At 47.8% G+C, this 42,297-nt stretch carries 42 protein-coding genes; 32 read left to right on the plus strand and 10 right to left on the minus strand.

The features are described 5' to 3' along the window. From LRY47_RS07570 to LRY47_RS07610, 9 genes are all read left to right on the plus strand, one after another. Window positions 1-911, plus strand: a 911-nt coding sequence (locus tag LRY47_RS07570) for a 4Fe-4S dicluster domain-containing protein (protein WP_295223855.1), incomplete at its 5' end; no start/stop codon positions are given. Next, on the plus strand, window positions 908-1,741 hold the full coding sequence (locus LRY47_RS07575; protein ID WP_295223856.1) for an FAD/NAD(P)-binding protein: 834 nt from the start codon (window positions 908-910) through the stop codon (window positions 1,739-1,741). The genes LRY47_RS07570 and LRY47_RS07575, both read left to right, overlap by 4 nt. Continuing rightward, on the plus strand, window positions 1,738-2,484 hold the full coding sequence (locus tag LRY47_RS07580) for a hypothetical protein (protein WP_295223857.1): 747 nt from the start codon (window positions 1,738-1,740) through the stop codon (window positions 2,482-2,484). The genes LRY47_RS07575 and LRY47_RS07580 overlap by 4 nt, the downstream gene beginning before the upstream one ends. Continuing rightward, on the plus strand, window positions 2,477-3,793 hold the full coding sequence (locus LRY47_RS07585) for a Ni/Fe hydrogenase subunit alpha (protein WP_295223858.1): 1,317 nt from the start codon (window positions 2,477-2,479) through the stop codon (window positions 3,791-3,793). Before LRY47_RS07580 ends, LRY47_RS07585 begins: the two co-directional genes overlap by 8 nt. Then, window positions 3,786-4,250 carry a hydrogenase maturation protease gene (locus tag LRY47_RS07590; RefSeq protein ID WP_295223859.1) on the plus strand — a complete coding sequence of 155 codons (465 nt, stop codon included), beginning with the start codon at window positions 3,786-3,788 and terminating at the stop codon, window positions 4,248-4,250. Before LRY47_RS07585 ends, LRY47_RS07590 begins: the two co-directional genes overlap by 8 nt. Further along, window positions 4,213-4,938, plus strand: coding sequence for a SprT family zinc-dependent metalloprotease (locus tag LRY47_RS07595; RefSeq protein WP_295223860.1), 726 nt, complete (start codon window positions 4,213-4,215; stop codon window positions 4,936-4,938). The genes LRY47_RS07590 and LRY47_RS07595 overlap by 38 nt, the downstream gene beginning before the upstream one ends. 55 nt (window positions 4,939-4,993) lie before the next feature. Beyond that, window positions 4,994-5,269 (plus strand): type II toxin-antitoxin system Phd/YefM family antitoxin, encoded by a 276-nt coding sequence (locus LRY47_RS07600; protein ID WP_295223862.1) that lies wholly within the window; start codon window positions 4,994-4,996, stop codon window positions 5,267-5,269. Next, window positions 5,259-5,579 carry a type II toxin-antitoxin system RelE/ParE family toxin gene (locus tag LRY47_RS07605; protein ID WP_295223863.1) on the plus strand — a complete coding sequence of 107 codons (321 nt, stop codon included), beginning with the start codon at window positions 5,259-5,261 and terminating at the stop codon, window positions 5,577-5,579. The genes LRY47_RS07600 and LRY47_RS07605 overlap by 11 nt, the downstream gene beginning before the upstream one ends. A 12-nt stretch (window positions 5,580-5,591) precedes the next feature. Beyond that, entirely contained in the window at window positions 5,592-6,104 is a 513-nt protein-coding gene (locus LRY47_RS07610; protein ID WP_295223864.1) for a DUF3795 domain-containing protein, read from the plus strand. Here the strand turns inward: LRY47_RS07610 and LRY47_RS07615 are convergent. Both LRY47_RS07615 and LRY47_RS07620 read right to left on the minus strand, forming a co-directional pair. Continuing rightward, window positions 6,073-6,747 (minus strand): RluA family pseudouridine synthase, encoded by a 675-nt coding sequence (locus tag LRY47_RS07615; RefSeq protein ID WP_295223865.1) that lies wholly within the window; start codon window positions 6,745-6,747, stop codon window positions 6,073-6,075. The two genes, LRY47_RS07610 and LRY47_RS07615, sit on opposite strands and share 32 nt — an antisense overlap. Further along, window positions 6,747-7,601, minus strand: coding sequence for a class I SAM-dependent methyltransferase (locus LRY47_RS07620; RefSeq protein ID WP_295223866.1), 855 nt, complete (start codon window positions 7,599-7,601; stop codon window positions 6,747-6,749). Before LRY47_RS07620 ends, LRY47_RS07615 begins: the two co-directional genes overlap by 1 nt. 147 nt (window positions 7,602-7,748) lie before the next feature. On the opposite strand from LRY47_RS07620, the gene LRY47_RS07625 reads away from it, so the two are divergent. The 8 genes from LRY47_RS07625 (at window position 7,749) to LRY47_RS07660 (ending at window position 17,106) form a co-directional block, all read left to right on the plus strand. After that, window positions 7,749-9,203 (plus strand): circularly permuted type 2 ATP-grasp protein, encoded by a 1,455-nt coding sequence (locus LRY47_RS07625; RefSeq protein ID WP_295223868.1) that lies wholly within the window; start codon window positions 7,749-7,751, stop codon window positions 9,201-9,203. A gap of 1 nt (window position 9,204) precedes the next feature. Further along, the gene (locus LRY47_RS07630) at window positions 9,205-10,131 is read left to right on the plus strand and encodes an alpha-E domain-containing protein (protein WP_295223869.1); all 927 of its coding nucleotides are present in this window, start codon (window positions 9,205-9,207) and stop codon (window positions 10,129-10,131) included. Further along, the gene (locus tag LRY47_RS07635) at window positions 10,131-11,159 is read left to right on the plus strand and encodes a putative zinc-binding metallopeptidase (RefSeq protein ID WP_295223871.1); all 1,029 of its coding nucleotides are present in this window, start codon (window positions 10,131-10,133) and stop codon (window positions 11,157-11,159) included. Before LRY47_RS07630 ends, LRY47_RS07635 begins: the two co-directional genes overlap by 1 nt. A 361-nt stretch (window positions 11,160-11,520) precedes the next feature. After that, the gene (locus LRY47_RS07640; RefSeq protein ID WP_295223872.1) at window positions 11,521-14,148 is read left to right on the plus strand and encodes a chemotaxis protein CheW; all 2,628 of its coding nucleotides are present in this window, start codon (window positions 11,521-11,523) and stop codon (window positions 14,146-14,148) included. A 68-nt stretch (window positions 14,149-14,216) separates the two neighbouring features. Then, window positions 14,217-15,368 (plus strand): permease, encoded by a 1,152-nt coding sequence (locus LRY47_RS07645; protein ID WP_295223873.1) that lies wholly within the window; start codon window positions 14,217-14,219, stop codon window positions 15,366-15,368. 8 nt (window positions 15,369-15,376) lie between these two features. Further along, on the plus strand, window positions 15,377-15,661 hold the full coding sequence (locus tag LRY47_RS07650) for a thioredoxin family protein (RefSeq protein ID WP_295223874.1): 285 nt from the start codon (window positions 15,377-15,379) through the stop codon (window positions 15,659-15,661). Between the two features lie 4 nt (window positions 15,662-15,665). Next, window positions 15,666-16,070, plus strand: coding sequence for an arsenate reductase ArsC (locus LRY47_RS07655; protein WP_295223875.1), 405 nt, complete (start codon window positions 15,666-15,668; stop codon window positions 16,068-16,070). A 73-nt stretch (window positions 16,071-16,143) separates the two neighbouring features. Beyond that, entirely contained in the window at window positions 16,144-17,106 is a 963-nt protein-coding gene (locus LRY47_RS07660) for an SLAC1 anion channel family protein (RefSeq protein WP_295223876.1), read from the plus strand. 98 nt (window positions 17,107-17,204) lie between these two features. On the opposite strand, the gene LRY47_RS07665 is transcribed toward LRY47_RS07660, so the two are convergent. Genes LRY47_RS07665 through LRY47_RS07675 form a run of 3 tightly spaced genes read right to left on the minus strand, consistent with a single transcriptional unit; the run spans window position 17,205 to window position 21,276 of the window. Then, window positions 17,205-19,130 (minus strand): (Fe-S)-binding protein, encoded by a 1,926-nt coding sequence (locus LRY47_RS07665; protein ID WP_295223877.1) that lies wholly within the window; start codon window positions 19,128-19,130, stop codon window positions 17,205-17,207. Next, window positions 19,123-20,451 carry an electron transfer flavoprotein subunit alpha gene (locus LRY47_RS07670; RefSeq protein ID WP_295223878.1) on the minus strand — a complete coding sequence of 443 codons (1,329 nt, stop codon included), beginning with the start codon at window positions 20,449-20,451 and terminating at the stop codon, window positions 19,123-19,125. Before LRY47_RS07670 ends, LRY47_RS07665 begins: the two co-directional genes overlap by 8 nt. A 12-nt stretch (window positions 20,452-20,463) precedes the next feature. Continuing rightward, a complete protein-coding gene (locus LRY47_RS07675) occupies window positions 20,464-21,276 on the minus strand; it encodes an electron transfer flavoprotein subunit beta/FixA family protein (protein WP_295223879.1) in 813 nt (270 codons plus the stop codon). 356 nt (window positions 21,277-21,632) lie between these two features. Here LRY47_RS07675 and LRY47_RS07680 point away from each other — a divergent pair, with 356 nt between their 5' ends. From LRY47_RS07680 to LRY47_RS07725, 10 genes are all read left to right on the plus strand, one after another. After that, complete coding sequence (locus LRY47_RS07680; protein ID WP_295223880.1) at window positions 21,633-23,054, plus strand: efflux transporter outer membrane subunit; 1,422 nt, start codon at window positions 21,633-21,635, stop codon at window positions 23,052-23,054. Next, window positions 23,051-24,316, plus strand: coding sequence for an efflux RND transporter periplasmic adaptor subunit (locus tag LRY47_RS07685; protein WP_295223881.1), 1,266 nt, complete (start codon window positions 23,051-23,053; stop codon window positions 24,314-24,316). Before LRY47_RS07680 ends, LRY47_RS07685 begins: the two co-directional genes overlap by 4 nt. Next, window positions 24,316-25,002, plus strand: coding sequence for an ABC transporter ATP-binding protein (locus tag LRY47_RS07690; protein ID WP_295223882.1), 687 nt, complete (start codon window positions 24,316-24,318; stop codon window positions 25,000-25,002). Before LRY47_RS07685 ends, LRY47_RS07690 begins: the two co-directional genes overlap by 1 nt. A gap of 5 nt (window positions 25,003-25,007) precedes the next feature. Further along, window positions 25,008-26,213 (plus strand): ABC transporter permease, encoded by a 1,206-nt coding sequence (locus LRY47_RS07695; protein WP_366043461.1) that lies wholly within the window; start codon window positions 25,008-25,010, stop codon window positions 26,211-26,213. Between the two features lie 74 nt (window positions 26,214-26,287). Beyond that, window positions 26,288-27,706 (plus strand): aldehyde dehydrogenase family protein, encoded by a 1,419-nt coding sequence (locus LRY47_RS07700; protein ID WP_295223885.1) that lies wholly within the window; start codon window positions 26,288-26,290, stop codon window positions 27,704-27,706. A gap of 143 nt (window positions 27,707-27,849) precedes the next feature. Next, window positions 27,850-29,910 carry a hypothetical protein gene (locus LRY47_RS07705; RefSeq protein ID WP_295223886.1) on the plus strand — a complete coding sequence of 687 codons (2,061 nt, stop codon included), beginning with the start codon at window positions 27,850-27,852 and terminating at the stop codon, window positions 29,908-29,910. 159 nt (window positions 29,911-30,069) lie between these two features. Next, window positions 30,070-30,873, plus strand: a complete 804-nt coding sequence (gene kdsA, locus LRY47_RS07710; protein ID WP_295223889.1) for a 3-deoxy-8-phosphooctulonate synthase — start codon at window positions 30,070-30,072, stop codon at window positions 30,871-30,873. Further along, window positions 30,870-31,961, plus strand: a complete 1,092-nt coding sequence (gene hemW / locus LRY47_RS07715; RefSeq protein ID WP_295223892.1) for a radical SAM family heme chaperone HemW — start codon at window positions 30,870-30,872, stop codon at window positions 31,959-31,961. The genes kdsA and hemW overlap by 4 nt, the downstream gene beginning before the upstream one ends. Beyond that, window positions 31,943-32,209: a cytochrome c3 family protein gene (locus tag LRY47_RS07720; RefSeq protein ID WP_295223894.1), complete on the plus strand. Its 267-nt coding sequence runs from the start codon at window positions 31,943-31,945 to the stop codon at window positions 32,207-32,209. Before hemW ends, LRY47_RS07720 begins: the two co-directional genes overlap by 19 nt. Before the next feature lie 60 nt (window positions 32,210-32,269). After that, complete coding sequence (locus tag LRY47_RS07725; protein WP_295223896.1) at window positions 32,270-32,683, plus strand: hemerythrin family protein; 414 nt, start codon at window positions 32,270-32,272, stop codon at window positions 32,681-32,683. On the opposite strand, the gene LRY47_RS07730 is transcribed toward LRY47_RS07725, so the two are convergent. Genes LRY47_RS07730 through LRY47_RS07750 form a run of 5 tightly spaced genes read right to left on the minus strand, consistent with a single transcriptional unit; the run spans window position 32,684 to window position 37,847 of the window. After that, complete coding sequence (locus LRY47_RS07730) at window positions 32,684-33,820, minus strand: tetratricopeptide repeat protein (RefSeq protein ID WP_295223898.1); 1,137 nt, start codon at window positions 33,818-33,820, stop codon at window positions 32,684-32,686. It abuts the gene before it with no gap. Between the two features lie 2 nt (window positions 33,821-33,822). Next, window positions 33,823-35,430: a hypothetical protein gene (locus LRY47_RS07735; protein ID WP_295223901.1), complete on the minus strand. Its 1,608-nt coding sequence runs from the start codon at window positions 35,428-35,430 to the stop codon at window positions 33,823-33,825. Beyond that, window positions 35,409-35,951 carry a hypothetical protein gene (locus LRY47_RS07740; RefSeq protein ID WP_295223902.1) on the minus strand — a complete coding sequence of 181 codons (543 nt, stop codon included), beginning with the start codon at window positions 35,949-35,951 and terminating at the stop codon, window positions 35,409-35,411. Before LRY47_RS07740 ends, LRY47_RS07735 begins: the two co-directional genes overlap by 22 nt. Next, a complete protein-coding gene (locus LRY47_RS07745) occupies window positions 35,941-36,468 on the minus strand; it encodes a hypothetical protein (protein WP_295223904.1) in 528 nt (175 codons plus the stop codon). The genes LRY47_RS07740 and LRY47_RS07745 overlap by 11 nt, the downstream gene beginning before the upstream one ends. After that, entirely contained in the window at window positions 36,468-37,847 is a 1,380-nt protein-coding gene (locus LRY47_RS07750) for a hypothetical protein (protein WP_295223906.1), read from the minus strand. Before LRY47_RS07750 ends, LRY47_RS07745 begins: the two co-directional genes overlap by 1 nt. 50 nt (window positions 37,848-37,897) lie before the next feature. On the opposite strand from LRY47_RS07750, the gene LRY47_RS07755 reads away from it, so the two are divergent. The 5 genes from LRY47_RS07755 (at window position 37,898) to LRY47_RS07775 (ending at window position 42,144) form a co-directional block, all read left to right on the plus strand. Continuing rightward, complete coding sequence (locus LRY47_RS07755; RefSeq protein WP_295223908.1) at window positions 37,898-38,497, plus strand: response regulator; 600 nt, start codon at window positions 37,898-37,900, stop codon at window positions 38,495-38,497. Window positions 38,498-38,549: 52 nt separating this feature from the next. After that, window positions 38,550-39,545 carry a HAMP domain-containing sensor histidine kinase gene (locus LRY47_RS07760; protein ID WP_295223910.1) on the plus strand — a complete coding sequence of 332 codons (996 nt, stop codon included), beginning with the start codon at window positions 38,550-38,552 and terminating at the stop codon, window positions 39,543-39,545. A gap of 8 nt (window positions 39,546-39,553) precedes the next feature. After that, window positions 39,554-40,204, plus strand: coding sequence for a prepilin-type N-terminal cleavage/methylation domain-containing protein (locus LRY47_RS07765; RefSeq protein ID WP_295223913.1), 651 nt, complete (start codon window positions 39,554-39,556; stop codon window positions 40,202-40,204). 147 nt (window positions 40,205-40,351) lie between these two features. Beyond that, window positions 40,352-41,440 (plus strand): hypothetical protein, encoded by a 1,089-nt coding sequence (locus LRY47_RS07770; protein ID WP_295223915.1) that lies wholly within the window; start codon window positions 40,352-40,354, stop codon window positions 41,438-41,440. A 134-nt stretch (window positions 41,441-41,574) separates the two neighbouring features. After that, window positions 41,575-42,144: a hypothetical protein gene (locus LRY47_RS07775; protein ID WP_295223918.1), complete on the plus strand. Its 570-nt coding sequence runs from the start codon at window positions 41,575-41,577 to the stop codon at window positions 42,142-42,144. Window positions 42,145-42,297 lie beyond the last annotated feature (153 nt).

Below are 42,297 nucleotides of genomic sequence, written 5' to 3' on the forward strand. Positions count from 1 at the left end.
CGGAGGTCTGTCTTGACCACATCCCGACGATTCTGCCGCCGAAAAAATATTTTCTCCCGCAGCACGAAACCCTTCTGGAATATGATACCACCGAAGGGCAGAACATGCAGGCTTTTGTTGAGATAGAGCCGATGGTCATCCTTGGCGTTCACTCCTGCGACATAGCAGGGATTCAGTGTCTGAACCATGTTTTCATGGACAGACCGAAGGATTACCACTATCAGGCTCGCCACGACAAGATACTTCTGATTGGTTATGAATGTCTTAAAAAATGCGACGGTTTCGCTTCCTGCGGGCTGATGCAGACCCACACGCCCACGGGTGGATACGATATATTCATGACGGATATGGGCGACCATTACTATTTCAGTATCAACACGTTTGACGGTAAGGGCATGGTTCAGCTTTTCGACGGGTTTCAGCTTGCTGATATTGCCGATGAGAAAATGTTGAAAAAACTCCGTTCGGATAAGAAAAAACTCTTCAAAAACGAAACTGACGTGAGCCTTTCGGAGATACCATCCATATTTGAATGGGGTTTCGACAGCCACGTCTGGGACAGAACGGCTGAAAAATGCCTCTCCTGCGGAAACTGTACAAACGTCTGTCCCACCTGCTACTGTTTCGACGTCAACGACGAACCGGAGCTTAACCTTGCGAAAGGAAGGCGGGTTCGCGTATGGGATTCGTGCCAGAACGAAACCTTCGCCATCATAGCCGGCGGAGAGAATTTCCGTCCGAAACGCGCACAGCGCACAAGACATCGGTTCTTCCGTAAATTCAAATATCCTGTCGTGCGATACGGTAAATTCTTCTGCACAGGGTGCGGAAGGTGCAGCAGGCAGTGCATGGCTTCAATAAATCTGAAAGAGACCATATCAAACCTTAAAAGATCGTGGGGTGAGATATGAGAATACCGCTGAAAAAATCCGGATACGAGATAATCAAGGCGGAAGTGATTAAGATAACACCTATGACCGCCACGGAAAAGCTTTATGAGATAAAGCTTAAGAACGGCGAAAACCTTGACCACGACCCCGGTCAGTTTGTTGAGGTGTCTATATTCGGTGCGGGCGAGGCTCCCATATCTGTCTGTTCTTCACCGACGAATCAGGAAACGTTCGAGCTTTGTATCCGCAAGGTGGGGCGCATGACATCCGTTCTGCACAACCTGAAAGTCGGCGATGAGGTTGGCATCAGAGGCCCCTTCGGCGTGGGATTCCCCGTGAATCTGCTGAAAGGCAGGGATATGATATTCATTGCGGGCGGGCTTGGCATAGCTCCCCTGCGTTCCCTTATAAATTACGTTCTGGACGAGCGCCGCGACTTCGGAAAGGTTGACATACTTCTCGGATGCAAGACGCCTGACAAGATGCTTTTCGGCAAAGAGGTTGCAGTCTGGGCGGAGCGGATGGACGTGAACTTCTGCTGTACGGTTGATAAATCCGACCCCGAATGGAAAGGGAACGTGGGGCTTATCACAATCCTTATTCCCGGGGTGAATTTCAATCCTGACAACACCTTTGCCGTGGTCTGCGGCCCCCCTGAAATGTATATTTACGTCATTCAGGAGCTTCTGAAAAAAGGTATGCCGGAGAACAGAATATACGTTTCTCTGGAAAGACATATGAAATGCGGAATGGGCAGATGCGGACACTGCCAGATACACCAGTATTACTGCTGTATGGACGGTCCAGTGTTCCCCTATGACAAGGTGAAAGACCTTGAGGGGGCGATATGAGCAAGCCCAAGGTGGCATTTTTCGACCTAGCCTGCTGTGAAGGCTGTCAGCTTCAGGTGGCAAATCTTGGCGAAGAGCTTCTCGATCTCCTCGGTCATATTGACGTAGTTGAGTTCCGCGAGATAATGAGCGAGAAGTGGGAGGGCGAATATGACCTTGCCATCATCGAGGGGAGCGTTACAAACGAGGAAGCCGAAGAGAAGGTTAAAGAGATACGCCGCCGCTCAAAAATGGTCATGGCATACGGTGCCTGTGCTGTTAACGGCGGAATAAACGGTATAAAGAACAAACGCCCTATGGACGAGAACGGTATGATAGTCTACGGCGACAGATTCAAAGATTACCCCAGCAAGCCCACAAAGGCAGTGGGGGATATCATTGAGGTCGACTACATAGTGCCGGGCTGTCCGATATATCCGCCGGAGTTTTTAAAGGTGCTGAAAAGCGCTCTGGCAGGGCTTGAATACATAATTCCCGACCATGCGGTCTGTGTTGAGTGTCGTTTCAACGAGAACGAATGTATGTACGAAAAGGGCATAAACTGCATGGGACCCATAACAAGGGCTGGATGCAACAGCTGGTGTCTGAACAACGGAAACAGATGCTACGGATGCCGCGGGCTGCTCAGTAACCCGAACATACACGGGGCAAGGGACGTTATGAAAAAATATGACCTCGACCCAGACGTTATACTGAAATCCATCGACATGTACAATGCGGCGGCGGGAGGTAAAGATGAGTAAGAACCTCTCCGTAAACGTTGAATTCCTCACCCGCGTTGAGGGACACGGACACATTGTCGTTGACATGAAGAACGGGAAGCTGAATAAATGCGAACTGAAAATCGCCGAGGCGCCGCGCTTTTTCGAGGCTATGGTGCGCGGCAGGAGCATATTTGAACTTCAGCACATCACATGCCGCATCTGCGGGATCTGTTCTTGCGGTCACAGCCTTGCAAGTATTCAGGCGGCGGAGGATGCCATAGGTTTCACCCCGTCAGAGCAGACTGTGATGCTCCGCAAGATTCTGCTGCACCTTGAAAATCTTGACAGTCACATACTTCATATATATATGCTGGTGGCTCCCGACATGCTTGGTAAAAAGAGCGCCCTTGCCCTTACGGCAACCCATGGGGACGCCGTGCGCCGCGCACTCAGGATGAAAAAATGCTGTAACGATGCCTGTGCGGTGCTTGTGGGACGGCACGTTCACCCCATTTCGTCAACAGTAGGTGGATTCACAAAGATACCTTCGGAAGCCGATCTGCTTGAAATGAAAAAACATTTTTCAGCGATAAAGCAGGATCTTCTGCCGACCCTTGAGCTGGCGAAAACCTTTGTATTCCCTGAATTTGAAAGGGAAACGGAGTATGTTTCTCTTGCAAACGATACGGAATACGCCCTTCTGAACGGAAAAGTGAAATCCAGCAAAGGTATTCTGAAAGATAAGTCCGAATACAAAACCCTTACTAATGAGTTTCTCGTTCCGCACTCCACTGCGAAACACTGTAAACTGTCCGGTGAATCATATATGGTGGGCGCGCTGGCGAGATTCAATAATAATTACGATATGCTCCACCCGCTTGCGAAATACGCGGCGGACGAGCTTAGATTAAAGCCTGTCTGTTCAAATGTTTATCTGAATACGGCGGCGCAGATAGTGGAATGTTTCCATTTCACAGACGACGCTATACAGATAATCGACAGACTGCTTGAGAAAGGGACGGATAAGTCTGAGGCGATAATCGTGGGGCTTAACGAAAACGAGGTCATAAAAGTTAAGGCGGGTAAAGGCGTCGGTGCCGTAGAGGTGCCGCGCGGACTGCTTTACCACAGCTATGAGGTTGACAATAAAGGAACTATTCTGTCAGCGGATTGTGTTATCCCCACGGGTCAGAACCTTGAAAATATAGAACTTGATATGCGTAAACTTGCTTCTATGGTTTGTGACAGACCGCAGGAGGAGGCGACTCTTCTGTTTGAGATGATGGTCAGGGCATACGACCCCTGCATCTCCTGTTCCACACACGTTCTGGAGGTGGATTTTGTCTGATACTGTCAGAGAGATACTGCCTGCCGAAAATGGCGTGACACTCTATGTCGGACTCGGAAACTCCCTGCGCGGCGATGATTTCGCCGGCTCGCTTCTGATAACCATGATAGAGCCGCGGGACGGCATCGTTCTGTTTGATGCCGGAGAAAAGACAGAAACTGCTTATGACAAAGCCCTTGAGATAAAGCCTGTAAAGGCGGTGTTCTTTGATGCGGCGGATATGAGGCTTCCTTCGGGAACTGTCCAGATAGTCTATGAAGACACACTCTCCATGAGCGCAGTCAGCACCCATAAAGTACCTCTGCCTCTCATAACAAAGCTCATCCGCGAAGAGACCGGAGCGGAGATAGTTATCTGCGGGATTCAGCCCGCCTCCGTTGAATTTATGCATAAGATGGACGAATCCGTGAAGGAATCCTGTGAAACTCTGGCGAAGATCATCAACAACAGCCGCTAGCTCGAAAGAACTCACTGCGGGCGGCATCAACTTTACCCATGAAATAAAACCTCAGCTGAAAAGAGTTTATATCCGTATCGGCAGCGACAGACGTATAATTCTTCGTTCTGCGCAAATGTCAGAAAAAGACGCTGTGTCCATAATTTTGTCAAAATCAGCATGGATTCGGGCTAAATTAGAAGAAATAGTGGATAAAGCGCCCTTTGACCCCCTTCAGAAGATGCACTATCTTGGGGTTGAGTATGAAAACCAGTGGATTTTTAACGAAAAGATGGGAATCGGCTCCGTAAAAATAGGTTTTTATGCAGATAAATGTATTTTTGAATATAATCCGAAAATGATGCGCGACGAGATACTGCTTGAGAAGCTGGATGCTTTTTACAGAAAAGAGGTAAAGAACATAGTGCCTCCGCTGGTGGACAAGTGGTCAGGCATCATGGGCTTAAAGCCTAAATCCGTGACCTTTCGTAAGGCTAAAAGCCGCTGGGGCAGCTGTTCTTCAAAGGGCGGACTGTCTTTCAATATATATCTGGCAAAACTCCCACCTGAATGTATTGAATACGTTGTTGTTCACGAACTTGCCCACCTTGCCCATCATAACCACGGCAAACACTTCTGGGCGCTTGTGGAAAGTTATATCCCCAACTATGTGCGTCTGCGTAAATCTCTCAAACAATACTCCGTGTGAGTTTATATTGATTTTAAGGTCTTAATTTAGTATCATATTAAGACCGGAGGATACTATGGATATTAAAAACAACATTAAGCCTATTTCATATATAAAAGCCAACGCCGCCGAGGTGCTTAAGCAGGTCAACGAGACCAGAAGCCCCATCGTGATAACCCAGAACGGCGAATCCAAAGCTGTTCTGATGGACGCTGGGTCTTATCAGGAGATGATGGACGCCATGGCGATGCTGAAAATTATAGCTATGGGCGAAAAGGACATTGCCGAGGGCAGAGTGCTTACTCATGAGGAAGTCGGAAAAAAGCTGAAGGAACAGCTGGATGCACTTTAAGGTCATATGGAGTGAGCCTGCGAGAAATGACCTTAGGTCGTTAGTTGAATACATTTCATATGACGATAAGGAAACAGCACGCAGGATTGGTACTGAAATATATGAGGCAGTGGGTAAACTTTCTGAATTGCCAAATCGTTCCAGACTTGTGCCGGAACTGAGACTGTACAACAATATCAGTTTCAGAGAGATTTTAATTTCTGTCTGGCGCGTAATATTTACGGTGATGAACGATACTGTACTGGTGTATGCTGTTTTGGACAGCAGGCAAAATGTAAGCGATATTTTATCCAAAAGATTAGTTTTATAAGACAGGTGTTTTATGACAAATAACGGACAGCCGGTTCTGGCGGCGGTTTGCGGATTATACTGCGGCGGATGCGCACTATATCTTGCAACAGAAAATAACGATACCGAAAAACTTGAATATTTTGCCGAGATGTTCGGCACGGACATAGAGAACGTTAAATGCGACGGATGCCGTTCCGGAAGGGTGAACGGATACTGCCGCAACTGCGAGATGGTGAAATGCGCAAAATCCAAGGGTGTGAACTCCTGCGGAGAGTGCGAAGAGGTTCCCTGCGAACTGTTCGCTACTTTTCAGGTGGCGAGACCACACAGAAAGGATATTTACAGGGATTTCGCCCGTATAGCGGAAGTCGGTGCCCACCAGTGGGTGCTTGAAATGCGCGAGAGATATTCATGTCCAGCCTGCGGATACCCTAACTCTGCGTATGACCTTAAATGCCGCAGATGCGGACACGAACCGTCGAACGCTTATGTTGCGGAACACATGGACGAAATTAAAAAGTATCTTGCTCTGAAAAACGACTGAAAGGAAAAACGTCGGGCAGAGGTGCCGTGACGGTTATAAATTCTTTTGATACCGGATGGACGAATGCCATGCGGAAATGGTGAAGAGCTATTGCTCCGTTGTCCATTCGGTTTTTGCTGCCGTATTTTTCATCACCGAATATCGGATGACCTGTGTGCGAAAACTGACCGCGTATCTGGTGATATCTGCCTGTGTCAAGCGTCACTTCCACAAGTGACCTGCCGCCGTCGACCGCCTTGACTTCATAGCTTAACACAGCCTCTTTGGAACCCTCGTGGGGTTTATCTGTGATTCTCGCCATGAATCTCATATGCGAATGATGATGTTTCAGAATACCGTGAGAATTCTTGAAAGTTCCTTCCACAACAGCCATATATACTTTCTTATGTTTTTTGTCCCGCATGGAGGCGTTAAGGCGTGAAAGCGCCTTGTCTGTTTTTGCAAATAGCACGGCGCCGCTCACCGGAGTGTCCAGCCTGTGCAGTGCGTGTAGGAAAACGTTGCCTGTTTTCCCGTCCCGCTCGCGCAGCCACTCTTTCACCCTGTCTTCAAAACTGTCATTGTGTCCGTCCGAAGGCTGCGTAGGGATGCCTGCTGGTTTGGATGCGGCTATGACGTGGTTATCGGCGAAAAGGATATCCATCAAAGCCCCTGCTGTTTCCATGCGGCGAAGAATCCCGCCGGAACAGGTATTTCCGTTTCTCCCCTGTCGAGAGTCAGTTCTGATGTCTCTATCTCGCCGTTTGTTCCCGCCATCATCTGTGTCAGCAGGTTTTTCAGCGTCATGGGGGTATAGCCGGGTGTGTGGCATGTGAGAACCACAAAAGCAGGGTTGTTGCTCAGAACTTTTTTTATCAGTTTGAGTATTTCCGGAAGGTGGGTGTCTATCTTGAACACCTCTCCCTTGCTGCCTCTTCCGAAGCTGGGGGGATCGAGAATTACCCCGTCGTATTTAGAGTTGCGTTTCTCTTCGCGTTTAAGGTATTTGATTACGTCGTCGGTGATGAACCTCACCTTTGACTGGCTTATCTCGTTGAGTTTTATATTGCGTTTTGCAAGGTCGTTTATCTTCTGGGATGCGTCGACGTGGGTAACGTCCGCTCCCTCTTTTGCGGCGGCTATGGTTGCCGCACCGGAATATGAGAAGAGGTTAAGCACGCGCAGCGGTCGGTTAGCATTCTTTATGCGTTCGCGCACCCATCCCCATGAGTATCTGTGTTCGGGGAACACGCCGAGGTGTCCGAAGTCTGTGGGAGAGATGTAAAATTTAAGCCCGTCGAGGTCTATGATCCATTCTGCGGGCATGTTTTTTCTGTATGACCAGCTGTTTCCGCCCTCGCGGGAGAAAATTGCGTGAACTTCCTGCCATCTGCTGTCTTTCAGTGTCTTCTCCCAGACAGCCTGTCCGCAGGGTCTGTCTATGATGAATCCGCCCACGTCCTCAAGTTTTCTTCCGTGTCCGCTGTCCAGCAGACGATACGATCCTGACTTCGACATTACATCCTCCGAAATAAATAATTTAGCACATTACATATTTAACTCAACAAGTTTAATTGGTCTGGTGTAGAATGGATGATAACCACGGTCAGTTGACAATAATTGTTCATCAGATTAGAATCAGCGCGTAAATGTTTGGAGGCAAATATGTCCATCAACTGGAACGAATATGAACCCGGGAGATTTTACGACGAGCTTTTCCAATCAAAAGGAGTACCCAGAGAGGCGAGTCGCGATGTTTTCCGCCACCTGCAAAACCTTTCCACGCAGGACATCTACAGAAGAAAAAAGACGGCGGATGCCGCCATTGTGGAGCTTGGAATCACCTTCACGGTGTACAGCGACGGCACGAACATCGACCGCGCATGGCCGTTTGACATCATACCCAGAGTTATCTGCGGGATAGAGTGGAAACGCGCGGAAGAGGGGCTTAAGCAGAGACTTAAGGCGCTTAATATGTTCATCAATGATCTTTATAACTCTCAGGAGATAATCAAAAGCGGGGTGGTGCCTGCGGATGTAATATTGACATCTAAAAATTTCAGGAAAGAGTGCATCGGAATGACACCTGCCCACGGAGCATGGGCGAACATATGCGGAAGCGACATTGTGCGCGACGGCGATGGAACTCTTTATGTTCTGGAGGATAACCTCCGCGTTCCGTCCGGTGTTTCCTACATGCTTGAAAACCGCAAGATAACCAAACGCGTTTTTCCTGAACTCTTCAAAGATATCAACATCATACCCGTTGACGACTATCCGGCGAAACTTTTTGATATGCTTACTTCAATCGCTCCTGTCTGCGACAGGGAACCGGAGATAGTCGTTCTGACCCCCGGTATATTCAACTCCGCATATTTTGAACACGCCTTTCTTGCCCAGCAGATGGGCGCGGAACTTGTTGAGGGTGCCGATCTGTTTGTTGACACAGACGACAAGGTCTATATGAAGACAATATACGGTCTCACTCAGGTTGATGTTATCTACCGGAGAATAGATGATGATTTCCTCGACCCAGAGGTGTTCAGGGCTGATTCTGCTCTGGGTGTGCCGGGGCTTATGCGCGCATGGAAAAAAGGTAACGTGGCAATAGCCAATGCGCCAGGAACAGGCGTTGCAGATGATAAGGTCGTGTATGCATACGTTCCGCAGATGATAGAGTTTTATCTGGGCGAAAAACCGCTGATACCCAACGTTGAAACCTTCCTCTGCCGCGATGATGACCAGAGGCTCTATGTTCTGGACAACCTCGAAAAACTGGTTGTAAAACCTGCCAACGAATCCGGCGGTTACGGAATGTTGGTGGGTCCCCATTCAACGGAGGAACAGATAGAACAGTTTCGGTATCTCATAAACGAAAATCCCAGAAATTATATAGCACAGCCGACTCTTTCGCTTTCGGTGACGCCCACGCTGACCGACAAGGGAACCCTTGCCGGACGGCACGTCGATTTGCGTCCCTTCATCCTTCAGGGTGAAAGCTCATACTGCACGGCGGGCGGTCTTACCCGCGTTGCTCTGCGCGAAGGCTCCCTTGTGGTGAACTCTTCACAGGGCGGCGGAAGCAAAGATACTTGGGTAATTGATCCGGAGGAGGCGTAAGATGCTGTCAAGAGTTGCAAACAGAGTTTACTGGCTGGCGCGCTATATGGAGCGTGCGGAAGATATGGCAAAGCTGGCGAACGTTTACGCCAACCTGATGCTGGACATGCCGAAGGGAACCGACATTGTTTGGTACAACCTGATAACCATCATGGATGCGGAAGAATCCTTCGCGGATCTTTATGAAGACAGGTCGGAGACCAGCGTCATGAGCTATCTTATAAGTGACGACCGCAACCCCTGTTCACTGTTCTGCTCGCTGGCTTTTGCCAGAGAGAACGCCAGAACGTCCAGAGATATTCTGCCCAGCGAGGCGTGGGAAGTGGTCAACGAACTGTACCTCCTTGCAAAAAAAGAGAAGGATTGCGTTGCGACCAGAAGTAAACGCTATCAGTTCCTTACGCAGATAATCAAAGGCGGGCAGAGGCTTGAGGGCATGCTCGTCAGCGGTCTTTCACGCAATTCCACATATAATTTTTTACAGATAGGAAGACTTCTTGAGCGGGCGGATACCACCACCCGTATACTTGATGCCGGTTCGCTTCTTTTGCGAAGCAGTAAGCTGAAAGGTACGGAGGGGATAGTCTGGATGAACCTGCTGAAAGCTATGAACGCTTATCAGATGTACCGTCAGTCCATGCGCCGCAAGGTTGCCAGTGCCGATGTCATTGACTTTCTTCTCAAAGATGCTATGTTTCCCAGAGCGGTTGCCTATTGCACCCAGAGTATAGCCATTCTGGGGGAAAGGCTTCCGAACTCAGCACCCGTTGCCGAAAAAGCGAAGGCTGTGAACTGCCTTCTGGAGGGGTTTTCGGCAAAACAGGCGGATGTTAAGGACATACATGATTTTATGGACAGAACACAGATAGCTTTATATGAAATAGACGCCGCTATTGCTGACGCATGGTTTAATGCGGCTATAGGCTGATGAAAAGATTTTACTGTTCCTGCGGGGCAGAAATATTTTTTGATAATACAATATGTTTTGCCTGCGGAAAGCTGGTGGGGATTGATGTCGTCGGTTCGGAGATGTTCACCCTTAAGCACAAGGGCAAAGGTCTCCTTGCCGCCACCGTCGGCTCCAACACGCGCTATTACCGCTTCTGTGAGCACCGTTCGCCTGACCTGCTCGGCTGTAACCTGCTTATAAGAGAGGACGATCCGCATACGCAATGTGTTTCGTGCAGGCTGACCAGAACCGTTCCCGTTCAGGACATACCTAGAAATGTCAAGCGCTGGCGTACCCTTGAGGAAGCGAAAAGGCGTATGGTTTTCAATATGTACCGCCATCATCTCCCCTTTAAGAACAGAGAGGAAGATCCCGTTAAAGGTCTTTGCTTCGACTTTCTTGAGGACAGACGTTCCAACCCGAACGTTTCTCAGGATGTAGTCTATACCGGACACTCAAGCGGAGTTATAACCATAAACGCCGCCGAAGCGGATCCTGAATACCGTGTTTCCATGCGCGAGGAGATGAACGAGCGATACAGGACAACTCTGGGGCATTTCCGCCACGAGATAGGACATTATTTCTTTATGACCCTTGTTGAAGGTACAAAATGGGAACGTCAGTTTGACGTGCTTTTCGGCGATCATAAAAAAAATTATGACGATGCACTGAAAGCCTATTATGCCAATGGTCCCGCTCCGGACTGGCAGGAACACCACATAAGCGCGTATGCATCCATGCACCCGCTGGAGGACTGGGCGGAGACCTGGGCGCACTACATGCATATGATGGATACATTGGAGACAGCAATTTCATTCGGAGTGCTGAACGTAGATATTGAATATAGCGATTTCAGATCGGTGATTAACAAATGGGTTGAACTGACCGTTATAATGAATTCGCTGAACCGCAGTGTTGGCAAACCGGACGCTTATCCTTTCGTTCTAAGCAGTGAAGTTTATGATAAGCTGGTTTTTGTAAGAAACGTTATTCTCTCAGTCAGATAGTGGTTATTTTTTAAGCTTGCGATTAATTTTTAATCAGCACATGGTTTTGTTCTATGTGTGTTTCGTATAGGTCTATAGAAAAATTCAATGTCAAAATATTTTTATTATTTGCAAAAATATAATCTTTATTATGTCCCGTAGATTATGGCATATTCCTGTAACTCTTTTTTATTTTTCAGCTAAAATTTGTTTCTCCATTAAATTTTTAATTTTATAAACATGGTATGGTTAGCCGACGAATCTGTTTGGTGTAAAATATTTGAGTAAAATTTAACAATGGGTCTTTAATTAAATGATGCTATTGATAAATATGATGTGGCACGTTTCTGGCTAGTTTAACTTTCCGACAACGGGGGTATATATGTCTGCTGAAGAAATGGTCACCTATAAAGATATCGAAATTCCGAAATCGCTGATCGGGGTCATAAACCACATGGACAGTGTGGACGAATACCGTGAGGAACTGCTTCGGCTAGGCGCCCAGTGGGATCTGCTGACCATTCTGGGGCAGATGGTCGGCACGGGCACAGACATGACCGGAACCCGTAAGGGCTTTCTGGATCTTACAAATAAACTGCTCTGTCAGCTTGCACTGGAAAACATGCGAAAGACGGTGCAGGAGATAGCGTCGAAGGCGCAGGTTGCCGTGGATATCCTCATCCGCAACCTTTTCGAGCGCACCGCAGACATTGGCTTTCTTGCCACTGACGACGATATCAGAGATTTCATCATAAAAAACGAAGAACTTGACATCCTCTGCAAGGGCGGCGGTGACGAGCAGGTGTGTGACACGCTGAACAGAACGCAGCTGCGCGAAGAGATGAAACAGGCGCTCATTGAACGTTTTCGGGAATATATCGCTAAATACTCGGTATATTTCAACATAATTCTTCTGGATACGGACGGGAACGTTCTTGTGCAGATGGATCAGGACAGCAAGGTGTTAAAGACCTCCGATCCTCTGGTTAAGGACGCTGTTGAGGTTGATGGAGAATATCTTGAAGTGTACAGATATTGCGACCTTCTGCCGCAGAATGAAAAATCACTCATATACGCATACAGGGTAACAAGAAGCAATGAGGAAAAGGATGACGTTCTCGGCGTACTCTGTCTCTGCTTCCGCTTTCAGAACGAGATGGAGGGCATATTCCGCAACCTGTCGTCGAAAGACGACTGGTCGGTTAAGCTTATCCTCGATGCGGACGGCCATGTAATCGCCAGCTCGGACAGATACCATGTTCCAATCGGGGCTAAGATGGATATGGCGCTTAACAAAGAATACGGCATGGTTATCTTTGCCGGAAAGAAATATATCGCTAAGACCTGTCCCACAAAAGGATATCAGGGCTTTTTCGGACTCGGCTGGTACGGACACGTTATGATACCGCTTGAGAGCGCTTTTGAGATATCGGAAGAGAGTTCCGCGAAAAAGAGCATAAACGATAAGATCCTGGAGGCTGTAATGAGCGACCCGAGGCTGTTCTCGGGCGAACTGCGCAGTATTCCCCTTCAGGCGGAAAAGATTCAGAGCGACCTTGAGCGCACCGTATGGAACGGAAACGTGAAGGAGAGCGACCCTGCATCAAAAGTGCTTCTCTGGAGCATTTCCGGCACAGGCGCCAAGACCAAAAAGATATTTGAACAGTCCATTGGCAATCTGCACAAGACGGTCATAGATTCCATACTCTCAAACGTATGGTTCTGGGCGGCGCTTGCGGTGGATATCATGGACAGAAACCTTTACGAGCGTGCGAATGACTGCCGCTGGTGGGCGCTGACATCCGCCTTTAAGCGCATACTGGACAAACCGAAGATCGAGGCGGAAGATAAAGAGAAGATAAGCGGAATTCTGCAATACATAAACGGACTTTACACAGTATATACCAATCTGTTCGTATATGATTCATACGGAAGGGTGATTGCAGTTTCAAACCCCACCGAAGAACACATAGTCGGCTCTGTTCTCAGCAAAGATTTCGTACGCAATACTCTTGCTCTCAGAGAGAGTTGTCAGTACAGCGTTTCAAAGTTTGAAACAAGCGAACTCTACGGCGACAGACACACATACATTTACGGCGCAGCCATAACCTCTTTTAAAAACGGAAAAAATACTCTGGGCGGCATAGGGATAGTATTCGACAGCGAACCGCAGTTTGAGGCTATGCTTCACGACGCACTTCCGCGGAACGAACGCGGAGAGGTTGAAGAGGGCGTCTTCGGTGTGTTTGCCGACAGAAAAGGTTATGTCATAAGCTCCACCTGCTCAGATCTGAAAACCGGCGATATTATTGCAGTAGATAAAGAATTCCTCAATATGAAGAACGGGCAGGGTATTTCAAAGATAATCGAATACGGCGGTTATTATTATGCCGTCGGAGCGCATACAGGCAGCGGATACAGAGAATACAAACAGGGCGACGGGTACGAGAATGATGTAATTGCTCTGATATTCACTCCTTTGGCTAAGGTTTCCGCGGAGCAAGTATATAACATCCGCAGGCGCGGTGACAGCGTGCGCGTTAAAAGTGCGGCAGGCAGCAAGGACAGCATAGAGGTTGCAACCTTCTTCATCGGCACAAAATGGCTGGGTATAAAGACAGAAAACGTTGTGGAGGCTATCAACCCCGAGGGGCTTACAACCGTTCCCGGCAGTCATAAATTTGTAAAAGGCAGGCGGATATATAAAGATCTGCCGCTTTTGGTGGTGGATATACGCAGTGTTCTTGACCTGCCTGACAAAGAGGTAGATAACGACAGCCAGATAATCGTTCTGCGCTACAGAGACGACCAGCTTTTCGGTCTCATAGCTGATGCGCTTGGCGAAATACCGCAGATACCCCTTGACAGGGTGGAGTGTTCCGACCATATACTCGATAACAGCAAATACACCGAATGTATCGTAAAACCTGACCAGACACAGCCCAACGGCGAGATGCTCATGGTTCTGAGACCCGAAGGGATCATAGGGAAGCTCAAGGAAATGATATAATATTATATTCTTAGAAATATAATTGACATATCCTGCGGATGGTACTATACATCTGTCAGGAGATATCTATGAAAGAAATATACAAGTTTGTTTCGCTGGCGGCATTGTTTGCAGTGCTGTATTTTACACCGTTTGAATCGGTAAGTGTTTCTTCCGCAATTCTGGAGGGCTTCTATCTGCTGTCGGAATACGTCCGCCAGCATACGCTGACCTGTCTTATCCCGGCGCTTTTCATAGCGGGAGCCATAAGCGTTCTTATTTCGCAGGCTTCCGTGATTAAATATTTCGGTGCCGACGCCAAACGTGTCGCCGCCTATGGCGTTGCGTCCGTTTCAGGCGCTGTGCTTGCCGTCTGCTCATGCACCATTCTTCCACTGTTCGCAGGTATCTATAAACGCGGAGCCGGACTTGGTCCCGCCATAGCGTTCGTTTATTCCGGTCCCGCCATAAATATTCTAGCCATAGTGCTTACGGCAAGGGTACTTGGACTTGAGATGGGGCTTGCCAGAGGAATTCTTGCCATTCTCTTTTCAGTAATCATAGGCGTCGTGATGGCGTTTCTGTTCCGTGGAGAAGAGGCGGAGCGTCAGGCGCTTGCCATGCGGGATGTGAAGGCGGAGAACGTCCTTTTACAGATATTGTTTTTTGTCGCCATGACGGCGGTTCTGATATTCGCCACATGGGCTAAACCTGCTGTGGGCGGAACTCTTTTTGCGGCGATATATGATATGAAATGGTATCTTACATTTTTGAGTCTGTGCGCCGTTATACTAATGAGTTTTTATGTGCTTAACGCAGATCAGCGCAAACTGTGGATAGAGGAGACTTGGGGCTATGCTAAGCAAATAATTCCTCTTCTTTTCATAGGGGTTCTGATTGCCGGTTTTCTTCTGGGACGTCCCGGTCACGAGGGCGTGATACCTTCAGAATACATTTATATGCTGGTTGGAGGCAACGGTTTCGGTGCAACGCTTTTTGCCTCTGTGGCAGGCGCTTTGATGTATTTTGCAACTCTGACCGAGATACCTATATTGCAGGGTCTCATGGGTGCCGGAATGGGCAAAGGTCCCGCACTTGCGCTCCTGCTTTCAGGTCCCGCGCTCAGTCTGCCCAGCATGCTGGTTATACGCAGTGTCATAGGGCTTAAAAAAACAGTGGCATACGTTCTTCTGGTGGTTATTATGTCTTGTACAGCAGGAATGATATACGGAAATATGTGAGGTAAATCATGAAAATAAAAGTATTAGGTCCCGGATGCGTAAACTGTAAGAAAATGCACGAAATGACCCTTCAGGCGGTTAAAGAGCTGGGGATTGATGCAGATATCGAATATGTCAACGATATGACTGAAATATCCAACTATATAATGGTCACTCCCGGACTGGTTGTGGACGAAGTTGTCGTTCACGAGGGAAAACCCCTGCCCACAGTCCATGAGATAAAGATACTTCTCAAACAGAAGAACGCGTCAAGCGGCGGAAGCGGATGCGGCTGTTCCGGCTGCTGCGGTTAATAATATGAAGCGCGTACTTTTCGTATGTGTACATAACAGCGCCAGAAGCCAGATGGCAGAGAGCTTTCTCAACGGGCTGTCCGGCTTTTCGGCGCATAGTGCAGGGCTTGAGCCAGGCAGTCTGAATCCGTTTGTTGTGCGTGCAATGGCGGAAGTCGGTGTGGATATTTCATGCAACCGCACAAAGAGTGTGACGGAATTTCTGGGGCAGGATTTTGATTATGTGATTGCCGTATGCGATAAAGAGGCGGCGGACAGATGTCCTGTGGTTCCGGTTTCAGGTGAAAAGATGCACTGGGAGTTTCCCGATCCGTCGTCGTTTCAGGGAACGGATGAACAGAAGCTCGCCTTTGCCCGCACTGTGCGGGACGCCATACAGAAAAAGATTCTGGACTGGGCGGCGCTTTAACAAAATTTTACATGACAATCTGAATAATCGGTATATATTGTTTTCTGAATAAATAACAATTACCGAGGTTCAGATGGAAGAAACAGAAGTAAATCGTTTAAAGAATTTCCCCATAACGCTTTTTTCAACGGTTATGGGGCTTTCGGGACTTGCCATAGCATATATGCGCTATGGTTCCGTGATGAAGGCAGGCACCATCGGGTTTTCAAAGTATTTTCTGTATGCAGTGACCGTGTGGTTTGCCGTTCTTGTTCTTATCTATGCTCTTAAGCTGATAAAATATCCGACAGAGGTTAAGCACGAGTTTATCCACCCTGTGCGGATGAATTTTTTCCCCACCATATCTATTTCAATGCTCCTTTTAAGCATCGGATACGAGAACATATGCCACCCTTTTGCGTCTGCTCTGTGGTGGGCGGGTGCGCTTGTTCATATCACATTCACGTTTGTTATCATTAACATGTGGTTTTTCAGGGAGTATAAGATACACGCCATGAACCCAGCATGGTTCATTCCTGTTGTAGGTAATATACTTGTGCCTGTTGTGGGGGCGAATTTCGGCGGAACCGAAATGTCGTGGTTCTTCTTCTCAATAGGGCTTGTTTTGTGGATTGTGCTTTATACGATAGTTATTTACAGGGTTATTTTTCACGATGCTCTTGTGCAGAAGTTCATGCCCACGCTGTTCATTATGATAGCACCCCCTGCCGTGGGTTTTATATCATATTCAAAACTGACCGGCGGACTGGATTCGTTCGGCAGGATTCTTTTCTATTTTGCAGTGTTTACAACGCTTGTGCTTGTTTCCATGTTTCCAAGGCTGAGAAAAGCTCCGTTCTATATGTCGTGGTGGGCGTATACGTTCCCTATGGACGCTATTACCATCGCGACGATACTGATGTATAAAATGACGGGCGCAGTGTTCTTTAAGTCAATGGCGCTTGTTCTGCTGGCGGTTACGACGTGTGTTGTTGTGCTGGTGCTGGTGAGAACTGTTGCTGAAATGTTATCGAAAAAGGTTTGTATTCCGGAATAAAAAAAAGATCGCCGCGTCACTGTCGCTCCTCGCGAAGACGGAATGAAATTCAGGTCTCTGCGAGGAACGAAGTGACGAAGCAGTCTCATATATAATTCTTACAGAAGAACTGATTCTGCCAGAACTTCCGCTATATCCTTAACGAATATGCTTTTAGCATTAAGGTCTTTCATACCGTCTGACATCATCGTCATGCAGTAGGGACAGGCTGTGCAGAGAGTTCCTGCGTTTGTGTCCAGAGCCTGCTGAGCGCGGTTCACGTTGATACGCTCGCCCAGATTCTCTTCCATCCACATGCGACCGCCGCCGGCTCCGCAGCAGAAAGCTGTGTCTTTAGTACGTTCCATCTCAACGGGTGCTTTGCCTGTGATTGCCTTGATGATGTTTCTGGGCTGTTCGTAAACGCCGTTGTGTCTGCCCAGATAGCATGAATCGTGGTATGTTATCACGGATTTTTTATGGTTGTCGTTCACTTTCAGTCTTCCGTCGCGCACAAGCTCGTCCAGAAGCTGTGTATGGTGAATGACTTCGATATCAAGTCCGTACTGTTTGTAATCGTTTTTAAGTGTTGTGAAGCAGTGGGGACACTGTGTCACTATCTTCTTAACGCCGCGGGCTTTGAACATCTCGACATTCTTAAGCGCCATCTGCTCGAAAACGTATTCGTTGCCCAGTCTGCGCAGACTGTCGCCGCAGCAGAGTTCGTCCTTGCCGAGAGTTCCCCATGTGACCTGCGCTTCGTTCATAAGCATCGCCACGGCAAGTGTTATCTGTTTACTGCGGGAATCGAATGCTCCGGCGCATCCGACGAAGAAGAGATATTCCGTTTCTTCAGGGTTGAAGTCTTTTGCCTTAATACCTGAAAATACTTTTGTGCGTTCAGAGGGTGCTATACCCCAGGGGTTGCTTCTCTGTTCCATGTTCTCGAACAGGTTAAGCAGTTCTTCGGGGAAGTCGGAGTTCATCTGAACCATGTTTCTGCGCATTTTGATTATCTTGGGCGCATGTTCGATGAACACCGGACAGACCTCCATGCAGGCTCCGCAGGTTACGCATGCCCAGATAGCGTCTTTTGATATCTGGTGTTCGCCTTCGCCCACAAGTTCCGCCTGTTTGGCGTTCATGTTCTCTTTTATTTTATGGATAAGGGTTCTGGGGTTCAGCGGCTTTCCCGTGAGATTTGCGGGGCAGTTGACCTGGCATCTCCCGCATTCCGTACAGGTAAGGCTGTCCAGAAGGTCTTTCCATGTGAGATCCTGATATTTTTCAGCGCCGAGAACCTGAACTGTCTCAAAGTTTTCGCGCTGAGGGATAGCGGGTTTGTCCAGCAGTTTAAAGAATACGTTGGGGATAGCCGTAAGTATGTGCATGTGTTTGCTGTAAGGCAGGAAATTTATGAAGCCCAGCAGAAGCACCGCATGCGCCCACCAGAAGAACACCGCAAGTTTGTGTATACCTTCCGTATCAAGTCCGAGGTATGCAACAGAGAACAATGCGGAGAAGGGGGCGAATTTCCATGGAAGCCAGCCCATCATTATTTCAAATGATGTGATGCCGAAATATGCAAGCATCAGCGCGCCGATAACCCCGAGGATTATGAACGCCTCTGCTGTGCGCGATTCTTTATAGAGCGGGTGGAATATTTTTCTGAGTGCCGCTGCTATGACGGCTATAAGCACAAGAACTGAAACTATGTCGAACACGAGTTTCAGCCAGTGGTGTACGGGTGCGGGAAGCATCCCGAAAGAAATTCTGGGGAAAAGCCCGCTGAGGAGGAATTCTCCGTTTGCCAGCAGAAGGATGAGGAACGACCAGAACAGAAGCGCGTGGTTTATGCCGAAACTGCCTCTGATGACGCTCTTCTGGAATATCGCGTTGATGAGGGTTGCGGCTGTTCTGATTCCGCCTCTGTCGGTTCTGTTCAGCGATCTGCCCTGTCTGACCAGACCTATCTTTTTGGTAACGCTGTATGCGAAAAAGATCATTGATACAGCAAACAATATGATAAAAGGTATATTAACCATTTCTTCCACCTTTTTCAGCCCTTCTTCTTCTTATCTCTTCTGTGAGAGCGGGAACAATCTCGAACAGGTCGCCTACGATGCCGTATGTTGCCACTTCAAAGATTGGCGCGTCCTTGTCCTTGTTTATTGCGATGATAACGTCGGAATCCTGCATACCCACAAGGTGCTGTATGGCTCCGGAGATTCCGCAGGCGACGTATATCTTGGGTCTTACGGTCTTGCCCGTCTGTCCGACCTGTCTGGAGTGAGCCATCCATCCTGCATCAACAGCAGAGCGGGAAGCGGATACCGTTCCGCCCAGTTCGTCCGCAAGCTCCTGAAGTATCTTGAAGTTCTGCGGCGCCATCATTCCCCTTCCGCCGGAAACCAGTATCTCTGCGCCGGAGATGTCAACGTCGTCTGCCTTTTTGTCAGATACTATGCTCAGAACTTTGCTGAGGATGTCCTCTTCAACGACAGGAGGCTGTTCTGCGATTATGACTGCTTTGGATGCGTCGGCTTTTTTAGGCATGCCCATGACGCGGGGGCGTACGGTTGCCATCTGGGGACGGTATTTGTCGCACATGATGGTTGCCATGATGTTTCCGCCGAAAGCGGGTCGGGTCTGCATCAGGTTGCGCTTGTCGTCGATGTCAAGCCCTGTGCAGTCCGCGGTAAGTCCCGTCGCAACCTCTGTTGCCACGGCACCCGCAAGGTCGCGTCCCATACCGGTTGCGCCCATGAGGATAACTTCGGGTCTGTATTTTTCCACGAGCCAGCACATTGCCCTGTGATAGCTCTGGGTTCTGTAGTTTTTGAAAACGGGCATATCGGCGAGATACACCTTTTCAGCGCCGTATCTGCCTGCGTCTTCGGCTATGTGGGCAACGTTTTCGCCCATCACCACAGCGCAAAGCTCAACGCCGAGCTTGTCGGCGAGTTTGCGTCCTTCGCCCAGAAGCTCCCATGAAACGTCTGCGGCGACCCCTTCGGTCTGTTCCACAAACACCCAAACGCCTCTGTACTGCGCCAGATATTCCTTGAGTTTTTTATCCTCTTCGGAAAGTTCCTCTTCGGCTGCGCCTGCGGCTTTCTGTTTTTCCCATGCCTCAAGCTGAGCTTTCTGCTCATCGGTGAGGAACATATACAGCGCGTCGGCGGGACATACTTTGATACATTTGTCACAGCCGATACATTTTACTTCATCTATTATAGGTGAGCCTTCGCCGTCCATTTTAACTGCGTCAACGGGGCAGGCGCTTTCACACCTTGCACCGCAGGCTATGCAGGTGTCGGGCTTAAGCCTCGCCTTGCCTCTCGGTTTTTTTATCTTTTCTGCCATCTTGTCAGTTCCTTATACTGTAATAATGTCTTTTGATATCATTTTGTCCAAAAGCAGCGAAGCCACGTCTTTCGGATCGCTGATGCCTGTGCCGATCATTTCTCCCTTGTCCCTCTGGGGGGAGAAGATCTTGCTTACCCATGTGGGGGAGCCTTTCAGACCTATTTTGTTCACGTCAAGCTGAAGAACCTCGTTACTCCACATTTCAACCTGCGCCTCTTTGGAGTGCAGTCTCATGGGAACTGTGGGATATCTGGGGCGGTTTATTTCCCGCACGACGGTTATCATTGCCGGAAGTACTGTCTGTACAGTTTCGTATCTGCCTTCAAGCTTTCTGCGGACGATGAGTTTTTTTGATTCGATGTCGAGCTCGACTATCTTGTCAACCAGAGTGAGCTGTTCCAGCTCCATGCGGGTTGCAATGCCGGGACCGACCTGTGCGGTGTCTCCGTCGATGGTCTGCTTTCCGCAGAAAACTATTCCGACTTCTTCGTCTTCGGCAAGTTTTCGTATTGCGGCTGTAAGAACATTGCTGGTTGCAAGGGTGTCGGCACCTCCGAATACCCTGTCGGACACCAGAATCGCTCTGTCCGCACCCAAAGACAGAGCCTTACGCAACGCGGCCTCTGCATTGGGAGGTCCCATTGAGACCGCAGTGACCTTAAATCCGTATCTGTCCTTGAGTCTCAGACATTCCTCCAGTGCGTGTGTGTCGTAGGGGTTAACGATGAACGGGATTCCGTCTCTGACCAGAGTGTTTGTCTTCGGGTCGATCTGCACCTGTGTGGTGTCAGGTACCTGTTTGATACATGCTATGACCTGCATAACTACCTCATATATGTCATTTCACGCCGTATTGTTTTTTGGGCGTTGTACATTTCTCTCTGAGTGAGTTCTGTGGCATAATAATAAAAGGTGGGAATACCAGCGCACATGCTTCCTGTGCGGGTTTTGCGTTATTATGAACACAGGAAACAAACGGCGTTTACAATCATGTAAAGTACCATAAAAAAAAGTTAATACAAACTATTTTTTCGTTTTATTCCGCAAAAAACCTTTTGGTTTAAATGTTACAATCTCAAAGAAGTTTGAATACACAGGAAAAACATAATCTACAAGGAACAAAATGTAATATATACTGTCATATAGGTTACAAATGATTGTTTAAGAGAGAAGCATCAATGACATTATTAAGAATTTTTTTGTATCTGTCTGTTGTCCTTTCTGTTTTTGGCTGTGCTTCGGTGGGGCGGGACTATGTCCGTCCTGACGCGAATCTGCCGGCGGGCTGGCACACGGCACTGAACAATCCTGTCAAGGCTGAGGCAGATAATCCTCAGATGGTAGGCAACTGGTGGACGGTATTCGGTGACGATACGCTGAACAAACTGGTTGGGATGACCGTTGACGGCAATCTGGATATCAAAAAAGCGTACGCAGTTCTAGCCGCATCAAGGGCGCAACTGGGTGTTACGAAGGCTGACGGAAAACCGAATCTTTCTGCATCTGCAGCGGCAACCGGAACTTATTCCGGAAGAACAGAGAGTTCTTCGGATAACTACAGCGCGGGATTTGACGCATCGTGGGAGATAGATCTCTTCGGCGGTGTGAGGAGAAGTGTTGAAGCGGCTGCTGCCGATGCCGATGCTTCAAGGGAATCTCTGCACGATGTTCTGGTTTCGCTCACGGCGGAAACCGCGAAAAATTACATATCACTTCGGGTGGCTCAAAACAACATGAACTATACGGAGCAGGATATCACCACAAAGACAGAGCTTTACAACATAGCCGACTGGAAATATCAGGCGGGAACCGGAACGGAAGCGGACGTTAAAACAGCTCTGTATTCTCTGGAATATGCAAAGACAGGGCTTAACGATCTTCGTATAGAGATAGGTGAATATCTGAACCGTCTGGCAGTTCTGACAGGTCAGACTCCGGGCAGTCTTGATGAAATGCTGAAAAACATCAGACCTGTTCCTCTGGTGCCTGTAACAGCGGCAGTGGGTGTTCCGGCGGATATGCTTCGCCGCAGACCGGACGTTCGCAAGGCAGAGCGCGAGCTTGCGGCACAGACGGCGCGTGTGGGCGTTGCAGAGGCGGATAAATATCCTAAACTGACCCTTACGGGTTCCATAGGGTTTTCAGCGGCGGATACTGGCAGTCTTTTTGAAAAAAGCAGTTCCAGTGCGTCTATCGGTCCCAGCCTCTCATGGAAGCTTTTCGATTTCGGAGCTATAAAAAATAATATAAAGGTGCAGGATGAGACCAGAAAGCAGTATCTGGCAGCGTATGAATCCGCTGTTCTGACTGCTATGGAGGAGTCCGAGAACGCCATGAAGTCATATTCAGAAGATTATGCCAAAACGCTTCAGCTTGCCAAAGCGGCGGATGCGGCAAAGGATGCGTATGATCTCACAAAGAACAGCTATCAGGCGGGACTTTCCGATTATTCGGACGTTATGACCGCCCAGCAGTCATATATCAGTTATGTTAAACAGCTTTCCGCAGGAAAAGGTACTGCGGGAACAGATCTGGTCGCACTTTACAAAGCGCTTGGCGGCGGCTGGGAATCCACAGAAACAGGGGAGAAAGATAAATGAGCAATATAAATCCTTCAGATATAGCTGCCAAGGTTGGCGGCGGGAAAAAAGGCAAAGGACGTAAAAAACTCATCTGGACAGGCATTGCGGTTATAGTGGTCGTTCTGCTGCTGCTGAGAGTTTTCGGAGGCGGTCGCGGGGAGATGCCGCAATTTAAAACCGTCAAAGCGGAGAAGGGAGACTTCACCGTTAAGATATCCGCCACAGGTACCCTTGAACCCACCAACGAAGTATCCGTGGGTAGTGAACTTTCAGGTACGGTTAAGACAGTTTATGTGGATTATAACAGTCAGGTGGTTAAGGGTCAGCTTTTGGCAGAGCTGGACACGGAGAAACTTGAGAGTACTCTCACACAGTATAAAGCGGCGCTGAAGGTTGCGGAAGCATCCATACTCCAGTCGCAGGCGACAGAAAAAGAAACTCTGGCAAAGCTGAACAGACTTAAAAATCTCTACGATATAACAGGCGGCAAGTCACCATCAAAAACCGATATGGAAACAGCACAGGCTGAATATGACAGAGCAGTTGCAAACACTGCTTCCGCATTTGCACAGGCAGATCAGGCAAGGGCAAACGTTAAATCTTCCCAGACAGACCTTGGAAAGGCAAAAATAGTCTCTCCCGTTAACGGTATCGTGCTTACGAGAAGCATCGAACCAGGGCAGACCATCGCAGCATCATATCAGGCGCCGGAACTCTTCACTCTGGCTGAGGATCTGCGCGAAATGGAGCTTAACGTCGATGTGGACGAGGCGGACATAGGACAGGTACGCGACGGTATGCGCGCGGAATTCACTGTTGATGCCTACCCCGATAAAATTTTCAAGGGCGACATAATACAGGCGAGATACGGTTCCGAGACCACTGACAACGTTGTAACCTATACGACAGTTATCAGGGTTGAAAACAGAGAACTTCTTCTTCGTCCGGGAATGACGGCTACGGCTGACATTATCGTTAAAGAACAGAAGGACGCCGTAATGATTCCCAACGAAGTGTTCCGCTATGCACCCCCTGCAATGGGTGAGAGAAAAGAATCTTTCATAAGCAAGCTGATGCCCAGACCTCCCAGAAGACCACAGCAGACAAAGGTTGTTAAACAGGAAGGAATGCAGACTGTTTACAAACTTGTGAACGGTATGCCTGAGCCTGTTCAGGTGAAAACCGGGGAATCAAACGGCAGCAGCAGAGAGCTTTTAGAGGGCGATATAAAAGCCGGCGATATTCTTGTTGTCGGCACTGTAACAGCGAAGGGAAAGTGATGGGAAATTCAGACACACCGCTGATACAGCTTAAGGGTGTGACGAAGGTCTACGGGATGGGACAGTCGGAGATGCATGCACTGCGCGGCATTGATCTGACCATCGAAAGCGGTGACTTCGTTGCGGTGATGGGTCCCAGCGGTTCCGGAAAATCCACCTGCATGAACATCCTCGGCTGTCTGGATACGCCGACGGCGGGTTCTTATAAATTCGGAGGGCTGGAGGTGCGCGGTTTGGAGCGCGACCAGCTTGCCAGACTGCGCAGAAACTATATCGGATTCGTGTTTCAGGGGTTTAACCTTTTAAGCCGTACCAGCGCGCTGGAAAACGTGGAACTTCCCCTCCTCTACAGAGGCGTTTCATCCGCTCACAGAAAAGAGGCGGCGAAAAGAGCGCTTAACCTTGTGGGGCTGACAGGCTGGGAGAAGCATAACCCCAACGAACTTTCCGGCGGTCAGCAGCAGAGGGTGGCGATAGCAAGGGCTATAGTCACCGAGCCTTCCGTGCTTTTTGCGGATGAACCCACGGGAAACCTTGATTCGGCAAGGAGTATCGAGATTATGGAGCTTCTGACACGGCTTAATCAGGAGAAGGGAATAACAGTTGTAATGGTCACCCACGAACCTGACATGGCGGAATACGCAAAGCGTTCCGTACATTTCAAAGACGGGCTGGTGGTGTCATGAGAATAATGCTTTTCAATACAATTCTGCTCGCACTTCGGGAGATACGCAGAAACGTTCTGCGTTCGTTCCTTACGGTTCTGGGCATTGTTATAGGTGTTGCCGCAGTCATAACGCTTGTCACTGTGGGCAACGGAACTACGGAACAGGTTACACAGCAGATAGCCAGCATGGGAAACAATATGCTGATACTTACCACCGGAAAAAGGATGGGGGGACCGGACAGGTCTACTGCTCCCGCTTTTTCTATGGAGGACAGCGTTGCCATCAAACGCGAGGTGAACTCTGTTGCCGCTGTAACCCCGACAGCGTCTTCGTCCGTTACTGCTGTTAACGGAAACGCAAACTGGCAGACTACTGTGACGGGTACCGATAACGAATTTTTTCCCATAAGGAACAGATTAATAACAAGCGGGAGGATGTTTGAGGAAGCTGAGACTTCCGGCGGGCGTTCTGTCTGCATAATAGGGGAGACGGTGCGCAAAGAACTGTTCGGTGCTCAGGATCCTCTGGGACTTTCAATCAGAATAAATGCCTTCTCTTGTAAAGTGATAGGGCTTATTGACGTTAAAGGTCAGTCCAGCATGGGAACAGACCAGGACGATATCATCATTATGCCGCTGAAAACTGTACAGCGCAGACTGACAGGAAGCAAAGACGTAAATATGATACAGATTTCGGTAAAGGACGGCGAATCGACAGAGAATGCCATTACAGATATCGAAAACGTGATGCGCGAGCGCAGGCACCTTTCATTCAATGAGGATAACGACTTCAACGTCATGGATATGAAAGAGATAACCCAGATGCTCACCAGTACCACAAAGGTGCTGACGGCTCTTTTGGGCGCGGTTGCCGCAGTAAGCCTTCTTGTGGGCGGCATAGGTATCATGAATATCATGCTGGTGTCCGTTACGGAGCGTACACGCGAGATAGGTATCAGACTTGCCATCGGTGCCATGGAGCGTGAGGTTCTGCTTCAGTTCCTTGTGGAGGCGGTGGTTCTTTCATCCATGGGCGGCGTGATAGGTATCATAATAGCCATCGTGGCATCATATACCATTTCATCGGTGATAAGCGTGCCTTATGTTTTCGACGGCGGAGTTGTGATGCTTTCGTTCCTGTTTTCCGTTGCGGTGGGTATCATTTTCGGATATTTCCCCGCACTTAAGGCGGCGAGGCTGGATCCCATAGACGCGCTTCGACACGAATAGATTATGTTTGCCTCCGTGGGTTAATGGCTGTATATTAATTATTATATATAAAACATAGGTTCACGGAGGCTCATATGAAAAAACTCTTCATCGGCGGGCAGTGGGTTGACACCGGAACATATATGGACGTTCTTAACCCGTATGACGGTTCCGTTGTAGACACCATCTGCACAGCATCTGCCGAACTCACCAAACAGGCGATAGACGCGGCATTTGAGGCAAGAGATACCATGAAGCATCTTCCGGCTGCTAGACGCGGAAAGATTCTGGACAACATGGCAGCTCTCATTGAGCGCGACAAGGAAGAGATTGCCGCTTTGCTCTGCGCAGAGGCGGGCAAGGGTATTATGTTTGCCAGAGGCGAGGCGGGCAGAACCGGAGAAAACTTCAAATTCGCCGCTGACGAAGCGCGCAGACTGAGCGGAGAGCTTGTTCCCTATGACGCTTCTGAGTCGGGAACCAACCGTTTCGGTTATTTCAAAAGATATCCAATAGGCGTTATCGGCGCCATTACGCCTTTCAATTTCCCTCTTAATCTGGTTGCGCATAAGGTAGGACCTGCCATAGCCGCAGGATGCCCTATTGTGCTTAAACCTGCATCAACAACACCTCTGACGGCTCATAAAGTTACTGAACTTCTCCTTGAGGCGGGGCTTCCCGCATGCGGAATAAACCTTGTGGTGGGTTCCGGTTCTGTTGTCGGCAACACTATGGTTGAATCCGACAGGATAGCCATGATAACATTCACAGGTTCTCCCTCTGTGGGGCTTGATATAAAAGCGAAAGCAGGCATAAAGAAAGTTACTCTTGAACTCGGTTCAAACTCCGCGGCGATAGTACACGAGGATGCGGACATCCGCTATGCCGTGCCGAAATGCGTCATAGGCGCCTTTGCAAACAGCGGTCAGGTATGTATCTCCATTCAGAGGATATATATCCACGAAAGCAGATACGACGAGTTCCGCAATATGTTCGTGGATGCTGTTAAAGCCAGCCGCAACGGTGACCCGAAGGACGAGAAAACACTCGTCGGTCCCATGATTGAGGAGAGAGAGGCAATACGGGCGGAAGGCTGGATTAAAGAGGCTGTTTCGCAGGGTGCAGTTGTTGCAGTGGGCGGAAACCGCAAGGGAACTTTACTTGAGGCGACTGTCCTTGAAAACACCAATGAGCAGATGACCATCGTGCGGGAAGAGGTTTTCGGACCGGTCGTATGCATTATGAAATATAAGACGCTGGATGAGGTTATCGAACGGGTGAACGATTCCCAGTTCGGACTCCAGGCGGGTATCTTTACAGATAATATTCAGAACGCCTTCAAAGCCATAGACAGGCTTGAGGTGGGCGGCGTTATGATAAACGATATGCCCACGTTCAGGGTTGACCAGATGCCTTACGGCGGTGTGAAACTTTCCGGCACAGGCAGAGAGGGACCCAGATTTGCGGTTGAGGAAATGACTGAACTTAAAACGGTGATGTTCAATCTGAATTAATATAAAGGGTTCCCTGCTTCATACGGGGAACCTTCTGCTTTTTAAATTTTTAGACAGCCGCGTCAGGTATTGTCTTCGCGAGGAGTATACGGCGACGCGATCTTTTCTTAAAAATTGAACTTTTTTTAATTTTGGGGGATGGTGTGAAACGACTTTTGCTGCTGCTTGCAGTTCTTCTTATATCTGCGGTCGGATTTGCCGCTGGAATCACAGACAACGATATCCGCGGATTCTTTCCGAAGGCGGACGACCTGCCGGGCGGTTCGGAGCTTTGGCTTGGAACAGGCGTGCGCTCCACTCCGGGTAAAAATAATACTGCCTACAGCGCAACGTATTCTTATTATTCCGGTAAATCCGAAAAACTCATGAATATTGTCCGCCGTGATCAGTATAAGACAAACGTGGCGATCTACTCTTTCAACAATTTCGTCGATGCGGAAAAGCTTTTCAAACAGCTTACGGATGATGCGCCGAAGAACCGCTCGCAGATGGTTCGTTTCGGCGAGCGAGGGCTGTTTTTCATCTTTCCGAAATCATCAAATATAAACGACGCGGATTTCTATCTGGTATTCATAAACAGAACTTTTGTGGTATGGATTCAGGCGGACGACGGTTTCGCCATTATGGACATTGCAAACCCAGTCAATGACGCCATCAGAAAATTCATAGCCGACAACCCGAAGCTGTACATGACGAAGGCTATCCACCTGCAGGCGTCCGGAAACGGATATGAAACGCAGACTAAAAGGATTGAATTCACAACAGATTTTCCCGCCAGCATAAAGCTTTCGGGCAAGGTTTTCAACAATAAGACCGTTCCAATGCAGAATGTAAGAGTGACGGTTCTTGAAACGGGAGATTCCGTTCTGACCGCCGCGGACGGCAGTTTCTCAAAGACTCTGCTTCTGGACGGCATAAAAGATATAGAGCTTTCAGCGAATTTCTACATGGACATGGACGCGGCGTCGAGATCAGGCAGATTTGCCAGCGGGCTGGTGGAAACCGTTCTGAAAGATGCAGACGGTGCTGAACGCACACAGCTCTGGAAGCTGGACAGTGTTACAGACTCCTATTTCGGCACTGCATACATAAAGACATCCAAAGGAACTAACGGATATCCCATATCGGGCAAGATAATGAAGAACGGTCAGCTGAATCTGACCCTTGACTGTTCCAATACGGGGATAGATTTCAAATGTCAGCAGGTTTTCACCGGACAGATCAAATCGGGAAAACTGCAGGGCAAATGGAGCGGAACCGGCGGCGGAGGAACATTTGAATCAGACCTTTCAAAGTATTCTGCTGTCACTCGCAAGGTTATGATAACAAAAGATGTTGCAGATATCAGAACAATGATATCCAACAACAACGGAATATACACACAGGCGGACACTCCTTCGCTGGTGGTCTCTTCAAATGCGAATAACAATGCCATCATCTATGCTGTGCCGGACGTTAAAAAACTCGGACTGGACGAGGTGACAACGGCGGGTGTTAAGCTGGTGCTGACCCACGTCCCTAAAAATCAGGCGGGCAGTCTGTCCGTTTTCCTTATGGATGCCGATGCTGCCGACAAAAAGGTCAGAACAGGCAGAGGAACCTATTCCGGTCAGGTTGTGACATCGGAAGAACCTTATAAGGCGGAGTTCGAAGTTTATGACATGATAAAGGACGGAAAACCGTTCGCTCTCGGAACCGTTCAGGAGGCGAAGGCGACGGGATTTCATGTTTTTTCCGGTTCCTCCGAGCAGTATGACACGCTGAAACCCTATTTTCTGATAACCGAGTATTCCGACAAGGGCAAAACCAGAACGGAAAAACAGTTTACCTTTGTTCGCACGGCGATGAAGGGCGGCGACTATGTGGGCGACAGGAACAAACCCCAGCAGGACGGTATTGAAGACGTCTGCTACAGCGGTGTGTTCGCGTATCCCGGAGGACGGCTGACATCTTTCGAGCTGGAGATAAGCGGCTCTATCAAGCGGGTGTTCAACACCAATCCCGTTGACATTTATCCGCTCATCGGTATTGTAAGGGATAATACGCTTCTGAACAAAAAGGACGGAAGTCTGAACATAATGCTCACAAAACCGAAAGAGCAGTTCAGTCTTTGCGTAAACGGAAACTATAAACCGGAAAAGAACGAAAGGATAACATACAGATATACCATAGACGGCACACCATACGAAGGGTTTGCCGAATAGGAGACGGAATGGAAGATTTTATAGGGCTTATAGTCTTCATAGTCCTGGTGATATTTGTTGCCAGACTGAAACCGGGCGCCGGCTGAGGCTCCATCGGCGGAAGCTGCAGTATCGAGGATCGATACAAAAAAATTAAAAAAGAGAAAGAACAGGATAAAGATGAAAAACCTTTACAGTGAAATAAAGAACGGATTGTTTCTGATATCGGGTCCCTGTGTGATAGAAGATCAGGATATGCTGCTTCGCATAGCGGGTAAAGTGCAGAAGATAACTGATAAGCTCGGAATAAAATATATATTCAAGGCCTCATTTGACAAGGCGAACAGAACCTCTGTAACAAGTTTCCGCGGTCCCGGTATGGAAGAGGGACTTAAGATGCTGGCTAAGGTGAAGGCGGAGACTGGACTTCCCATCCTTACTGACATTCACGAGGCATATCAGGCGGCTCCGGTTGCGGAAGTTGCCGATATTTTACAGATTCCCGCGTTCCTCTGCCGTCAGACGGACCTGCTTGTTGCGGCGGCGAAGACGGATAAAATAGTAAACATAAAAAAGGCGCAGTTCCTCCCTGGAAGCGACATGGGGCATCCCTGTAAAAAGGTCACCGACAGCGGCAACGACAAGGTGATTCTCACCGAGCGCGGTACAATGCTCGGCTACGGCAACCTTGTGGTTGACTACAGAAACCTTGTGGATATGGCGCAGTTCGGCTTTCCTATTGTGATGGACGTTACTCACTCTGTTCAGAAACCCGGCGGACTTGGCGGAAAAAGCGGCGGCGACAGAGGCTATGTCCCCTATCTGGCGAAGGCTGCGGCGGCTGTGGGCGTTGACGGCTTCTTCTTTGAAACCCACGAAGATCCCGAAAATGCACTCTCTGACGGTCCAAACATGGTGACACCGGACAAGCTGGAAGAGATTCTTAAATCCATCATAGACATAAGGACGGCGATCGGAAAGTGAGCGGATTATACGTCCACGTTCCGTTCTGCAAAAGCAAATGCGGCTACTGCGGGTTTTATTCCGCACCGGACGCATACCACCTTACCGAAAAGTACTTCGATGCTGTTCTGAAAGACCTTTCGGCGCGTAAAAAGAAAAAATACGACACATTGTATATCGGAGGGGGGACGCCGTCGTCGGTGTCCCCTGTCCTTTTATCCGTTTTTCTGGAAAAATTGTTTTCAGCTATAGGTTCTGATTTTGCAGAATCCACCATAGAGGCGAACCCCGAAAGCGTTTCGGAAGATTTTCTGTCGGTGATTAAAGGTTTCGGCTTTTCACGTCTGAGCGTCGGCTGTCAGAGTACGGACGAAGATGTTCTGAAACTGCTGGGCAGAATACACGGGCGTGATGACATTTTTAAGACGGCGGAGCTTGCCAGAAAAATATGTCCCGAAACGGCGCTTAATCTGGATATGATATTTGATATCCCGACCGTTGAAAATTATGTTCAGATGCAGACCCTTGCGGATATTATTTCGCTTTCAGCCGAACACGTTTCCGCTTATTCCTACAGTTTTGACACGGAATTTCTGAAAGACGCTGAACCTTGCGGCGAAAGTGCTTTCATAGATGTTAAGAGGGCGCTTGGGGCGGTTGGCTACGGAAAATATGAGATATCCAATTTTGCAAAGGCGGGACATGAGAGCAGGCACAACATAGGCTACTGGAAACTTGAAGATTACGACGGGCTTGGCTGTGCGGCATGGTCGCTGGAAAATTTCAGCGGCGGACGTGTGCTTTACGGTAAAGTAAGCGATGTCGGTTCGTATATCGCGAACCCGACTGCATTTGCAGAAACGGACAGAACGGAAGGTTCGGCGGCAATGGGGCAGGAGCTTGTTTTCGGTCTCAGGATGCTTGACGGAGTTGACGTTTCTTCGTTAAAATACAGATACGGCGATTTGATGAATATATTTGACGGGCGCATAGAAACGCTTGTTGCGGAAGGGATGCTGACATGGCAAAAGGACAGATTAAAACTTACGGAAAAAGGAGAACTGCTTTTGGATTCTGTGCAGGAATATTTGTGGGACTGTTTGCCCTGACGGTATACGCCGGATGTGCTGGGGACTGCATGACCTGTCACCCGAAACTGAAAGGGAGCAAAGACCACGTTGCTCTTACCACCTGTATAAAATGCCACACACCAGCCAATAAAAAACTTTTCGAGTTCGGTTCAAGCTCTGAAGGATGCGGCGATAACTGCTTCGACTGCCACAAGCAATGGCCCAAGGACGGAAATCACGCGCCAATGCTCAAATGTGAAAGCTGCCATAAAAAATACAAAAAATAATTTCTCATTTAGATAAATATCCGCTATAGTCAGTTTTTATTACTTAACATTGGAGGAATTATGAAAGCTGAATGGAGTGAAAGCCTTGTGAGCGGAAACGAGACAATCGATTCCCAGCACAAAGATCTGTTCAAGCACATAAATTCATACTTTGAAAGTCTTGAAAGACTGTACGGTCATGAAATTACCATCAAAACCCTTAACTATCTTCTGAAGTATGTCCGGTTTCATTTCGGTACTGAAGAGGATCTGATGAAACGCTACGGCTATCCTGATTTCAATGAACATCTGAACGACCACAGAAGGCTTGTTGATGAGCTTATGACCTGTTACAAGGTGCTTATCGCGGAAGGACACAGCGAAGAGGTGGTGGAAAGGCTCAGGGTGCTTTTGCAGGAATGGCTTGTAGAACATATCATGGGTTACGACAAAAAGCTTGCCATGTTTATGAAAGAGGGCGGATTCTGTTCCTGATCATTTATCCTTTCTTATAGAATCCAGATATGTCTGAATTGCGGACGCACGCTGCTGTGCGCTGTTTCTCAGTCCGCTTTCAGCGGAAGGCATCTCCGCAAGTCTTGCGTAGCCTGTCAGTGCGTCTTCATATTTCTTCTGAACGTCCAGTATGCGCGCATACGCATAGAGAAAATAACTGTCTCCGGGCGCACTCTGGACAGCCTTTTTGTATGCTGTCTCAGCTTTGGCGTAGTCTGCGGAGTTTTCCTGAATTATCCCCGCAGTGTAGTATATCTGTCCGCTGCCGGCTTTCGATGAATTTGCAGAAAGCAGGTTCAGCGCCTGTTCAGTGTATCCCATATCGGATATTTCAAGAGCCGCAGCACTTATAACAGACGAATCGGCTGTGTATGAGTAATTGTTGATTATGCCTTGTATCTCGTTCACCTTGCCCTGACGTATCTTAGCGGTGAGAAGTCCAGTCAAAGATGGCTTTGTTACCTTTTCAGCCAGCGCTTTCCCATAGAGTTCCTCTGCTTTTCTGCTGTTGCCGGAGCGGAGGGCTGATGCCGCCTGCGCAGTCATTGTATTGTAATCTATCATGCGGTCGTATTCTCTTTTTGCGCGCCCTGTAAGAACAAAAGAAGGATTGCTCTTCTGAACCGGCTGTGCCGGCACTGTTGACGGTGTAGTCGGCTGGGGTTCAGGCATCGGCGTCGGTGCCGTCTGCTGTTCAGGTGCGGGAGCAGGGACAGGCAAGGGTGCAGGAGTGGGTGCGGGCTTATTTATTTCAGGCAGACTGTTCATTGCGGCGAGTCTTTGCTTGTTTGCCGCTGTGGGGTCGTATTCCGGTGCGGGTGTCTCTTTCGGCTGAGTATCCGATGCGGGCTTTTTCACCGCCACAGGCTGAACCGCCTGCGGAACATCCTGTTTTATGCCGCCTGCTGCGTTCACCTTATATCTGCTGTCGTCAGTTGGCATGAAAAGCACAATGATAAAACCGATGACGGCGACAGCGAGAAGTACCAGAAGTGATTTTCTGGGTGCTTTGCCCCTGCTGCCGGAAGGTTTCAGGTTCAGAAGGCTCGGCGGTACGGCGTTTCCTGATTTTTTTGTACTGTTCACTTTTTTCAGACTGTCGAGTATAAGGCTCATGTCTATCCGTCTATAAGTGTAGTTGTTATAAGTATCACGAGTTCGCGTTTCTCTTTCTCAACGGAACGCGCCTTGAAAAGCATCCCCAGACCGGGGATATCGGCGAGGATAGGTATTCTGCGTTCGCTCACAACGTCCTTATTGGTTATGAGACCGCCCATGACTATTGTTGTGCCGTTCTGAACGGTAAGAACTGTTCCCGCCTCTTTCATGTTTACCTTCGGATAGCTGGCAACTGCGTATGAGTTGCCCTGATCGTCCAGTTCGTACTGGTATTCAACATCTTCGATGCTTGAGAGTATCGGAACAACGTGCAGAGTTATCCTGTTGTCGTCCATAACGTTTGCAGTAACGCCAAGCGTTATTCCGTCAAGCACCGTGGAGCGTTCGTATGTTATTGTCTGCGTGTCCTCTTCCGTGTCGTTGTCAACCTTCTTTTCCCAGAATGGGTTGAGCTGACCGGAGGTTATCATTGCACTCTGTCCGTTCAGCACCCTTATGCGCGGGTTGCCGAGTGATTCTATCCTTCCCTGAGTGGCTATGAACTCGAACAGGTTGTTATAGGACTGAACAACGCCCACAGGGGTTTGAGAGCCGATTATGTCGCCAATGAGGGTCACGCCGTACCTTCCGTTCTCGCTGGTCCAGTTTATTCCGTACGCGCTGGAATCGGTAAGCACAACTTCCATTATCTTAGCCTCTATGAGCACCTGCTTTGAAGCGTCCTTAACGGTTTGTTCGATGTATTCGTCAATCATATGCACAACGTGGGGCGGAGCATACACTCTTAAAAGCCCTGTAAGGGTGTTGAAGGAGTATCCGCGCAGACCTCTGTAATATGAAAGTTTTGTCTGCATGGTGCCTGATGATGATGCGGAACTGTCAGTTTTGGATTTTGAACCGGACTTATCCGTGCCGCCGGAAGTTGGCTGGGTGTTTCCGTTTTGCTGCGAGGAACCTCCGGAATCAGATTGCGGCTGCCCGTTTTCGTCAACTATGTCCGGAAAAATCATCCCGTAGACTGCAGCAAGCACGTTTGCCTGCATGTTCGCCAGAATCCCCTGTTTGGAATAAGTTATCTTATAGTCGCCGCTAAGCTCGGTGGAGGTCGAATCCGAACCGAATATGTTTCCCCCTATGGTGGAGGTCTGATCGGCTGTTACTGTTGTGTATGGTATTTTATATGTCTTTGCAATATAAGCTGAAATTTTTAACGTACTGCCTGTTATCGTATATGCAACGCCCGCATTTTCACATACGCTGTCCAAAGCGTCTCTGGCTGGCATGTTTTTTACGGTCAGTGTGAACGGTTTGCTGACGTTCACTTCGGGACCTATGATGAGGTTCAGACCGGATTCCGCTGCTATCATGTAAAGCACGGCGGAGAGATTCTGTTCAACTGCATCAACAGAAACGTAGACGTTTTCAAGGGGATCGTTCTCTATCACCGGTTTTGCAATTATTGGCGGAGGGGGCGGAGCCAGAGGTTTTACGGGCTGTGCCTTTGAAAAGTCGGGCATAATGACCGCTGCCTGTCTCTTTTCATCTGTTGTTGCGCATGAAACGAGCGAGAGCGCCAGAAGAGAGATCAATATTGAACGTAATACCATTTTTTCCCCCAATCCCCTTCCAGCAGAACTTTTGAATCGCCAACCGCTGTAAGGCGGACTGTACCGTCAACACTTTCGCCAAGATTGACCAGTCTGCCGTTAATAACTGCGCATTTTTTATTTCTGCCGTTCATTACGGCGGATATTCTGTAAGGCGGAGCCTGTGTCTGCATTGCCGGAACATCCGAAGAAGCTTCCTGCGGAATTTCCTGAACCGGCTGTTGAAAAGCTCTGTTAAAAAAACTGCTGATAAACGGATTTGTAAGATAAACCGACATGTTGAAAGGCTTCATGAGTTGTGGATCTTCTCCTGTCGTCAGTGCTTTGGTGAATTTCGCGTCATCATCCGGAATGGAGATATTAAACACCTGAAGCATCCTGTCGAACCTCTCCGAAGCCAAGTTGTCTACGGAAGACTCTAGCACAGACCTCAGGAAAAAGACACAGAAAAGCACCGCCAAAGGGAGCAACAGTTTGATGTATGCGGCTGTGTTCAGCTTTTTCAGTTTTTTAATATTCATAGCTTCCGCCGTAGTAAGGTTGGTCGGCGTTTATGAGAAAACGCACGGTTTTCCTGTTTTCTGATCTTGAGAAAGAGAGTTTTTTTACAGTTATGACCGGCGCAATGCTGTTTTCGAGATAGGTGATTATGTCGGTTATCTGGGACGGGTCTGTGGGCTGTATCTCAAATTCCAGATCGGCGCTGAATGAACCGCCCTTGTCCGTTATATCGTTCAGTATTTTTCCGCCGTAAAGGGTGCGGAAGTTTTCCAGTGTTTCCAGAAGAAGCCTTTTCGCCTCTATCTGTGTCAGGTAGGGCGGGTTTACCGTGCCGAGAGCCTGCTCAAGTTTCATGAGTTTTTCGCGGGTTTCATCAGGCTTGTATTGCATAGAGGTTCTACGCATGTTTGTTATGTTGTTTTCCATGGAGCTGTTGACTGAATTGACACACAGCAGCAGAACAGAAAGGCTGAATATCATACTGCTGAACATTACCAGTAGTTTATAGGTCTGAAATGCCCGCCTGATTCGATGCATCATTCGCCCCCTTTCTTAAAGAGGAGCTTTACGGTTACAGTCATTTCATCTGTTTTGAAAACTGTTCCGTTATCAAGCGAGTAGCCGCTTTCTGCTGTTATTCCTGAAAGTTCGTTTTCAAATTTTTCTTTGAAATTTTCCATCTGTGCCAGCCTGCCGAAATGGAGAGTGCCTCCTATCTCAACTGTCCTTTCGCCATCTTTTGATGCGTCGAAAGTCACCAGATCGAAGTCTCCAAGCGCCAGAAGGGGTGCGAACATGCCGAATTCCCTCGGAACGCTCTGCTGTCTTTTTTCCAGAGTGCGGTAGTAATGAAGGTCAAACTGTTTTCCGTGTCCTTCCGACACTTCCGAAAGATATTTTCTTATCCTGCCGTTCAGCGCCTGTGCCTGCATGGTCATGGTTTCCTTATTCTCGTAAAGGTTTGCCAGAGCAGACATATTCATGAACAGGAGAATGAGGATGCATAGCAGCGTCGTAACGTTCATTATACCTGTTGCATATGACATTGCCTGTTTTTTTATTATCGTGGCAGGAGTCATATCGTATGCGCTGTCCAGACAGCACAGCGAGATGGGTATCATGTACTCCTGAAAGATATCGTTGGGGCAGTTTTCCACCACTCCGGCAGGGATAAGAGTGGATTGTGCAACGCCTGAGAATTCATAAAACATTGTGACAAGCTCGCTCATATCGGCAAGTTTGCCGGAAAATACGATATTGTCAATTTTCAGCCTCAGGTTTTTTGTTGCATACATGTATGTAAGGTTAAGATATTCGTAATATGCACTTAAAAGATTTGATCCTTTTTCTGTGGGGTTGTTTCTGGTGTATACGATGTAGTCGTTGATGCAAATGGTGACGCATATTCTGGTTTCGTCTGCGAATGCGTGGAATACGGTTTTGTCGGGGAAATATTTGTTCACCAGAGCGCACAGAGCAAAGTCGGAAACGGTGAACATATTCAGCTGTCCCATGGTCTCTTCCGACAGTCCCGAATCTTCATAAAGCATTGAAGACGGAACCATAAGCACTTTATATGTCAGGTTGCCAGCTGAATCAGGCAGAGCGGAGTTGTTCGTTTTATAAGCCATAAGATATTCCACGGACGGATCCATGCTCTCTTTAAGCTTGTTCATCGATATTATTCTGAATGTTTCGGAATCTTTTACAGGCGGGAGTGTTACCGTTTCCTCTATGGTGTCGAAATAACTCATGCCTATGTTTAAAGGCATCCCTTTGGAAAGATGCTGGATATTATCAGCATCCGTGGTATAATATTTAAGCATGGAGAAGGTTTTTCCTTTCCTTTGCATTACCACAGCCTTAGCAGTTGTTGTACCGCCGGAGCCAGACAGCTCGGCACTGAATAATTTCATAAGCAACAATACTATGGCAATCAAACTATTTCAAGAGAATTGATGTTTAAATGCTGCGAATTTTGGTAGTCGAAGACGACGAGGCGATAAGAAGTCAGCTTTGTTTCGCCATGGAAAAAAAGTATGATGTGACAGAGGCTTCAAATGCTCCTGATGCTATTTCCGAGGCAGAAAAGGAGCCTTTTGACGTTGCAGTGGTGGATCTCGGTCTTCCGCCGAATGAACAAAGCCCTGTTGAAGGCCTTAAGGTCATAGAAATCCTTCTTTCCATATCCCAATGCAAGATAATTGTGCTGACCGGACAGTCCACGAAAGAATGTGCCATGAGCGCCCTTGAGCGCGGTGTGTTCGATTTCCTCCTGAAACCTGTCAAGATGGAGCAGCTCTTTTATTCCATTGAACGGGCGGAACTCTTCATTTCAACCGAAAAAGAACTTCAGAAACAGGGCGTCGAAAAGATAGAATTTCAGGTTAAGATAGGCGACGGTCTGCAAAAGCTGAGAGAGCTCGCCGAGAAGAACATCATCCTAAAGGTTCTTAACGACACAGGTTTCAATGTTTACCAGTCCGCTAAGATACTCGGTGTTAAACGGGAAAGCCTTTATTACTTTATAAAAAAATTCAACCTCTCCAGAAAACCAGATGCTTGATAATGTCTTTATAGCCTTTATCACTTCCTGCCTGATAATAATTTTAAGCCATTTGTCAGTAAAGTTTGTTACCAACAGGTATTTGGGTATCATATCTCAGCTTATAAAAATGAACGAGGTTGACGGATTCGATCCGGTTATGCTTTTGCGGCACCTTGAGCCGTTCCTTAAAAAGGCGGGTATCAAAGATTTCGGATATTACCTTTTCTATCATAATGTTGAATACGTCCGCAGGAACGTTTCCCAGAAAAAATCCATCACAAAATTTGTTCATACGGCAGAGTATACGGTGTATATCGATATAGTCCCCGGTTTGAGGCTCATCGAATCGGATTTTATAACCAAAGTGCTTGTGGAGGTCATCTTTCTTCTGCTTAAAGCTGATGTGAACATACAGACAACGGCGGCGCAGAAGGCGTTCCGCAAATCTGTTGAACTACAGACCTTTATCAATCATGATGTTAAAAATCTGATCCAGTTTGTAAACGTGCTGGAGTTCAACCTGAAACAGGTGGACGATGACGCGGGATATCGCAGGCTCGTCAGATATATGCAGAAGAGTCTGCCGGGACTTAAAGTCCGTGCGGATAAAATACTTTCCGCGCTCAACAGCACCCAGCCGGAGATGGACAGCGTACCCGAAAAGCTGATGCCTATGATAATGGTTACAGATGCGGCTGGAATATACGGGGTGAACATCCATTCCGATACGCCTGCCGATATGGTTATCACCGCACGCAAAAGAGGGCTTGCCGTTATTATTGAAAATATCATAAAGAACTTCTATGATAAGAGCATATCGGAACGGGGGATCAGTCTTTTCGTAGACGTGTCGGAGGAGGATTCATCATACACTATGAGATTCAGAGACTCCGGTTCGCCAATTTCCGACTGCGAAAAGATATTTGAACCCTTCTTTTCCGGCAAAGTGAATGGACTGGGCATAGGACTTTTTCACTGCCGCAACGTTGCGGCAGGTATGGGCGGAAAACTTACCGCTGAGAATACGGGTGAAGGTCCGGTCTTTTTGCTTGTTATAAACAAATGAGGTACTCAATGTCTGCGAAGGGCTTCACTCTGGTAGAGTTTTCCATAGTGCTGGTTATAATCGGTATTATCATCACAATGGCTGTCAGAGGACAGGGGCTGATAGAGAATTCCAGAGGAAAGAAGGTTGTTACAGACGCCACTGTTCTTGTGGACGCACAGAACAAGTTCCTCGAAAGAACAGGCAGATATGCCGGAGACAGCGATGACGACGGTGTTATAGATTTTCAGACTCTCAATTCTACCATTCCGGATAATGCATCCTCAGGCTCTGTCGATGCGGATTTTGCCTTTGACGAACTCAAAAACCTCGGGTTTTTACCATCAGGTACTCCTAACAGTCAGCTTTCATCAACACAGCGTGGCGGATACATGTATTTTGCAGGGACAACAGTTACGGACAGTGCGGAAAACACCGTACCTATGAATATGATCGTTCTGCGAAACGTGGAGTGTGCCGCGGCATTTGCTCTGGAGTTAAGCGTCGATTCCGATGCACCGGATTCTGATACCGGAGCTTCTAATGGCAGGATAAGGCGTTTGAGCGGAAATTCATTCGCAGGATCCAGCTGGACTGCTTCAGACGGTGACTGTGTTTCAGCCGGAAAAGTAAACGGAAGCAATACAACCAATATAGTTTATATCATCAACAACCTGTAATTTAGGGCATATTCCCAAAACAAATCAACTTGTCAAGAAAATATGGATATTTAGTGTGGTAATATTCACATGCTAATTATCATATCTGTTTTGACAGTTATGGTCAATAATCCTAATATTGTGAATATTTTTTGAGGGAGGTTATGTATGAAGAAATTTGTATGGCTGTTGCTTCTGATATCCGTGACAACGCTTGTGTCCGGATGCGGCAACGACAGCGACGGCACAAACGGAGACTCATCTGACAAGGTCAGCGATGTCCTTTCGACAGATGAAAGAACTCTTTTTACAACTGAGGAACTTGCGACAATTGACTCTATGGCGGGCGAGGAGATTGTTGTTGCTGCAAATGCAGAACTCGATTCTGCAAACACTGATGGTGTGATAACTCAGGATGAGCTTGAGAGAGTTAACGCTTATTACAAAATGGCGGCTGAAAAAACTGATGAAGGTAAAATCCTTTATTCAATTTCCAGTGTTGCAACAGCGGCTGATCTCGTTGCTAACGTAACGTCTGTACGCACCAGCACAGGCAAAATGGTTTATGTACCTTACGAATCTCACGCTGTGAATTACATTAAAGGTTCACTTGTGGATTCTTACTACAACGATGTCACAGAGGATATCAATGCGTCTATAGCACTGCTTGATCAGATTGACAGCAGTTTCAATGCTGAAATGACATTTGGTAAAACCACATATGATGTGGACTATGGTGACGTTCTCACACTGAAAGCGGCACTTGAGACAGCAAAAATATCAGTTGCACTCGCTTATGCATATAATATTAAGAGCGAAACAAACTATCTTTATGTAAGAGACTTTGTTGCCCAAAATGCTGATTTTTATGTGCCTTCCGATGACGCCGCAACAGTTCTTGCCGCTCAGAAATCCGGCGCTCTTGCTATGCTTAAAGATTTCAAAGATGCTGTAGATTATATCACTGCGGAAACAGACAGTCAGGCGGATGACCTCGTTACGGCAAAAGTAAGTGATAACTTTGATCTTGACAAGATATACGACGGAGTTGTTGATTCCATAAACGGCGGCGGAGCCTACCAGTCAGGTCCTTTTGCATATGATTTTGCAAAACTCTTCACTCCTTTGGCTTTGAGAAGCTATGTGAATTATGATACTGTGGACGATTCTCTTGACGGATTTATGACGGCAAGCGATGAAGATCTTGAATCTGTACATAGGCAGATCAGCCGTTATTTAGGAGCTAGTATAAAATAACTTAGTGCGGGCGCTATGCGCCCGCTTCTTTTAAGGTATTAATGAAAAAACAAAAGATATTTTTATCTCTTTGGATTTCTTTTTTCACTCTTTTCATTTCCGTTTTACTGTATGCATTTGTTTTTCATCCAAACTTGAGATCAAAAGGTGCGGATGAGAACGTTTTTCTGATGGAGAAGGTCAAATCCGGCGGTCTGACAGGATACGGCTCTTATGAGATATCTTTTGACAAGCTCACTTTTGAGGCTGCAAAGTTTCTCAATCTGCGATTCAACGCCATGCAGACCATGTATGCAGATAATTTCGGGTTGAAACTGAACATAGATAATATGGACAAATTCAAAAAAGGAATGTCTTCTGCTGACAGTATTGATGTTTTCAGCGGCTTTATGCTTAATGTTGATAGCGGACTTGTGCGCAGCCGTATGGTCAGTGCGGTTGAGATGAAGGGCTTTACGCTTGAAATAAACATAGACGGTCGGAAACGTTTTCTGGTAGCAACCAATAAACTTCTTATGAGACGCGGGAAACCTGTGCGGATGGCTGCCACGGTAATCTCAGATGTGCAGACCGGCAGAACTCTGGGAACTCTCGGCTGTTCTTTTGATAAAGGATTCTCAAAAATAAAATTTAACGATTCTGTTTATCTTATGACAGGGGATAAAAAGGAATCTGTAGATATGAAGGAACTGGTTCTTTTCTGATAAAAAAAAGCCCGCTTGAAAGCGGGCTCAGACTGATGACAAACGCCGTATTTCGTGAGAAGTGCGGCGTTTTTTGTTTTTGTATCTTGTTATTTCTTTTTCCGGTTTATATCGCAGCCGAAAGCTGATTTTCATCATTTATCACGGGTATTT

The sequence above is a fragment of the Seleniivibrio sp. genome (assembly GCF_021209385.1).
Taxonomy (GTDB): domain Bacteria; phylum Chrysiogenota; class Deferribacteres; order Deferribacterales; family Geovibrionaceae; genus Seleniivibrio.

Excerpts from the sequence above, each read along its gene's own strand:
- LRY47_RS07575 (WP_295223856.1), top strand. The coding sequence starts at position 908 with ATGAGAATACCGCTGAAAAAATCCGGATACGAGATAATCAAGGCGGAA.
- LRY47_RS07580 (WP_295223857.1), top strand. The coding sequence starts at position 1,738 with ATGAGCAAGCCCAAGGTGGCATTTTTCGACCTAGCCTGCTGTGAAGGC.
- LRY47_RS07585 (WP_295223858.1), top strand. The coding sequence starts at position 2,477 with ATGAGTAAGAACCTCTCCGTAAACGTTGAATTCCTCACCCGCGTTGAG.
- LRY47_RS07600 (WP_295223862.1), top strand. The coding sequence starts at position 4,994 with ATGGATATTAAAAACAACATTAAGCCTATTTCATATATAAAAGCCAAC.
- LRY47_RS07605 (WP_295223863.1), top strand. The coding sequence starts at position 5,259 with ATGCACTTTAAGGTCATATGGAGTGAGCCTGCGAGAAATGACCTTAGG.
- LRY47_RS07610 (WP_295223864.1), top strand. The coding sequence starts at position 5,592 with ATGACAAATAACGGACAGCCGGTTCTGGCGGCGGTTTGCGGATTATAC.
- LRY47_RS07615 (WP_295223865.1), bottom strand. The coding sequence starts at position 6,747 with ATGGATATCCTTTTCGCCGATAACCACGTCATAGCCGCATCCAAACCA.
- LRY47_RS07620 (WP_295223866.1), bottom strand. The coding sequence starts at position 7,601 with ATGTCGAAGTCAGGATCGTATCGTCTGCTGGACAGCGGACACGGAAGA.
- LRY47_RS07625 (WP_295223868.1), top strand. The coding sequence starts at position 7,749 with ATGTCCATCAACTGGAACGAATATGAACCCGGGAGATTTTACGACGAG.
- LRY47_RS07630 (WP_295223869.1), top strand. The coding sequence starts at position 9,205 with ATGCTGTCAAGAGTTGCAAACAGAGTTTACTGGCTGGCGCGCTATATG.
- LRY47_RS07635 (WP_295223871.1), top strand. The coding sequence starts at position 10,131 with ATGAAAAGATTTTACTGTTCCTGCGGGGCAGAAATATTTTTTGATAAT.
- LRY47_RS07640 (WP_295223872.1), top strand. The coding sequence starts at position 11,521 with ATGTCTGCTGAAGAAATGGTCACCTATAAAGATATCGAAATTCCGAAA.
- LRY47_RS07645 (WP_295223873.1), top strand. The coding sequence starts at position 14,217 with ATGAAAGAAATATACAAGTTTGTTTCGCTGGCGGCATTGTTTGCAGTG.
- LRY47_RS07650 (WP_295223874.1), top strand. The coding sequence starts at position 15,377 with ATGAAAATAAAAGTATTAGGTCCCGGATGCGTAAACTGTAAGAAAATG.
- LRY47_RS07655 (WP_295223875.1), top strand. The coding sequence starts at position 15,666 with ATGAAGCGCGTACTTTTCGTATGTGTACATAACAGCGCCAGAAGCCAG.
- LRY47_RS07660 (WP_295223876.1), top strand. The coding sequence starts at position 16,144 with ATGGAAGAAACAGAAGTAAATCGTTTAAAGAATTTCCCCATAACGCTT.
- LRY47_RS07665 (WP_295223877.1), bottom strand. The coding sequence starts at position 19,130 with ATGGTTAATATACCTTTTATCATATTGTTTGCTGTATCAATGATCTTT.
- LRY47_RS07670 (WP_295223878.1), bottom strand. The coding sequence starts at position 20,451 with ATGGCAGAAAAGATAAAAAAACCGAGAGGCAAGGCGAGGCTTAAGCCC.
- LRY47_RS07675 (WP_295223879.1), bottom strand. The coding sequence starts at position 21,276 with ATGCAGGTCATAGCATGTATCAAACAGGTACCTGACACCACACAGGTG.
- LRY47_RS07680 (WP_295223880.1), top strand. The coding sequence starts at position 21,633 with ATGACATTATTAAGAATTTTTTTGTATCTGTCTGTTGTCCTTTCTGTT.
- LRY47_RS07685 (WP_295223881.1), top strand. The coding sequence starts at position 23,051 with ATGAGCAATATAAATCCTTCAGATATAGCTGCCAAGGTTGGCGGCGGG.
- LRY47_RS07690 (WP_295223882.1), top strand. The coding sequence starts at position 24,316 with ATGGGAAATTCAGACACACCGCTGATACAGCTTAAGGGTGTGACGAAG.
- LRY47_RS07695 (WP_366043461.1), top strand. The coding sequence starts at position 25,008 with ATGCTTTTCAATACAATTCTGCTCGCACTTCGGGAGATACGCAGAAAC.
- LRY47_RS07700 (WP_295223885.1), top strand. The coding sequence starts at position 26,288 with ATGAAAAAACTCTTCATCGGCGGGCAGTGGGTTGACACCGGAACATAT.
- kdsA (WP_295223889.1), top strand. The coding sequence starts at position 30,070 with ATGAAAAACCTTTACAGTGAAATAAAGAACGGATTGTTTCTGATATCG.
- LRY47_RS07725 (WP_295223896.1), top strand. The coding sequence starts at position 32,270 with ATGAAAGCTGAATGGAGTGAAAGCCTTGTGAGCGGAAACGAGACAATC.
- LRY47_RS07730 (WP_295223898.1), bottom strand. The coding sequence starts at position 33,820 with ATGAGCCTTATACTCGACAGTCTGAAAAAAGTGAACAGTACAAAAAAA.
- LRY47_RS07735 (WP_295223901.1), bottom strand. The coding sequence starts at position 35,430 with ATGGTATTACGTTCAATATTGATCTCTCTTCTGGCGCTCTCGCTCGTT.
- LRY47_RS07740 (WP_295223902.1), bottom strand. The coding sequence starts at position 35,951 with ATGAATATTAAAAAACTGAAAAAGCTGAACACAGCCGCATACATCAAA.
- LRY47_RS07745 (WP_295223904.1), bottom strand. The coding sequence starts at position 36,468 with ATGCATCGAATCAGGCGGGCATTTCAGACCTATAAACTACTGGTAATG.
- LRY47_RS07750 (WP_295223906.1), bottom strand. The coding sequence starts at position 37,847 with ATGAAATTATTCAGTGCCGAGCTGTCTGGCTCCGGCGGTACAACAACT.
- LRY47_RS07755 (WP_295223908.1), top strand. The coding sequence starts at position 37,898 with ATGCTGCGAATTTTGGTAGTCGAAGACGACGAGGCGATAAGAAGTCAG.
- LRY47_RS07765 (WP_295223913.1), top strand. The coding sequence starts at position 39,554 with ATGTCTGCGAAGGGCTTCACTCTGGTAGAGTTTTCCATAGTGCTGGTT.
- LRY47_RS07770 (WP_295223915.1), top strand. The coding sequence starts at position 40,352 with ATGAAGAAATTTGTATGGCTGTTGCTTCTGATATCCGTGACAACGCTT.